The organism is Microbacterium sp. NPDC058389 (assembly GCF_042722305.1).
Lineage (GTDB): Bacteria > Actinomycetota > Actinomycetes > Actinomycetales > Microbacteriaceae > Microbacterium.
Genome location: NZ_JBHXJQ010000022.1, coordinates 1 through 53,004, shown reverse-complemented (window position 1 = coordinate 53,004; position 53,004 = coordinate 1). Strand labels below are relative to the sequence as shown.

Here is a 53,004-nt window from a genome sequence, read left to right as displayed (position 1 = left end):
CCCTGGATCGCGTACGAGTCCTCGACGGTCGCGTCGGGGTAGCGGGCGGTGATCCGCGGGATCACGCCGTGCGTGCGGTCGGCCTCGGCCAGCTCCGCCGCGATCGTCGCGATGTCTTCGGGGGACAGCATCCACTCATCTCCTCGGTGAGCCCGGTTCCTGAGCCTGTCGAAGGACGCTTCGACAGGCTCAGCGACCGGGGCGGTGTGACAATTACAGCTGGTGGCCGAGCTTGTACTCGCCCTGCTTCCAGCTGGGGAGCTCGTCTGCCTTGTCCTCGGGACGGGTGTACGAGAAGCCGTCGGCGCCGATGGTGACCGCCATCTCGGACGAGTCTGTCCGCGCGACGACGTGCTGCGGGTTGCCGTCGAGGTCGAGGACCAGGGATGCCTCGGTGTACCAGGACGGGACCACGGGGTTGCCCCACCAATCGCGGCGCTGGTTGTCGTGCACGTCCCACGTGACGACAGGGTTGTCGGGGTCGCCGGTGTAGTAGTCCTGCGTGTAGATCTCGACGCGGTGGCCGTCGGGGTCGCGCAGATACAGGTAGAAGGCGTTCGAGACGCCGTGGCGGCCAGGGCCGCGCTCGATCGCGTCGGAGCGGCGGAGCGCCCCGAGCTTGTCGCAGATCGCGAGGATGTTGTGCTTCTCGTGGGTGGCGAACGCGACGTGGTGCATGCGGGGGCCGTCGCCGCCGGTCATCGCGGTGTCGTGCACCGTGGGCTTGCGGCGCATCCACGCGGCGTAGACGGTGCCTTCCTCGTCCTGGATGTCCTCCGTGACGCGGAAGCCGAGCGACTGCATGAAGTTCACCGCGCGGGGGACGTCGGGGGTGACCTGGTTGAAGTGGTCCAGGCGCACCAGCTCACCCGGGGTGTGCAGGTCGTAGCGCCACGACAGCCGCTCGACGTGCTCGGTGGCGTAGAAGAACTCGTAGGGGAAGCCGAGCGGGTCGGTCACGCGCACCGAGTCGCCGATGCCCTTCGTGAACCCGTCCGGGCGGCGCTCGATGCGGCAGCCGAGCTCCTCATAGAAGGCGACCGCCTTGTCGAGGTCTTCGGGGGTGCGCACGCGGTACGAGAACGCGGCGACCGCGGCCACCGGCCCCTGGCGCAGCACGAGGTTGTGGTGGATGAACTCCTCCGTCGAGCGGAGGTAGATCGCCTGATCGTCCTCCTCGGTGACGTACAGGCCGAGCACGTCGACGTAGAAAACGCGGGATGCCGCCAGGTCGGTGACGACGAGCTCCATGTACGCGCAGCGCAGGATGTCGGGGGCCGGCGCGGTGGGCGTCGGGATCGGGTTGTCGGAGAGGATGGGCGCCTCCTGGCTCACGTAGAAGCCCGAGGAGGTGAGGGTCATGTCGTCACGGCTGGTCATGTCGCGTCCTTGCGTGTGTTGCGGTCCCCGGGCCCCTCCCGGTCCGTGAGCCTGTCGAAGGGTGCTTCGACGGGCTCAGAGACCGGTGCGGGCTCAGCGACCGATGCGGGTCAGTGGGATGCCGGGGCTCCGGCTTTGCCGAAGGTCGGGTTGTGCGCGGGGCCGAGCGTGATGTGCACGGCCTGCTGGTCGGTGTAGAAGTCGATCGACCGGTAGCCGCCCTCGTGGCCGAGGCCGGAGGCCTTGACGCCGCCGAACGGCGTGCGCAGGTCGCGCACGTTGTTCGAGTTGAGCCACACCATGCCGGCCTCGATGGCCTGCGAGAAGTTGTGGGCGCGCTTGAGGTCGTTGGTCCACACGTAGGCGGCGAGGCCGTACTTCACCCCGTTGGCGAGCTCGAGGGCCTCTTCGTCGGTGTCGAACGGCGTGATCGCCACGACCGGCCCGAAGATCTCCTCCTGGAAGATGCGGGCGTCGGGTGCGACGTCGGCGAACACCGTGGGGCGCACGAAGTTGCCGGTCTCGAAGCCGTCGGGCCGGCCGCCGCCCGCGACCAGGCGCGCCTCGGTCTTGCCGAGCTCGACGTAGCTCATGACCTTGTCGTAGTGCTCGGGGTGCACGAGGGCCCCGACCTCGGTCGCGGGGTCGTGCGGGTAGCCGACGACGACGCGATCGGCCTGTGCCGCATAGCGGGCGACGAACTCGTCGTAGATCGGGCGTTCGACGAGGATGCGCGAGCCGGCGGTGCAGCGCTCGCCGTTGAGCGAGAAGACGCCGAAGATGGTCGCGTCGATCGCGGCCTCCAGGTCGGCGTCGGCGAACACCACGGCGGGGCTCTTGCCGCCGAGCTCCATCGACAGGCCCTTCAGGAAGGGCGCGGCGTTGCCGAAGATGAGCTGGCCGGTGCGGCTCTCGCCGGTGAACGAGATGAGCGGCACGTCGGGGTGCTTGACCAGCGCGTCGCCGGCATCCTCGCCCAGTCCGTTGACGAGGTTGAAGACGCCCTTCGGCAGCCCCGCCTCTTCGAAGATGCCGGCCCACAGCGACGCCGAGAGCGGCGTGAATTCGGCAGGCTTCAGCACGACGGTGTTGCCCGTCGCGAGCGCGGGGCCGAGCTTCCACGACTCGAGCATGAAGGGCGTGTTCCACGGCGTGATGAGACCGGCGACGCCGATCGGCTTGCGGTTGACGTAGTTCATCTGGCGGCCCGGCACCTTGTAGGCATCGTCGGCCTGGGCGACGATCAGGTCGGCGAAGAACCGGAAGTTCTCGGCCGCACGGCGCGCCTGGCCGAGTGCCTGGGTGATCGGCAGGCCCGAGTCGAACGACTCGAGTTCGGCGAGGCGCGCGTCGCGGGATTCGACGATGTCGGCGATGCGGTGCAGCACGCGCGAGCGCTCACGGGGCAGCATGCGCGGCCACGGGCCGTCGGCGAAGGCGCGGCGCGCGGCGGCGACGGCACGGTCGATGTCGGCCTTCTTTCCGGCCGCGGCCTGCACGTACGTCTCGTTCGTCACCGGGTCGAGCACGTCGAACGTGTCGCCGTCCAGCGAGTCCACGAACTCGCCGTCGATGTAGTGGCGGATGCGCTCGGGCAGCCCCTCCGGCACATGCCGGGTCTCAAGAGCGGTGTCTGTCATGGGTGTCTCCTTCGTCGGAGGTGCGGATATGAGGAAAGCTCGGGGGAGGGATGCCGGCGGCCCGGCATCCCGTTCAGAACGCCGGCAGGCCGAGGGCCTCGTCGGGATGCTCGTGGATCATGTACGCGTCGAGCGTGGCGGCGCGGTGGCGACGGGCGACCTTCTCGATCTCACCGAGCGGTGCGCCGACCTCGATGAGCTGCACGATGTTCTCGTGCTCGCGCACGGATTCCTGGGCGCGGCCGGGGACGAAGCTGAACGTCGAGTCGCGCAGGTGGCCGAGACGGCCCCACTCGGCGTTGACGAGCTCGAGCATGCGGGGGTTGGCGCACTTGGCGTACAGCGTGGAGTGGAACTCCTGGTTGAGCGCGGTGAACGCGCGCGGATCGAAGTGCTCGAGCGTCTCGATCATGAGCGCGTTGATGCGACGCGCATCCCGCAGGTCGTCGGCGTTCAGCCGGCGGGCCGACAGCGCGGTCGCCGTGCCTTCGAGGACCGACAGCGCCTGCATGCTGTAGCGGTAGGCCGAGTCGTCGACCATCGACACGCGCGCGCCGACATTGCGCTCGAACGTCACGAGACCCTCGGCCTCGAGCTGGCGGATCGCCTCGCGCACCGGCACGACGCTCATGTCGAGGTCGGTGGCGATGGTGCCGAGCACGAGCCGGTAGCCCGGGGTGAACTCCTGGTGCGCGATGCGCTCCTTGATCCACTGGTACGCGCGCTGCGACTTGCTGAGCGCGTTCTGCGCGGTCGTCTCGGGGGTCATCGTCCGCTCGCTTCCTGAGCCTGTCGGAGGGTGGTGTCGTAGCGCGCGCGCCACTCGGCGTTCATCGGGAAGAGCCCGTCGACGGGATGCCCCTCCGCGACCCGCTCGGCGATCCACGCGTCCTCGGCCTCCTGCGCGAGGGCGGCGTCCGCGACCTCCTCGGCGATCGCGGGCGGGATGACGATGACGCCGTCGGCGTCGCCGACGACGACGTCGCCCGGCTCGACCGTCGTTCCGCCGCAGGCGACGGCGACGTCGCCCTCCCACGGCACGTGCTTGCGGCCGAGGACCGCGGGGTGCGCGCCGGAGGTGTAGACCGGGATGCCGACCGCGGCGACGGCCGCGGCATCCCTCACTCCGCCGTCGGTGACGATGCCTGCCGCACCGCGCGCGTGGGCGCGGATCGCGAGGATGTCGCCGAGCGTGCCCGAGCCGGTCTCGCCGCGGGCCTCGATGACGATGACCTCACCGTCGCCGACGGCGTCGAACACCCGCTTCTGCGCGTTGAAGCCGCCGCCGTGGCTCGCGAACAGGTCTTCGCGGTTCGGGACGAAGCGCAGCGTGCGCGCGGTGCCGACGAGCTTGGCGTCGGGATGCAGCGGCCGCACGCCGTCGACGTGCACGTTGTTCAGTCCGCGCTTGCGCAGCTGCGCCGACAGCCCGGCGACGGGCACGGCCTCCAGCTTCGCGCGCAGCTCGGCGCTCAGAACAGGCGACTCGGCGGGCAGCCCCGCCGCCTCGCGCGAGCCCCACGCCTCGGTGCGCTGCAGGTCGTCGACGGCGGGCAGCGAGCCGAGCGCGCCGTCGAAAGCGGCGTCGCCCTGCACGACCGTCGTGACGAGGCGCCCCGACGACGGGCCGTTGTCGACGGACACCTCGACCTCGATGACGTCTCCGGGAACCGCGACCGACGAGCCCGCGGGCGTGCCGGTGAGGATGACGTCGCCGGTCTCGAGCGTGAAGTGCTGCGACAGGTCGGCGACGAGCTGGGCCAGCGGGAAGATCATGCCGCCGGCGGTGTCGTCCTGCACCAGGGTGCCGTTGCGCCACGTGCGCACACGCAGGTGGCCGGGGTCGACCGTGCGGGCGTCGATGAGCGCCGGGCCGATGGGCGTGTAGCCGTCGCCGCCCTTGGAGCGCACGTTCGAGCCCTTGTCGTTCGCGCGCAGGTCGTACAGTCCGAAGTCGTTCGCGGCGGTGACCGCGGCGACGTGCGACCACGCGTCGGCGAGGGCGACGCGGCGGGCGGGTACGCCGATCACGAGCGCGATCTCGCCCTCGAAGGCGAGCAGCTCGGTGCCGGCGGGTCGCTCGATGGTGCTCCCGGATGCCGCGACCGAGCTCGACGGCTTGAAGAAGTACGAGGGGTCGGCGGGGCGGCGGCCGCGCTGATCGGCGCGGGAGGCGTAGCTGAGGTGGATCGCGATGATCTTGCCCGGACGCCCGGGCAGCGCGGCGAAGCGCGGATCCGCGGCATCGGTCGATGCGGTGTCTACCGTCATGAGCTCCCTCACTCTTGCGTCGTATCCGAAATCGTATATGATCGGTCCCACATCCGGCAACACTCTCCCCGAAACGAGTGTGCCGGTGACGACGACGTCAGCCCCGACACAGGAGTCACAATGAGCACATCGCAGTCCCCAGCAGGGTTCACCCCCACCGGCACCATCGCCTCGACCACCGATCGCCGCCGCGTCGTGTTCGCGACCGTGGTCGGAACCACCGTCGAGTGGTACGACTTCTTCATCTACGCGACCGCGGTCGGCCTGGTCTTCGGCCAGCTGTTCTTCGCGCCGCTCGGAGCCAACAGCGCCATCGTCGCCTTCGCGACGGTCGGCGTGAGCTTCCTCTTCCGCCCCCTCGGCGCGTTCCTGGCCGGTCACTTCGGCGACAAGTACGGCCGCAAGGTCGTCCTGATGTGGACGCTCATCCTGATGGGCGCGGCCACCGCCCTCATCGGCGTGCTGCCCACGTACGAGGCGATCGGCGTCGCGGCGCCCATCCTCCTGGTGCTGCTGCGCATCATCCAGGGCATCTCGGCCGGCGGCGAGTGGGGCGGCGCGGTGCTGATGGCCGTCGAGCACGCGCCCCGCACGCGCCGCGGCGCGTTCGGCGCCTCGCCGCAGATCGGGGTGCCGCTCGGCCTGCTGCTCGCCTCGGGTGTCATGGCGCTCATGGCGATGATCGCGCCCGGTGACGCGTTCCTCGTGTGGGGCTGGCGTGTGCCGTTCCTGCTCAGCGTCGTGCTGATCCTCGTGGGCTACTACGTCCGCCGCCGCGTCGAGGAGAGCCCGGTGTTCGCCGAGCTCGCCGAGCGCAAGGAGAAGGCGAAGATGCCGATCATCACGCTGTTCCGCAAGCACCTGCTGCTCGTGATCATCGCCGCGCTCGTGTTCGCCGGCAACAACGCCGTCGGCTACATGACCACCGGCGGCTACATCCAGGGCTACGCGACCAACCCTGAGGGCCCGCTGGGTCTCGATCGCACACCGGTGCTGTGGGCCGTCGCCGGCTCCGCCATCACGTGGCTGCTGTCGACGCTCGCCGCCGGCTTCATCTCCGACCGCATCGGCCGTCGCACGACCTACATCATCGGCTGGATCCTGCAGCTCGCGGGCGTGTTCCTGCTGTTCCCGCTCGTGAACACCGGCAACATCTGGCTGCTCTTCCTGGGGCTTGCGATCCTCACGATCGGTCTCGGCTTCACCTACGGCCCGCAGGCCGCGCTGTACTCCGAGCTGTTCCCGGCCTCGATCCGGTTCTCGGGGGTCTCGATCTCGTATGCCATCGGCGCGATCCTCGGCGGCGCGTTCGCTCCCACCATCGCGACGGCGCTGGTGCAGGCCACCGGAACGACCATGTCGGTCACGTGGTACCTGGCAGGCATGACGATCGTCGGCCTCCTCGCGACGCTGCTCCTGCGCGACCGCTCCGGCATCCCGCTCGGCCCCGAGCATGAGGCCGAGCAGGAGGTCAGCCCGATCTACGGCCTCGCCAAGGCCTGACCTCTCGGGAGTGGATGCCGTCGCCCCGGGCTCACGCTGAGCCCCGGGCGGCGGCATCCGTCGTTCGGATCAGCGGGTGCGCATGCCGTCCAGGGCGACCGTGACGACGTCGTGCGCGAGGCGGTCGCGGTCGATCGCGCCGCCCGGGCGGTACCACTCGACGAGCGAGTTGACCATGCCGAACACGAGGCGCGTGACGACGGCGCCGTCGACGTCGGACCGCACGCTGCCGGCCGCCTGCGCCTCGGCGACGAGCAGCGTCACGCGGTGGTCGAAGGTGCGTCGACGCTCCAGCGCGGCGCGCTCGACGTCGCTGTTGCCGCGCACGCGGAGGAGGAGCGTCACGTACGGGAGCCGGTCGACCAGCACGAGCACCGCGCCGCGCAGGACGGCGGCGAGACGCTCGGCGGGGTCGGGATCGGCGATCGCCGGGGCGTCGAGCACCCCTTCGAGTCCGCCCAGGGCCTCGTCGAGCGCGAGCGCGAGCAGCTCCTCCTTGGAGTCGAAGTGGTGGTACAGCGCCGACTTCGTGAGGCCGAGGCGCTGGGCCAGGTCGGCGACCGACGTCGCGTCGTACCCCTGCTCGTTGAACAGCCCGACGGCGACGGCGAGGACCTGCTCGCGGTCGTAGCCGGGGCGGCCTCGCCGCGCGGGGGCGGACTCGGCGCTCGCGGACATGCGCCCAGTCTCGCACCGGCCGGCGCCGCACGCCGTCGGCCGTCCGCACGTGTCGGCGTGTGCACGGCACCCAGCGATCAAAGATCGGATCTTTGTCATGGTCATCGCGAGTGGCAACCCTCATCTTCACCCGAAGTCGTCGACGGCAACATATACGTGAACGCCATGGTCCGATGTTTGAAGCGCTTCGACATTCCCGTGTGTTTTCGCCGCTCCATACCCGGTGTGGGTCCGATTCTTTCGCGCGAAACCTCGGAACTCTCGACCTGGTGCAACCCGATGAAAGTCGGCATAGCCAAAGCATTGACGACTCAAAAGATCGGATGTTCTACTGGTGCGAAGAAGGGCGGCAATGACCATCGCTACCTCGTATCGAACAACGGATGTCCGATTCGTCACCTCTTCGCGGCACGATGGCGCGCCGCAGCCTCCGCTCGACCCCGCAGGGCGCAGCACGGCGGCGTCGGCCGCATACCTGGCGATCGAGCCCGAGTCCGCGGATGGGCTCGAAGGGCACGGCTTCGTGTACTCGACCGGGACCGGCAACCACTTCCAGCTGGCGGCCATCGATGCGGTCATGGCGCTCATCGCGCACCGGGACGTCGAAGCGCTGCTCGCCGACATGGGCGGCACCTGGCGCATGCTGATGCACGACACGCGACTGCGCTGGCTGGCGCCCGACACCGGGGTGGTGCAGACGGCGATCGGCGCCGTCGTGAACGCGCTCTGGGACCTCAAGGCCAAACGCGCGGGCATGCCGCTGTGGCGGCTGCTGTCGCGGCTGAGTCCCGACGAGATCGTGGACCTCGTCGACTTCCGCTACCTCACCGACGCCCTCACGCCGATGGAGGCGCTCGACATCCTCGACGACGCCGTGCCCGGCCGTGCCGAGCGCGAGGCGTTCCTGCTCGCGAACGGCTATCCCGCCTACACGAGCACGCCCGGGTGGCTGGGCTACACCGACGACGAGCTCGAGCGCCTGTGCCGGCAGGCACTCGACGACGGGTTCACGCAGATCAAGATCGAGGTCGGGGTCGACCTCGAGCACGACATCCGCCGCCTCGCGATCGCACGAGACGTGTGCGGCCCGGACTTCCCCATCGCGATCGACGCGGGCCGGCGCTGGGACGTCGACGACGCGGTGCGGTGGGTCGGCGCCCTCGAGCGCTTCGACCTCCACTGGGTGTCCGAGCCCACGAGTCCCGTCGACGTGCTGGCGCACGCGGCGATCGCGAACGCGATCACGCCGATCCCGATCGCGACGGGGGAGCGCGCACACAGCCGTGTCGTAGTGAAGCAGCTGCTCCAGTCGAACGCGATCGGCTATCTGCAGATCGACGCCACGCGCGTCGCCGGCATCAACGAGAACATCGCGAACCTGCTGCTGGCCGCGCGCAGCGGCGTCCCGGTGTGCCCGCACGCCTGCGGCGCCGGGCTGTGCGAAGCCGTGCAGCACCTCGCGATGTTCGACTACGTCGCCGTCTCCGGCTCGATGGAGGATCGCGCGATCGAGTACACCGATCACTTCCACGAGCACTTCGTGACGCCCGCCGTCGTCGAGGGCGGACGCTATCGTGCGCCGTCCGCGCCGGGAGCGGGCACCGAGATGCTGGCCGAGAGCGTCGACGCCTACTCCTGGTTGTCGCTCGTGGCGCTCGACGGGGTCGCGTAGAGCCGATCAGGCCGTGCGGCCCAGCCGCAGGCGTGCGCGCCACACGGCGGTGCCCGCGATCATGAGCGCGACGGCGAGGGCGACCGGCAGCGCGGCGGCATCGAGTCCGGTCGGCGGCAGCTCGACGGGCGCGCACGAGGTCGTGGCATCCCCGCAGCCGAGCTCGGGGATCGTGACGGTGATGACGATGTCGCCCAGCTCATGTCCGGGGGCGTCCACGGTGGCCTCGCCGGGGGTGGCGGCGCTCACGGGCGGGACCGCACGGCGCCGTCGGTGCGCTGCTCGGCGAGCGCTTCGGCGCGCGCCCGCTCGGCGGCGGCCGCGACCAGGCCGTCCACGCGGGTGCGCTCGCGCCGGCGGGCTCCGAAGATCGAGAACACGATGAGCGCCACGGCACCCACGACGGCCAGCTGGGGCCACGGGATCGTCCACGCGAAGTACTCGACCCGCACCGGACGGGCGGCCTCGAGCGGGGCGTCGTCGCGTTCGGCGACCTCGGGCGTGAGCACGACGGCCCCGCGCGTGAACAGCAGCGGCCAGACGTCGTCGACCTCGACGGTCACGGTGCGGGCGTCGCCCGGCAGCATGTCGAGCGCCTCGGCGTCCGCCGGAACGACGCGGCCGGCAGCGTCTGCCTCGTGCGAGAGACGGAAGCCGACGTTGCCGGCGTTGACGGCGGCCACGTCGACCGTGAGGTTTCCGGGCTCGAAGGGGTTCCAGCTGGTGCGGTACCGCGCCTCGATCCCGGTCGCCGTCACCTCGGGGCGCAGCGTTCCGGTGACACGGGTCATCACACGGAATCCCACGCGGCTCTCGACCGAGACCGCGCTGCCGTCGCCCGTCGATCCGGCCGACAGCACCGAGGCCGCGACCCCTGCCGCGTGGTCGCCGGGCGTCGCGTCGGCGGGGACGGTGACCGTGAAGGCCACGATGGCGGTCTCGCCGGGGGCGACGGTCACGGTCTCGGGCAGTGCGATCCACGTTCCGGCGGCCACGGAGGGCGACGACGCAGGCAGCATGTTGAAGCGACCCTTGTCGGTGAAGTAGCCGTCGGCGGCGCTCAGCGCGAACATCGCCGGCGCGCTGCCGAGGTTGCGCACGGCCATGTGCTCCTCGACGGTCGTCCCGGGGTCGACGGTGAGCTCGACCCAGGACCTGCCGTCGGCGCCGGTCGAGTCGGCGGGGCGCACCGACCACGTCACCGTCTGGTCCGCCGTCGTCGCGACCGGGGGAGCCTCCGACGCGGATGCCGCCCACGCGGGCGCTCCGGCGGCGAGGGCGATCGCCGCGACCGCCGCCGCGATCGGCCGAAGCAGGCGGGCAGGCGCCAGGGTGCGCGAAAGCAGCGGATGAGCCAACGGTCTTCACATCCTCGGGTGGACGGCTTCAAATGTTGATGCTCACGACGATCTCACGCGTTGCCCTGTCGGTCAATCGTTCGAGTGTGAATCTGACGCAGAAACCTGCGGTTCACGAATTTGGCTTGACAGACAACAAACCCGGTCAGTACGGTCAGCGACAACGCTGTCAGTGTCGACCCGGCCCGGTCGGCACCGTGGCGCCAAGTGACCGACGAGATACAGGAGCACATGGTGCACAGAGCAGTCCACCCACCCCACACCAGACGTCGCGCGACAGCGCTCGCGACGACGTTCGCGGTCGTCGCAGGCCTCGCGCTGCCGACGATCTGGAGCCCCCCGGCTCCTGCCCAGGCTGCGGCCGAACCTGTCGTGGCCGCTACGGACTTCCGCGTCCTGGTGTTCTCCGAGACGGCCGGATTCCGCCACGGCTCCATCACCCCGGCGAACAACCTGATCGCCGACCTGGCAGAGGAGAACGGCTTCGAGGCCGTCTTCACCGAGGACTCGAGCGTGTTCGCGCCCGACAACGCCGACGAGCTCGCGCTCTTCGACGCGGTCGTGTTCAACTCGACCACCGGCGACGTGCTGACGGCCGACGAGCAGACGACGTTCGAGGAGTACATCCGGGGCGGCGGCGGCTACGCCGGCATCCACTCCGCCAGCGACACCGAGTACGACTGGCCCTTCTACGGCGGGCTCGTCGGCGGCTACTTCAACGGCCACCCGGCCCCGCAGCAGGCGACCATCAAGATCGAGGACAAGGCCAACCCGTCCACCGCGCACCTCACCGGCGACACCTGGACGCTCGAGGACGAGTGGTACAACTTCCGCGCCTTCACGCGTGACAACGTCCACGTCCTGCTGTCGCTCGACGAGAAGACGTACACCGGCGGCACCCAGGGCTTCGACCACCCGATCTCATGGTGCCAGGCCGACTACGAGGGCGGTCGTTCGTGGTACACCGGCCTCGGCCACATCGAGAGCAACTACACGCTGCCCGCGTTCCGCCAGCACATCCTCGGCGGCATCGAGATCGCCGCCGGCGTCGTGCCGTCGGGCTGTGCGGCCACGCAGAGCAAGAACTACGAGAAGGTCACGCTCGACGACAACACGCAGAACCCGATGGCGATGGACGTCGCACCGGATTCGACGGTGTTCTACGCCGAGCGCAACGGACGCCTGCAGCAGATCGACCCCGTGACCCGGTCCACGTCGACCGCGCTCACGCTCCCGGTCACGCAGGCGAACGAGGACGGCCTGCTCGGCGTCGTGCTCGACCCGGACTTCGCCGACAACGGCTGGGTGTACCTGTACTATGCGCCCAACACCGTCGGCGCGGACGGTCCGCACAACCGGCTGTCGCGGTTCACCTACGACTTCGGCACGAAGACGGCCTCCACGGCGTCCGAGAAGGTCCTGCTGAAGATCACGACGCAGCGGAACACGTGCTGTCACGCGGGTGGCGACATGCTGTTCGACAACGACGGCAACCTCGTGCTGGCGACGGGCGACAACACCAACCCGTTCGAGTCGGACGGCTATGCGCCGATCGACGAGCGTGCGGGCCGCTCGGACTTCGACGCGCAGAAGTCGTCGGCCAACACCAACGACCTGCGCGGCAAGGTCCTGCGCATCACCCCGCAGGCCGACGGCACCTACACGGTGCCTGACGGCAACCTGTTCCCCGAGGCGGACGACGCCCAGAGCAAGACGCGGCCCGAGATCTACGCCATGGGCTTCCGCAACCCGTTCCGCATCGGCCTGGACCCGCAGACGAACAAGCTGTTCGTCGCCGACTACGGCCCTGACGCCGGATCGGCCAACGCGAACCGCGGCCCCGGCGGCACCGTCGAGTGGAACATCGTCGATCAGCCGGGCAACTACGGCTGGCCGCTCTGCGTCGGCATCAAGTGCTACCGCGACTACAACTTCGCGACCGGTGTGTCGGGCGCGGCGTTCGACCCGGCGGCTCCGGTCAACAACAGCCCCAACAACACGGGCCTGACGACGCTGCCTCCGGTCATCCAGCCGGAGTGGTGGACCGAGAACGGCCTCACGGCGCTGTACCCGGAGATCGGCAACAGCGGGGCGCCCATGGGCGGGCCCGTGTACCGCTTCGACCCCGACCTCGACTCCGACACCAAGTGGCCCGCGTACTGGGACGGCAAGGCGATCTTCGGCGAGTGGAACCAGGGCAAGCAGTACTCGATCCAGCTCGACGAAGCGACCGGTTCACAGATCGTCGACATCAACCGGATCCTGCCCGGCATCTTCGACGGCGGCGGCGACTGGCACCGTTCGATGGACTTCGAGTTCGGCCCCGACGGCGCACTCTACGTCATCGACTGGGGCTCTGACTTCGGCGGGTCGACGGCCGACTCGGGCGTCTACCGCATCGACTACGTGCAGGGCAGCCCCTCGCCGATCGCCCGTGCGTCCGCGGACGTCACGAACGGCCCGGACGAGACGCTGACGGTCAACTTCAGCTCGGCCGGGACGCGGCATCCGCTCGCCCTCGACTACACGCTGGAGTGGAACTTCGGCGACGGCAGCCCGACCTCGACGTCGGCGAACCCGACCCACACCTACGAGGGCGCCGGCGCCTACACCGCGCAGCTGACCGTGACCGACGAGCTGGGACACTCGGCCGTCGCGAACGTGCAGATCGTGGTCGGCAACGCCGTCCCGACGGTGGAGATCACCTTCCCCGAGCAGGGCGGGTTCTTCGAGTGGGGCGACCAGGTCCGCTACGAGGTGACGGTGAACGACCCGGATGCCTCGGGTCCGATCGACTGCTCGAAGGTCACGGTCGTCGCGGCCCTGGGTCACGACTCGCACAACCACGACTTCGGTGAGCAGCACGGCTGCGAAGGCAGCATCCAGACGATCCGCGACGCGGGCCACGGCCTCGAGGCGAACCTCTTCTGGGTGATCAACGTGAACTACGCCGACGACGGCGGCGCCGCGGGCGTTCCCCTCACCGGGTTCGGCACGAACATCCTCAACCCGAAGTTCTTCCAGGCGGAGTACTTCGACGAGACGGGTCGTGTCGGCGGAACCGGCGGCGAGAGCGACGGCGTGCGCACCGAGACCACGGGCGACTCGGCGGGCGGCGGACGCAACGTCAGCCACATCGAGACGAACGACTGGTGGTCGTACGAGCCGATCAACCTCCGGGGGATCGACTCCGTGTCGATGCGCATCGCGAAGGGTTTCGCCGGCAACGGCACCTTCGAGGCGCGCTGGAACTCGCCCACCGGCCCCGTGCTCGGCTCGGTGACGTTCCAGCCGACCAACGGGTCGAACGGCCAGCCGGGTTGGCAGACGTACAGCGACTTCGACATGGCGCTGAACACGGCGCCCACCGGCGGCGAGACGGGGACGCTGTACTTCGTCCTCACCTCGGGCGGCGCGAACGTCAACTACCTGGTGTTCGAGGGCGACGGTGTCGAGACCAACGCCGCGCCCACGGGCGTGCTGACGGTCGACAACACGAGCGGGGAGGCGCCGGTCGCGGTGACCGCCTCGGTCGACGCCACCGATCCCGACGGCGACTCCAGCCTCCTCACCTACAAGTGGGATGCGGGAACCGGCGACGGCTTCGTGACCGGCACCTCGGAGTTCGAGCACACGTACACCGAGCCGGGCACGTACAGCCTGAAGGTCCGGGTCACCGACGCCGGCGGCGCCTACGCCGATCTGACCAAGACGGTCACCGTCAGCAGCCCGCCGCTCGGCGTGTGCTTCAACGGTCGGTCGGACGGGTTCGACGGCACCGCGCTGGACACCACGGCACGCTGGAACAAGTCGGTGCGCATCAACCAGTTCGCGCAGGTCGCGAACGGGGAGCTCACCATCCCGGCGTCGCTGACCGACATCCACGCGGCCGGCACGGGTTCGCCGAACATCGTCCTCCAGGACATCCCGCAGGGGGCGTTCTCGATGACGGCGAAGGTGAACTTCCCGGGTCGTGTGCAGTACCAGCAGGCCGGAATCACGATCTACGGTGACGACGACAACTATCTGAAGCTCGTGCAGATGTCACGGGGTCAGACGCCGGATCCCGCGAACCGTGTGTTCCAGTTCCTGAAGGAGGACAACGCCACAGCGGTCGAGCGCAACACCGCGGCCCTGGGCGCCGACTTCCCCGACACGTACTACGTGCGACTGACCAGCGACGGCACGACGATCAGCGCGTCGTACTCGGCGAACGGCACCGACTTCACGACGATGCCGGACACGTTCGATCTCACGGGCATCGACAACCCGAAGATCGGACTGCTCGCTCTCGGTACGAACAGCGCCGCATCGCAGGCCTACGGGGTCGTCAACGCGAAGTACGACTGGTTCCAGGTCACGCCCGACGACACGGCGGCGGCGGAGACGCCGGACGACGAGTTCGACGGCAGCTCGCTGGAGTCGTGCCGCTGGCAGGTGGTGAACGAGGACGCCGCGCGCTACCGCGTCGCGAACGGCCAGCTGCAGATCGACACGTCGCCGTTCGACATCTACAACGGCGACACGGGAGTCACGAACTTCGTGCTCCAGCCCCAGCCGGCGACGGACTGGGTCGTGGAGACGAAGGTCGACGCCTCGCGGTTCGACCGGCGCTACCAGCAGGCGGGCCTCATCCTGTTCGGGGACGAGCAGAACTACGTGAAGCTCGACATCCTCGCGACGAACGAGGCCGGGCAGACGATCGCCCGCAACCTCGAGATGCGCAGTGAGATCGCGAACTCGGTGCAGAACCCTCAGCCGAACGCCCCGGCGCCGGCCGACGGCATCGTGTGGCTGCGACTCCAGAAGGCCGGAACGACCTTCACGGGGTACTACAGCGCGGACGGCAGCACGTGGACGCAGATCGCCCAGACGGTCTCGAACACGGCGCTCGACTCCGCGAAGGTCGGCCTGTACGCCCTCGGCAACTCGGCTCAGGGGCAGGTGTCGAACACCGGCTACTTCGACTACTTCCACGTGGTCGAGGATGAGCTCCAGGCGTCGGCATCCGTCACTCCCGGCCAGCCGGACGGACAGGGCGGCTGGTACACGGGCGACGTCACCGTCGCGGTCGAGACGCAGGGTGGCGCGGGCACCGCGTACCGCGAGTACAACCTCGACGGCGCGGGCTGGGTCGAGTACACGGCGCCCGTCGTCGTGACCTCGGACGGCGAGCACGAACTGCAGTACCGTGCCTCGACGTCGGCGGGCGGCTCCGTGCCGGCCCAGTCGGTCGCGTTCAAGATCGATCGGACGGCGCCGGTCGCCACCGCATCGGTCGTCGTGGACGAGGCGGACCCGTCGCTGCGGTCCCTGGCCTTCGAGGCCACGGACGCCACCAGCGGCGTCGCGTCGATCGAGTATCGCGTCGACGAGGGCGAGTGGACGGCGTTCTCCGGCCTCGCGCCGGTGGACACCGGTGCCCACGTGGTCCAGTACCGCGCGACCGACGAGGCGGGCAACACGAGCGAGGTCGCGAGCATCGACGTCCCCGAGGGGGCGGCGCCGCTCGACGTCACGGTCGTGCCCGGCACGAAGTGCGTGGCAGGCAAGACGCTGCTCACCCTGCAGACGACGAACAACGAGGGGGTGCCCGTGACGGTCGCGTACACCACCACATACGGCACCAAGTCGTTCGCCGCCGTCGCGCCGGGCAAGAACGCGTTCCACACCTTCACGACGCGCCTCGCGACGATGCCCGCCGGCACCGCCACGGTCACCGTCACGGCGGTCGTCGGCGGCGAGACCGTCACGAGCACGCTCGAGGTCGGCTACGCCGCAGCCGCCTGCGGCTGATCCCACAGGTGGCCCGCCGTCCGGCGGCGGGCCACCTGTCCCCACACATCCGGCAGATACACACCACCCCGGTGCAGTGCACCGGACTACCCGAAGGAGAAGGAATGCGCAGGGGAGAGCTTTTCGCCAGATGCGCGATGGTCACTGCGGGAGCGATCGTGCTCGCCGGTGTCGCCGGCGCGGCCGCGGCCGCCGACGAGGGCGACCAGGACATCGACGTGACCGTCGAGATCGCCCAGATCGACGAGCCGGGAGTGCTGGCGATGTCGGTGGCGGCGGGCTCGGTGAACCTCGTCGAGGACGGGTCGACCGCCCTCGTGCGACAGTTCACGGGCACGCTGCCCCAGGTCACCGTCACCGACACCCGCACGCCCGACGAGATCCCCGCGGGGGTCTCGTGGACGGTCATGGGATCGGCGACGGCGTTCATCGGCGACGCCGGTCAGCCCGACATCGACGCCGGGCACCTCGGCTGGACGCCGCGGCTCGTCGACGGCGGCGATTCGGGCCTCGTGTCCGAGGGCGACCCGGTCGACACCGTGCTCGACGAGGGGGACGACGCCGTCGGCCTCGTCGACCAGGAGCTGCTCGCCATGGCGGCGGACTCCGGCGCCATCGCGGAGGAAGGGCAGTGGACAGCCACGGCCGACCTCGCCCTCCGCACCGCCGCGACCGTCGCGCCGGGCAGCTATCGCTCGGTGCTGACGCTGTCGCTGTTCGAGTAGAGCGCTGCGGGGCCGGGCGATGCGCGTCGCCCGGCCCCGCACGTCCTGCGGCCCTGCTCCGGCCGCAGCCCGTGCGCACACCCCGGAGCTCACGACCGACGGAGGATCATGACCCACTCAGCCCCCGCTTCCGCTTCGCGGTCGCACCTCGCCGCCACGGCGGCCGCGCTCGCCGCCTTGCTGCTGGCCGCCCTGCTCGTCCTCGTGGCCTCGCCCGCGCGGGCGCACGGCGGCGACATCGACGCTCAGCTCGGACAGGACGGCGAGGGCGGCGTCTACGTGTCGTTCGCGTACGTCGAGGACGGGCACCCGGTCGAGGCGCTCGTCGCCGCGACCGTCGAGGGTCGCTCGTCCACAGGGGAGACCGTCGGGCCGATCGCGCTGTCGTCCGCGAGCCAGGGGGTCGGCATCTGGCAGGCGGAGCCGGGCGCGTTCGGCGAGGGGCAGTGGGAGCTGATCGTCCGCGTCACCGATCCGGTCGTCTTCGAGAAGAGCTTCCCCACCGACGTCGTGCTCGCCGACGTCGTCGTGGACGAGCACGCCGACGAGGCGGCGGGGGATGCCGCACCTGTCGCCGCCGAGACCGCGTCGGGACCCGACGGGCTGCTGCTGGCCGGCGGCGTGGTCGTCGCGGTGGCGGTCGCCGCCGGTGTCGCCGCCGCGCTGCTGCGGGCGCGCCGGGTGCGTGCATCGACGCCGCGCTGACGGCATCCCCTCCCGCTTCGGCGGGATCGGGGCCCACACGGGCCGCGGGACTCCACGGAGTATTGTGTGAGTGCAGATTAATTTGCTTCCCGCGGAGGTGGCCTTGTACGACGGGCATGACCAGCCGGCACCGACCGCGCCCAAGCGGGGGAGCAACCTCGACGACCTGCGTCGCGGCAACCTGTCGACGGTCCTCGAGCTGATCCACTCCAGTCGGTCCCTGTCGCGCGCCGACATCACGCGGGCGACGGGGCTGAACCGCTCGACCGTGGCCACCATCGTCACCGAGCTCGAGACGCTGGGGCTCGTCACGGTCTCGGAACCCGCCGACACCAAGCGCATCGGCCGCCCGAGCTCGGTCATCACGCCCTCGGACCGCTTCCTCGCGATCGCCGTCAACCCCGAGCTCGACGCCCTGACGATCGGCCTCGTGGGCATGGGCGGCCGGGTGCTGCGCATCGTCCGCTACGAGAACGAGCGCGAGCCCACACCCACCGAGATGGTGAAGGTCGCCGCGGCCGTCCTCGGCGGCATGCTGCCCTCGCTCGAGCCCGAGCACCGCATCGTCGGCGTCGGCCTCGCCGTCCCGGGCCTGGTCAACGCCGCGGACGGCGTCGTCAAGCTGGCGCCGCACCTCGCGTGGACCGACGTGCCGCTGGCCGGCATGCTCGCCGAGGCCGTCGATCAGCCGGTGTCCGCCGGCAACGACGCCAGCTGCGGTGTGATCGCCGAGGCCGCGTTCGGCGCGGGCATCGGCGAGCGCGAGATCGTGTACCTCAACGGCGGCGCGAGCGGCATCGGCGGCGGCATCGTGGTGGGAGGCGAGCACCTCGGCGGCGCCGACGGCTACGGCGGCGAGCTCGGCCACACCCTGGTCGAGTCGAACGGCCGCGCGTGCCACTGCGGTGCGGTGGGATGCCTCGAGACCGAGGTCGACCGCAGCCGTCTGATGGCCGTGGCCGGGGCCGCCGATCCCGCCCGCCTCGACGAGCTGCTCGAGGCCGCCTACGAGACCTCGGCCGAGGCCCGCGACGAGGTCCACCGTCAGGTGGACTACCTGGCGGTGGCGCTGCGGAACATCGTCAACGCCCTCAACCCGCGTCTCGTGATCCTCGGCGGCTTCCTCGCGACTCTCCAGCGCGTCGGCGGGGAGCGCCTCGAACAGCGCGTCCGCGCGACGGCGCTTCCCGGGTCGGGGACCGACGTGCGGATCGTGGCGTCGAGCCTCGGCCGCGACAACCTGCTCATCGGCGCCGCGGAGCTCGCGTTCGCGTCGATCCTCGCCGACCCGGCGGCGTTCGCGCGCTCCCGGGCGGTCGTGGCCGCCGTCGGCTCCTGACGTCCTGCGACGCGCGGCGCACGCCCGCCTCGCACGCAGAACGCCGCCCCGGAGGACGGCGTTCGGCAGGGGGTGGCAGCGGGCGTCAGTCTCCTCGGCCCGTCGGCTTCGCGAACCGCTGCTGCAGCAGCACCGCCACGACGATGATGACGCCCTTCGCGACCGCCTGCACCGACGACGACAGGTTGTTCTGCACGAACACGTTGTTGAGGGTCTGGAAGATGAGGACGCCGAACACCGTTCCGGTGATCGTGCCGCGTCCGCCGGCGAGCAGCGTGCCGCCGACGACCACCGCCGCGATCGCGTCGAGCTCCCACAGGGTGCCGTGGGTCGACGTGCCAGCCGTCGTCCGGCCGAGGATCATGACCGCGGCGATGCCGGCCGTGAGCCCCGAGATCGCGTAGATCCACATGATGTGACGCTTGACGTCGATGCCCGCGAGCCGCGCCGCTTCGCGGTTGCCGCCGATCGCCACGGTGCGACGGCCGAAGGTCGTGCGGTTCAGCAGCAGCCAGCCGCCCACCGCGACGAGCGCGAAGATCCAGATCAGCATGTCGACGCCGATGATGTCGGCGTTCATGAAGTTGATGAAGCCGCGGTCTTCGAGCACGAGCGTGCGGCGGTTGGCGATGATCTCGGCGAGCCCCCGGGCGGCGACGAGCATCGCCAGGGTCGCCATGAAGGCGACGACCTTGCCGTAGGCGATCACGATGCCGTTGATCAGGCCGGCGCCCACGCCCACCGCGATCGCGACGATGACGAGGAAGATCCAGTGCGTCTGGTCGACGAAGTCCTGCACCGCGGCGAGCGTCGCGACCACCGACGCGAGGCCGACGACCGCACCGACCGAGAGGTCGATGCCGCCCGAGATGATGACGAGGGTCATGCCGATCGATACGACGCCGATGATCGACGCCTGCCGGAGGATCGTCAGCACGTTGTTGATGCTCGTGAACGTGTCGCCGGCGGTGATCGCCCCCACGAGGACGATGAGCAGCAGGGCGATGACGAGCCCGAGGTTGCGGCCGACCGGCCCCGACAGGACACGTCGGATGCCGGACTTCTTCGCTGCGGGCGGGCTCGGGGGTGCGGCATCCGCCGACGCGGTCTCGACTCGGGTGGTCTGCTCGCTCACGCGGCTGTTCCTTTCATGACGAGGTCGAGCACGCCGTGCTCGTCGATCTCGGAGGCGGGGAGGGTGTTCAGGACGCGTCCGTCGGCGACGACCACGACGGTGTCGGCGAGGCCGAGCACCTCCGGGATCTCGCTGGAGACGATGACGACCGCGTTGCCCGCCGCGGCCAGCCGGCGGATGAGGACGTAGATGTCTGCCCGGGCGCCGACGTCCACGCCACGGGTGGGTTCGTCCAGCAGCAGCACGCGGGTGCCGTGGACCAGCCAGCGCGCCAGCAGGATCTTCTGCTGGTTGCCGCCCGAGAGCGTCAGCGCGGCGCGGTCGGGGTCGGGCGGGCGGAGCCCGAGCGCCTCGATCTGCTCGCGGGCGACCGCGCGCTCGCGGCGCTCGTCGAGGAAGCCGGCCTTGGCGAAGCGGGCGAACGACGACAGTGTGACGTTCTTGAAGATCGGCTCGTCGAGCACGAGGCCCTGGCTCTTGCGCTCCTCGGGCGACAGGCCGACGCCGGCGGCGACCGCCCTGACGACCGACCCGCGCCGCAGCGTCGTGCCGGCCACCGCCACGCTGCCGTTCTGCGGCCGACGGGCGCCGTAGATCGCCTCGAGGATCTCGGAGCGTCCCGAGCCGACGAGGCCCGCCAGGCCGAGGATCTCGCCGGCGCGCACCGAGAACGAGACGTCGTCGAAGACGCCGGTGAGGCTGAGGTTCTCCACCTGCAGCACGACGGGGGAGTCGGCGGGGATCGGCGTCGCAGGCGGGAACACGTTCTCGACCGCACGGCCGGTCATGAGCGTGATGAGCTCGCTGGTCGGGGTGTCGGCGACGCTCAGTCCGGTGGCCATGCTGCGACCGTCCTTGAGCACCGAGATGCGGTCGCCGATCTGCCGGATCTCTTCGAGCCGATGGGTGATGTACACGACCGCGATCCCGGCGCCCGTGAGCTCGTGGACGACGTGGAACAGGTTCTTGACCTCTTCGGTGTCGAGCACCGCCGAGGGCTCGTCCATGATGATGAGCTTGATGTCGTGCGACAGCGCGCGCGCCATGGAGACGATCTGCTTGTTCGCCGCCGAGAGCTGTCCCACCTCGGCGTGCGGCGACAGGTTGGCGTGCCCGAGCCGCTTCAGCAGGGCCCGGGTCTGCGTCGCTGCCTCGCTGCGCCGTGAGAAGCCGGCGCGCGACAGTTCGTGCCCGAGGAAGATGTTCTCGGCGATCGTCAGACCGTCGACGACGTCGAGCTCCTGGTACATCGTGGCGATGCCGAGGTCGATGGCGGCCTCGGGATCGGCGATCTCGACGACCTCCCCGTTCCACACGATCTCGCCGTCGTCGGGACGGTGCACGCCCGCGAGCGTCTTGATGAGCGTCGACTTGCCCGCGCCGTTCTGGCCGAGGATGCAGTGCACCTCGCCGGCGCGGACTTCGAGGTCGACACCGCGGAGCGCCTGCACGCCGGCGAAGGCCTTCGTCACGCCCCGGACCGTGAGGAGGGGTGGATCATGGTCGACTTTGATCATGGCGGCAACATATCAGAACCGGATGCCGTCACGCACCGTCCATCCGCGCCATTTATGACGGCGGGCGGGAAACGCCGAGGAGAAACGATCACTGGACAGCGGTCGAGTTCGTGGATATGTTGCGACTAACGCCATTTGCGGCGAGCCCAACCGAACGGGACGCGGCGGCGCTTTGCACCTACCTCAAGGGAGAGACAGCATGGCAAGACAGCACACACTCGGCCGGCGCCTCGCGTTCGGCGCGAGCGCATCGCTCCTGGCGATCGGACTGCTCGCGGGATGCACCGGCACCGGCGCGGACGAGGGCGACGTCGTCGACCAGGGCACGAGCAGCGAGGAGAACGCGTCGTCGGGCGACACTGTCGTCATCGGCTTCTCGGGCCCCGCCGCCGACCACGGCTGGCTCGGCGCGATCAACTCGGGGGCGCAGGCCGCCGCCGACAGCTTCGACGACGTCGACTTCCGCGTCGCCGAGGGCACCAACGACGCCAGCGCACAGATCGCCGCCGTCGAGACGTTCATCAACGACGGCGTCGACGCGATCGTCCTGCTCCCGTCGGACGGCGCGGCGCTCACCGAGGTCGCGATCAAGGCCATGAACGCCGGCATCCCGGTCATCAACGTCGACCGCGAGTTCTCGAGCCCGTTCGCCGCCCGCACGACCGTGCTCGGCGACAACTACGGCATGGGCGTGAGCGCCGGCACCTACATCTGCGAGCAGCTGGACGGCAAGAGCGACGCCGTGGTGGCCGAGATCGCAGGCATCGACTCGCTGCCGCTCACGCAGGACCGCTCGCAGGGCTTCAAGGACGCGCTCGAGGACTGCGGCCTCGAGGTCGGCCCGCGCGTCGCCGCCGACTTCACCGTCCAGGGCGGCGAGTCGGCGACCTCGCAGCTGCTCGCGGCCAACCCGCACATCGACGCCATCTGGAACCACGACGACGACCAGGGCATCGGCGTGCTCGCCGCCATCGACGCGGCCGGCCGCGACGAGTTCTTCATGGTCGGCGGCGCCGGCTCGAAGAACGCGATGGAGCTCATCCAGGACGACAGCTCCGTGCTGAAGGCCACCATCATCTACCCGTCCACGCAGGCCGCCGACGGCATCGCGCTGGCGCGACTCATCGCGCAGGGCAAGACGATGAGCGACCTGATCACGCCCAGCGTCCCGAACCGCATCGTGCTCGACGCGCCCGTCGTGACGAAGGACAACGTCGACCAGTACATCGATCTCGCCTTCGCGTCCTGATCGACCCGTGGGGGCGCCCGGACTGTTCCGGGCGCCCCCGCCCCTCGACCCGGACCCGTCCGCGCCGACCCGTCACACGAGAGACTTCACATGACCGAGAACCTCCGCGTCGCCATGATCGGCTACGGCTTCATGGGCGCCGCCCACTCGCAGGGGTGGCGCGTCGCGCCCCGATTCTTCGACCTCCCGCTCGACCCCGCGATGCAGGTCGTCGTCGGGAGGGACGCGACGGCGGTCGCCGCGGCCGCCGGCAAGTGGGGCTGGGCCGAGTCGGCGACGGACTGGCGCGAGGTCGTCGCCCGCGACGACATCGACATCGTCGACATCGTGACCCCGGGCGACACGCACGCCGAGATCGCGATCGCCGCGCTCGAGGCCGGCAAGCACGTACTGTGCGAGAAGCCTCTCGCCAACACCGTCGCGGAAGCCGAGCGGATGGCGGATGCCGCCTCCCGGGCGGCCGCTCGAGGCGTCCGCTCGATGGTGGGCTTCACCTACCGGCGGGTGCCGGCCACCGCCTTCGCGCGCCAGCTCGTCGCGGCCGGCCGGCTGGGCGAGATCCGCCAGGTGCGCGCCGCGTACCGGCAGGACTGGCTGATCGACGCAGAGGCTCCCCTCACGTGGCGCCTGCAGAAGGAGCGCGCCGGGTCCGGCGCCCTCGGCGACATCGGCGCGCACGCCGTCGACCTCGCGGAGTACGTCACGGGGCTGCGCCTGGACAGCATCTCGGGCACCGTCGACACGGTCGTCGCCGAGCGCCCGCTCATGGGCGAAGGTGTCGGCCTGTCGGGCACCGCCACCGCCGAGCGCGGACCGGTCACCGTCGATGACGTCGCCGTGTTCTCCGGCCGCTTCGCCGCGCCCGGCGGCGGATTCGCGCCGTTCGGCTCGTTCGAGGCGACGCGATTCGCCACCGGCCGCAAGAACGCCCTCACGATCGAGGTGTCGGGCTCGCTCGGCGCCCTCGCCTTCGACCTCGAGCGCCTCAACGAGCTCGACTTCTACGACGCGACGCTGCCCGCCGACGAGCAGGGCTTCCGGACGATCCTCGTCACCGAGCACCAGCATCCCTATCTCGCCCCGTGGTGGCCGGCCGGCCACATGCTCGGCTACGAGCACGGGTTCTCGCACCAGGTGGTCGACCTCGTGACGGCCATCGCCGGCGGCACGGAGCCCGAGCCGTCGTTCGCCGACGGCCTGCATGTGCAGCGCGTGCTCGACGCGGTCGGGCGCAGCTCCGCCGACCGCGGACTGTGGACCGCCGTCGGCTGACGCCGGCGCCACCGATACCCCGAACGACACCAACGGAAGGACACCGCGATGACGCGACCGATCACCCTGTTCACCGGCCAGTGGGCCGACCTGCCGCTCGAAGAGGTCGCGCGCCTCGCCGCCGAGTGGGGCTACGACGGGCTGGAGCTCGCGTGCTGGGGGGACCATCTCGACCCCTGGCGGTGGGACGACGACGCGTACGTGCAGAGCCGGCTCGACATCCTCGAGCGCCACGGCCTGGGCGTGTGGGCGATCTCGAACCACCTGAAGGGCCAGGCGGTGTGCGACGACCCCATCGACGAGCGTCACCACGACATCGTGTCCGACCGCGTGTGGGGCGACGGCGACCCGGAGGGCGTGCGTCAGCGCGCGGCCGAGGAGATGAAGAACACCGCCCGGCTGGCGGCGAAGCTCGGTGTGAAGACCGTCATCGGCTTCACCGGATCGAGCATCTGGAAGTACGTGGCGATGTTCCCGCCGGTGTCGCAGCAGGCCGTCGACGCGGGGTACCAGGACTTCGCGGACCGCTGGAATCCGATCCTCGACGTGTTCGACGAAGTGGGGGTGCGGTTCGCGCACGAGGTGCACCCGAGCGAGATCGCCTACGACTACTGGACGACCGTCCGCACGCTGGAGGCGATCGGCCACCGTGAGGCGTTCGGGCTCAACTGGGATCCGTCGCACTTCATGTGGCAGCAGCTGGATCCCGTCGACTTCATCCTCGAGTTCAGCGACCGGATCTATCACGTCGACTGCAAGGACGTGAAGCTCAACCTGGGCAACGGCCGCAACGGGCGGCTCGGGTCGCACCTCGCGTGGGCGGACCTCCGGCGCGGGTGGGACTTCGTCTCGACCGGGCGCGGCGACGTGCCGTGGGAGGCGGCGTTCCGCGCGCTGAACAGCATCGGGTATGAAGGGCCCATCTCGGTCGAATGGGAGGACGCGGGCATGGACCGGCTCCTCGGCGCCCCGGAGGCGCTGGAGTTCGTCCGCCGGAACGCGTTCGCGGCCCCGCAGGCGGCCTTCGACGCGGCGTTCAGCAGCCGCTGAGCGTGAGGCCGGCAGTCGCGCCGACGAGGCGCGCTCCTGCAGCCCGCGGCGATCACGGAGGGGCGGCCCATGGTGTATTCGACCGATGACGTCCCGGTGGCTCCCGGAGCCACGCTCGATGACCTGCGCCGCCAGAACCTGACGCAGGTCCTGCGCCTGATCCACCACGAAGGGCCGCTGTCGCGCGCCGACATCACACGTGCGACCGGGCTCAACCGGTCGACCGTGGGCGGCCTCGTCGGGGAGCTCCGCGACAACGGCCTGCTCGACGAGTTCGACGCCGCGCGCACGCGCAAGGTCGGGCGCCCCAGCGCCCAGCTCGGCGCGTCGGACTCGAGCGTCGTGATCGCGGTCAACCCCGAGGTCGATGCGATCGACGTGGGCGTGGTGGCGATGGGCGGGCGGATCCTCCGGCGCATCCGCTATCGCAACCACCACGTGCCGACGGTGGAGGAGTTCGTCAACATCGTGGCGGTGATCGTCGAGGGTCTGACCGGGCCTGACGACGCGCGGCGGCTGCTCGGCGTGGCCGTCGCGGTGCCGGGGCTGGTGCGCGAGTCCGACGGCACGGTGCTGCTCGCGCCCCACCTCGGGTGGCGTGACGAGCCGGTGGGCGCGCTCGTCGAGCAGGCGACCGGGTTCCCGGTCGCGGCGGCGAACGACGCCAACTGCGGCGTCGTCGCCGAGAGCATCTTCGGGGCGGCGCGCCGGTCGGGCGTCGTCGTGTACCTCAACGGCGGCGCGAGCGGCATCGGCAGCGGGATCACGATCGACGGGCACCTGCTGGGCGGGCACAGCGGTCACGCCGGCGAGTTCGGGCACACGCTCGTGAACTCCCAGGGTGAGCGCTGCCACTGCGGAGCGATCGGATGCCTCGAGACCGAGGTGCGGCGCGGGCGCCTCGTCGACGTACTGGGCGCCGACGACGAGCGCGGTGCGCTGGGCGATGTCCTGGCGGCGGCGTGGCGATCGGGCTCGGGCCCGGTCCGCGACGAGATCGCCCGGCAGCTGGCGTACATCGGCACGGCGCTGCGCACGATCGTCAACTCGCTCAACCCGCAGACGATCGTGCTCGGCGGCTTCCTCGCCGCGCTGCTGGATGCCGTCGGCCCCGACGCGATGAAGGAGGCGGCGGGCGCCACCCTGCCGGGCGGGCTCAGCGATCTCGAGATCGTGTCGACGTCGCTCGGCGAGGACATCCTGCTGATCGGTGCGGCCGAGATGCTGATCCAGCCCCTCATCGAGGACCCGATGCGGCTGCGGAGTCTTAATACCGAACGATCGGTCAGGTAATATGACGGCATCGCACCCCGGCACGCCCGTGCCGTGTGGATCGAGAGGATGCCGATGCCGATCCGGAATGAGCTGCCGCTCGTCGTCGAGCGCCGCGCCGACCGGGTCGTGGCGACCCTGTCGCGACCCGAGGTGCGCAACGCGATCGACCAGCGCACGATCGACGCGCTGCACGACGTGTGCACCGAGCTGGAGCGCGACCCCCGCACGCTGATCCTCATCGGCGCGGGCGGGGTGTTCGCGTCCGGCGCCGACATCGCGCAGCTGCGCGAGCGGCGCGCCCCCGATGCGCGTCGCGGCATCAACACGCGGGCGTTCCAGCGCGTCCGCAACCTGCCGATGCCGGTGATCGCGGCGATCGACGGGCACGCGCTCGGCGGGGGAGCGGAGCTCGCGTACGCCGCCGACATCCGCATCGGCACCCCGCGCCTGCAGATCGGCAACCCCGAGACGGGCCTCGGCATCATCGCCGCCGCGGGCGCCACCTGGCGGCTGTGCGAGATCGTCGGCGAGGGGCGCGCCGCCGAGATGCTGCTGACGGGCCGGATCCTGGATGCCGCCACCGCCGTCGACTGGGGGCTCGTGTCGTCGCTGTTCGAGCCCGGCGACCTGCTCGCGGCCGCCCACGCGCTCGCCGACCGCATCGCCCGCAACGACCCGCTCGCGACCCGGCACACCAAGACCGCGCTGCTCGCGCCGCCCGCCGCGCACCCCGAGATCGACCTCGAGCTGCAGGCCGAGCTGTTCGAGAGCCCCGAGAAGCAGCGCCGCATGACGGCGTTCCTCGAGAGGCGGAGCCGATGAGTGTTCCCGAGCGCGTCGGAGTGATCGGCGGAGGGCGCATGGGAGCGGGGATCGCGCATGCCTTCGTGCTCGCGGGCGCCCACGTGGTGGTCGTGGAGCGCGACGCGGACGCGGCGGGGGCGGCATCCACTCGTCTTTCCGACAGCCTGCGGCGCAGCGTCGAACGCGGCGCGACCGACCGCACGGCCGACGAGCTCGCGCGCGCGGTCGCGACGGCGACCGACGTCGCTGCGCTCGCCGGCTGCGGGCTCGTCATCGAGGCGGTGCCGGAGGATCGTGCCCTCAAGGTCGACGCGCTCTCGCGGGCGGAGGCGGTGGTGGCGCCGGACGCGGCGCTCGCGACCAACACGTCGTCGCTCTCGATCGACGAGCTCGCGGCGCAGCTCGCGCGGCCGGAGCGGTTCGTCGGCCTGCACTTCTTCAACCCGGTGCCGGCGTCGCAGCTCGTCGAGGTCGTCACGGGCTCGGCGACCGGACCTCGCCTCGTCGAGGACGCCCGTGCGTGGGTCGAGGCGCTCGGCAAGACGGCGATCGTCGTGCGCGACAGCCCCGGCTTCGCGTCCAGCCGCCTCGGAGTCGCGCTCGGACTGGAGGCGATCCGCATGCTCGAAGAGGGCGTCGCGAGCGCGGCCGACATCGACGCGGCGATGGAGCTGGGGTACCGGCATCCCGTCGGCCCGCTCCGCACCACCGACATCGTGGGGCTCGACGTGCGACTGGGCATCGCGGAAGAGCTGCACCGGGAACTGGGCGACCGGTTCGCGCCTCCGGACCTGCTGCGGCGCCTCGTCGCCGACGGACATCTCGGCCGCAAGAGCGGCCGCGGCTTCTACGAATGGAGCGAACATGGCGATTGAGTCGACGGGGACCGACATCCTCCCCAGCTACCTGCGCGACCGGTGGTGGACTCCGGATGCCGGGGCCGCCGGCATCCCGGTGCTCGACGCCTCGACCGGCGAGGTCGTGACCCGCGTCAGCACCGACGGCATCGACCTCGCCGGTGCGCTGGAGTACGCGCGCACCGTCGGGCAGGCGAGCCTCGGCGCGCTCACGTTCCACCAGCGGGCACTGCTGCTCAAGGAGTTCGCGATCGCGCTGACCGCCCGCAAGGAGGAGCTGCACGAGCTGTCCAAGCGCGCCGGCGCGACGGTGCGCGATTCGCTCAACGACGTCGACGGCGGCATCGGCGTGCTCTTCACCTACGCGTCGAAGGGCCGTCGCGAGCTGCCCAACGCGCAGGTGTACCTCGACGGCCCGGTCGAGTCGCTGGCGAAGGACGGCTCGTTCCTCGGCCGCCACGTGTACACGCGGCTGCCCGGCGTCGCGGTGCAGATCAACGCCTTCAACTTCCCGATGTGGGGCGCCCTGGAGAAGTTCGCGCCGGCGTTCCTCGCGGGCGTGCCCAGCGTCGTCAAGCCCGCGACGCCGACGGCCTACATCGCCGAGGCGTGGGTGCGCATCCTCGTCGAGACCGGACGCCTGCCCGCCGGCTCGCTGCAGCTGGTGAGCGGAGCCGTGCCCGGCCTGTTCGACCACCTCGGCCTGGGTGACCTCGTCGGTTTCACCGGCAGCGCGTCGACCGCGTCCCGGCTCCGGCAGCAGGCGGCGCCCGGCGTGCGGTTCACGAGCGAGACCGACTCCATCAACGCGTCCGTGCTCGGCCCCGACGCCGTGCCGGGCACGCCCGAGTTCGACGCCTACCTCACGCAGCTCCTGATCGAGCTGACGACGAAGGCCGGTCAGAAGTGCACGGCCATCCGGCGCGCGATCGTGCCCGAAGCCGTCGTCCAGCCGCTCGTCGAGGCGCTGCGCGACAAGATCGCCCAGCGTGTCGTGGTCGGCGACCCGCACGCCGAAGGGGTCACGATGGGCCCGCTCGTCTCACTCGCTCAGCGCGACGAGGTGCTGCGCGCCGTCGCCGCGCTGGAGGCCGCCGGCGGCCGTGTCGTGCTCGGCACGACTGCGGCGCCCGACGTGGTGCGCGCCGACGGCTCGACCGGTCCCGCCCCCGAGGGCGCGTTCGTGGCGCCCCTCGTGATCGGCTTCGAAGGCGACGCGGCCGCGCTGCCCGACGCCGTCCACGACATCGAGGCGTTCGGTCCCGTCGCGAGCGTCCTCGCCTACCGCACCGTCGACGAGGCCGCCGACCTCGTGGGCCGCGGCGGTGGGTCGCTCGTCACGAGCGTCGCCACCGCCGACCCGGCTGTCGCCGCCACGCTGCTCGCGCGCACCGCGGCGTTCAACGGGCGCCTCCTGTTCCTCGACCGCGACGACGCCCGCACGTCGACGGGGCACGGCGCGCCGGTGCCGCACCTCGTCCACGGTGGACCCGGTCGCGCCGGCGGCGGCGAGGAGCTCGGCGGCATCCGCGCCGTGCTGCACCACATGCAGCGCACGGCCGTGCAGGGCTCGCCCGCGATGCTCACGGCGCTGACCGGCGTATGGCATCAGGGGGCGGCATCCCGCTCCGACCGGCACCCGTTCCGCAAGTCGCTCGCCGAACTGCGGATCGGCGACCAGTTCGCGTCGCCGCTGCGCGCGGTCACGCTCGACGACATCGAGACGTTCGCGCACTTCACCGGGGACCTGTTCTACGCGCACATGGACGAGCAGGCGGCGGCCGCCAACCCGTTCTTCCCGGGCCGCGTCGCGCACGGCTACCTGCTCGTGTCGTGGGCGGCCGGGCTGTTCGTCGACCCGGCGCCCGGTCCCGTGCTCGCCAACTACGGCCTCGAGGACCTCCGCTTCGTCACCCCGGTGTCACCGGGCGACGAGGTGCGCGTCGTGCTCACCGCGAAGCAGATCACGCCGCGCGAGACCGACGAGTACGGCGAGGTGCGCTGGGACGCGGTGCTCCTCAACCAGCGCGACGAGATCGTCGCGACGTACGACGTGCTCACCCTCGTCGCGAAGACCTGGGACGAGGGCCCAGCCGGCGGCGCGGCATCCCGCACCGCAGAAGCGGCGGTGACGCCGTGACCGATCCGGCCGAGCACTTCGCGGGGCAGCGCGACATGCTCCGGCGCGACCGGGCGTCGGCCGCGATGGGCATGTCCGTCGAGCGCGACGAACCGGGAGAGGCGGTCGTGTCCATGCGGGTGCGGGACGACATGACGAACGGGTTCGCGATCACCCACGGTGGGATCGTGTTCGCGCTCGCCGACACCGCGTTCGCCATGGCGTGCAATGAAGACGCCTCCGTGACGGTCGCCGCGGGGGCCGACATCTCCTTTCTCAAGGCCACCTACGCCGGCCAGACGCTGACCGCGCACGCGCGCCGCCGTGCCGTGACGGGCCGCACCGGCCTCTACGACGTGACGGTGACGGACGAGACGGGCGACGTCGTGGCGGAGTTCCGCGGCCGCTCGCTCACCACGCGGCGGACGGCGTAGACTTTACTGAACGAACGGTCTGTAATCCTTCGGCAGGCGCTGGAGCCGAAGGCGCGGACACAGGAATCGAACGGAGTCGACGATGACGACCGAGATGCTGATCGACGAGGCGGACGCCCAGGCGGCGTTCGACGCGATCATCGAGGCCGACTCGCGCATCGAGCCGCGGGACTGGATGCCGGCGGCCTATCGCAAGACGCTGATCCGGCAGATCTCGCAGCACGCGCACTCCGAGATCATCGGGATGCAGCCCGAGGGCAACTGGATCACGCGCGCGCCGAGCCTCAAGCGCAAGGCGATCCTGATGGCGAAGGTGCAGGACGAGGCGGGGCACGGACTGTACCTCTACTCGGCCGCGCAGACCCTCGGCATCACGCGCGACGAGATGACCGAGCAGCTCATCGAGGGCCGCGCCCGGTACTCGTCGATCTTCAACTACCCGACGCCGACGTGGGCCGACATGGGCGCGATCGGCTGGCTCGTCGACGGGGCCGCGATCTGCAACCAGGTGCCGCTGTGCCGCGCATCGTACGGGCCCTACGGCCGGGCGATGGTGCGCATCTGCAAGGAGGAGTCGTTCCACCAGCGGCAGGGGTTCGAGATCCTGCTGACCCTCATGCAGGGCTCGCCCGCGCAGCGCGAGATGGCGCAGGACGCCGTGGACCGCTGGTACTGGCCGAGCCTCATGATGTTCGGGCCGCCCGACGACGAGTCGCCCAACTCGGCGCAGTCGATGGCATGGAAGATCAAGCGCTTCTCGAACGACGACCTGCGCCAGCGGTTCATCGGGATGCTGGTGCCTCAGGCCGAGGTGCTGGGCGTGACGCTCCCCGACCCCGAGCTGCGATGGGATGCCGACGCCCGGCGCTGGCACACCAGCGAGATCGACTGGACCGAGTTCCACGAGGTGCTCTCCGGCCGCGGGCCGATGAACGCCGAGCGCATCCGCAACCGTCGCAACGCCCACGAGGACGGCGCGTGGGTGCGGGAGGCCGCCGCCGAGTACGCGCGCAAGCAGCAGGTCGCACGACACGAGGAGGCGGCGTGATGACGACCCCGGGCGGTTCGACAGGCTCACCCGCCGAGCACCGCGAGACCTGGCCGCTGTGGGAGGTGTTCGTGCGGGCGGGGCGCGGGCTCAGCCATGTGCACGCCGGGTCGCTGCATGCGCCCGACGCCGAGTTCGCGCTGCGCAACGCGCGCGACCTGTACACGCGCCGCGGCGAGGGCACGTCGATCTGGGTCGTGCCCGCCGATGCCATCACCACGAGCGATCCCGATTCCAAGGGCGCCTTCTTCGAGAGCCCCGCGGGCAAGAACTATCGGCACGCGTCGTACTACACGGCGTCGGAGGGGGTGCCGCACCTGTGACGACCGCATCCGAACTCCCCGGTTCGGGGCGCGAGACGTCCGTCGGGGCGCGAGTCGTGCGCCCCGACGGAGCGCACGCGCCCCAAACCGCTCGAGACGATCAGCGAGACCCCGGCGGACCGCAGGACCCGCACGGCGAGGTCACGGTCGACGAGGTCGCGCTCTCGGCCGAGCTCGCCGGCGGCGAGGGGCGTGCCGAATCGGCGGACGTCGCCGAATACGCGCTGTGGCTCGGCGACGACGCGCTGATCCTGTCTCAGCAGCTCGGCGCGTGGATCGCGCGCGCCCCCGAGCTCGAAGAGGACGTCGCCCTCGGCAACATCGCCCTCGACCTGCTCGGGCACGCCCGGTCGTTCCTGCGATACGCGGGGACGTACGACGGCCGCAGCGAGGACGACCTCGCGTACTGGCGGGACGAGCCCGAGTTCCGCTGCGCGTGGCTGTTCCAGCAGCCGAACGGGGACTTCGCGCAGACGATCGCGCGTCAGCTGGCGGCATCCACGTATCTGTTCGAGCTGTACACCGCGCTGCAGGGGTCGTCCGACGAGACGCTGGCCGCGATCGCCGCCAAGGCCGTCAAGGAGGTCGAGTACCACCGCGATCACGCTGTGCAGTGGACGCTGCGGCTCGCCGGGGGCACCGACGAGTCCCGCCGGCGCATCGTGCGCGCCGTGGGGGACGTGTGGCCCTACGTGGGGGAGCTGTTCCTCGATGATCCGCTCACCGACCGCCTCGACGGCGTCGCCGCGCGGCCGTCGTCGCTGCAGCCGGGGTTCGACGCCGTGATCGCGGCGGTGTTCGCCCAGGCCGCGCTGGAGCTCCCCGGCGGGCCGATGTCGTCCGCCGGAGGGCGTCACGGCTCCCATTTCCCGACGCTCGGGTACCTGCTCGCCGAGATGCAGGTGCTCGCGCGGCAGCATCCGGGGGTGACGTGGTGATGCTTCGACAGGCTCAGCAACCGCTGGGTGGAGTTCAGCAGCCGATGGACGGCGGTCGGCACGCGGTGGGCGGCGGTCGGCACGCGGTGGACGGCGGTCGGCACGTGGTGGGCGAGCGCGCGTGGGAGGTCGCGGCATCCGTCCTCGATCCTGAGGTCCCCGTCCTCACGATCGAGGACCTCGGGGTGCTGCGCGCCGTCGACGTCGACGGCGACCGCGTGTCCGTGACGATCACGCCGACCTACTCGGGGTGCCCCGCCATGGACACCATCCGCGACGACCTCGTGCTGGCGCTCACGGCCGACGGGTTCGCGCACGTCGACGTGCGGCTCGTGCTCGCTCCCGCGTGGACCACGGACTGGATGACGGATGCCGGCAAGCACAAGCTGCGCGAGTACGGCATCGCGCCGCCGACCGGGCGCCGCGCAGTGGCAGGGCCGATCCCGGTGCGACTGGCCGTGCGGTGCCCGCACTGCGGCTCGCTCGACACGAGGGAGATCGCCCGGTTCGGGTCGACGTCGTGCAAGGCGCTGTACGAGTGCCGCGCGTGCCTCGAGCCCTTCGACCACTTCAAGGTGCACTGATGGTGGCCGACGAGCTCGCGCAGGCCGAGCGCGAGCGCATCGCCGAAGCCCTGCTGACCGCGGCCGTGGGCGGTCCGCACGGCAGCCGGCGTCGCGGCAGGTTCCACACCCTCCGGGTCGCGGCCGTGCGGCCGCTGACCGACGACGCCATCGAGGTCACGTTCACCGTCCCCGAGGAGGTGCGCGACCAGTTCGACTACCTCGCCGGACAGCACGTCGCGCTGCGCGCGATGCTCGACGGCCGCGAGGTGCGGCGCTCGTACTCGCTGTGCCGTGCCGTGGATGCGGGCGGCGGCGACGGCCCCCGCACGATCAGCATCGCGATCAAGCGCGACACCGGCGGGCGCTTCTCCACGTGGGCGCAGACCGGGCTGAAGGTCGGCGACGAGCTCGACGTCATGAATCCGCAGGGCTCGTTCACGTCGACGCTCGCCGACCTCGACGGTGCCCACGTCGCCGGCATCGCCGCGGGGTCGGGCATCACGCCGCTCATGGCGCTCGCCGCGACCGTGCTCGCCCGCTCGGCCACGTCGCGCTTCACGCTCGTGTACACGAACCGCTCGAGTCTCGACGTGATGTTCCTCGACGACCTCTCCGACCTCAAGGACCGCTACCCGACGCGACTGGCCCTGCACCATGTGCTCTCACGCGAGCAGCGCACGGCGCCGCTGCTGTCGGGGCGCCTCGACGAGCCGCGACTGCGCCGCATCCTCGACGACCTCGTGCTGCCCGACACCGTGGACGAATGGTTCCTGTGCGGTCCGTTCCCGCTGGTGCAGCTGTGCCGTGACACCCTCGACGATCTCGGCGTGGACGCCGCGCATGTGCGGTACGAGCTGTTCACGCCGGCCGACGGTCCTCGCGACGAACCCGGCGCCGGGGTGCCGGTCGTGATCGGCGAGGACGAGCCCGTCACCCGCATCGAGTTCACCCTCGATGGGCAGTCGCAGTCGGTCGACAGCCCTGTCGCCGCGCACGAATCGATTCTGACCGCGGCGTTGCACGTGCGTCCCGACGTGCCGTTCGCGTGCGCGGGCGGTGTGTGCGGCACGTGCCGCGCGCGCCTGCTGCAAGGGTCGGTCACGATGACCGAGAACTATGCGCTCGAGCCCGACGAGCTCGAGCGCGGCTACGTGCTCACGTGCCAGTCGCACCCCACGACCGATGCCGTCGTGGTCGACTACGACGTCTAGGAGGTCACCATGATCGAGCTCGCGACCGACGGCGCCGTCGGCGAGGTCACGCTGAATGCGCCTGACAGGCTCAACGCGCTGTCGCTGGAGGCACTGCGGCAGCTGGACGACGCGTACGCGCGGGCCGCGGCATCCGGGGTTCGCGCACTGGTGCTGCGCGGTGAGGGGCGTGCCTTCTGCGCCGGGCGCGACATCGCCGGAGTCGACCCCGGGACCGACGACGTGCCGGAGTACCTGGATGCCGTCGAGCAGGTCATGCGACGGATCGCCGGGTTCCCGGTACCGACGTTCGCGGCCGTGCAGGGCGCGTGCCTCGGCGTTGGCCTCGGTCTCGCGATCGCGTCGGACGTCGTGTACGTCGCTGAGAACGCCAAGGTCGGCTCGCCGTTCGCGAACCTCGGTGCGATGCCTGACTCGGGCGCGCACGCGCTGTTCGTGGAGAGGCTCGGCGCGCACCGGGCGCTCGACCTCATCTTCACCGGTGAGCTCCTGTCGGGCGCCGACGCAGTCGCCGCAGGTCTGTTCAGCCGGGCGGTGCCCGCCGACGGGCTGCTGGCGTTCGCCCGCGAGCGCGCCGCCGTCACCGCCGAGGGGCCGACGGCCGCATTCGCCGCGTCGAAGCGGCTCGTCGCCCGCCTGCGCGACGAGCGGCTGTGGGATGCCGTCGCGGAGGAGTCCCGCGGCCAGGAGGCGCTGCGCGCCACCGCCGACTACCGCGAAGGGTTCGCCGCCTTCCAGGACAGGCGCAAGCCCGTCTTCCGAGGCGACTGACCCGCGCCGCGCGGCGGCCCGGGTGGCGCTTCGTCTCGCTCGTTCCTCGCTCGCTCAGCGTCCGGGGCCGGTCGCTGAGCGAGCGCCAGCGAGACGAAGCGTGGTGCGGCGGCACCTGTGCTGCGCGGCGGCCCGGGTGGCGTTCGTCTGGCTCGTTCCTCGCTCGCTCAGCGTCCGGGGCGGTCGCTCGACGGGGGCTGTGGGGGAACCCGTGCCGCGCGGCGGCCCGGGTTGCGCTTCGTCTGGCTCGTTCCTCGCTCGCTCAGCGTCCGGGGCCGGTCGCTCGAGGGGGGCTGTGGGAGAACCCGTGCCGTGGCGGCCCGGGTGGCGCTTCGTCTGGCTCGTTCCTCGCTCGCTCAGCGTCCGGGGCCGGTCGCTCGACGGGGGCTGTGCCGGGGCGGCCCGGGTGGCGCTTCGTCTCGCTCGTTCCTCGCTCGCTCAGCGTCCGGGGGCGGTCGCTCGACGGGGCTGTGGCAGGGACCGTGCCGCGCGAGGGCCGAGTTGTGGTTCGCCGCGCCTGCTTCAGCATCCGGGGGTCGGTCGCTGAGCGAGCGCCAGCGAGACGAAGCGAGGCGCGGTGACCCGGACCTGCCGATCAGCGGCCGGTGAGCTCGGCCACCAGCGGCGCGAGGGGCGCCGAGAGCTCGTCAGGCACCGTGAAGAACGACACGCCCGTCTCGTCGCGGAGCGTGCGCAGCGCGTCGGCGTCGCGCGCGACGTCGCCCGACAGCGCGGCGACGGCGCGCGCCTCGCGCAAGGACTCGGGCGTGAGGCCCGCGCTGCGGCGCAGCCACTCGGGCACCGCGTCGCCGACGCCGGCGATCTGCAGCGACAGTTCGACCGGCGGCCGGTCGGGGCCGGTGGCCGCGCGCACCCGGTCGGCGACCTCGGCGACCGCCGCGATGTCGGCGTGCGGCGGGACGGGCAGAGCGACCGTCTGAGCGTGGCGTCCGGCCAGGCGCATCATGCGGTCGCCACCCGCGGCGAGCGTCAGCGGCAGGCTGTCGCCGAGAGCGGCGCGCACGGCCCCGATCGTCGCCTCGACCTGATCGACGCGCTCCCGGCCCGAGCCCCACGGCACACCGAGGGCGACGGCATCCGCCTCACCCTGCGGTCGTCCCGCACCCAGGCCGAGTTCGAACCGCCCGCCCGAGAGCTCGACCAGTGTGCGGGTGTCGCGGACGGTGCTCGCGGGGCTGCGCAGCGGTGCCGCGAGCACCCACGTTCCCAGGCGCAGGGTCGCGGTCGCGGTCGCGGCGACCGACAGGGCGAGGAAGGGGGAGGGGGTGTAGAGCGTGTCGGGCACGAGCAGTGCCGAGAATCCGTCGTTCTCGATGCGCCGTGCCGTCTCGCCCCACGCCCGGGCATCGCCATGGGCGCCGGTCACGACGCCGAATCGGAAGGAGGTCATGCCCCCATGCTCGTCGGCGTCCGGCTCCGGCACATCCGCCGGCGGGAGGCATCCGCTCTCCTCCCTCGGGAGCAGCGCGGCTCCGCGGTCAGGCCTGCTGCCGTGTCGCGGCGAGGGCGTCGACGCCCGCGATGATGCGCTCGACGCCGAAGCGCAGCGCATCGCCTCGCGCACCCTCCGCGTCCGCGAAGGCCGCCACGGTGAACGGATAGTCCGCGGCGCGGTCGGCGAGGATCCGCGCCATCGCCGCCGCGAGCTCCTGCTCGGGCGCTTCGCTCGCCGACTCCTGCCGGACGATCGACATCGCATGGCCTGCCAGCAGCGCCAGCACGTCGAGCTTCTCGCTGCCGTGGAGCTTCAGATGCGCCATCGCGGCCAGCCCCGCCTCGTACCAGGCCAGTTCACAGGGGCCAGGGCGGTGCGGCCGCTGCGCCAGCTCGACCGACCACGGGTGGGCGAGGGCGCGGCGGTGCACGCCCTCTGCCCACGCTGCCAGCGCCCGATGCCAGTCGTCGTCGGCCTGCGGCACGGGTGGGCCGAACGCCCGGTCGAGCATCACGGCGTCGAGCTCGGCGCGACCCGGCACGTACCGGTAGAGCGCCATCTTGGTGCTGCCGAGGTCGTCTGCGATGCGCTGCATGGTCACGGTGCCCAGGCCTTCGGTGTCGGCGATGCGCATCCCGGCATCGGCGAGCTGGGCGACGGTGAACTTCGGCTTGGGTCCTCGACGGATCGCGGCCGGCCGCGGCCACAGCGGGTCGTCGAGCTCGGCAGACGTCGTCGTCGCCTCCGTCCGGTCGGGAGTCATGCGAACCTCCAGAAGTAATTGCGTCCAGTGTAATCAGTTATGTATTGTGTCCACGAGAAGCAATTACGGAAGAGTGGAGCTCATCATGACGACGCGCAAGGTGCTGATCTCGGGAGCGAGCATCGCCGGTCCTGCACTGGCGGGCTTGCTCGCTCGCACGGGCTACGACGTCACGGTCGTCGAGAAGGCGTCCCAGCTGCGCGCCGGCGGTCAGGCGGTCGACTTCAAAGGCCGCACGCATCGCGACATCCTCACCCGGATGGGGGTGTGGGACGACGTGTGCGCCCAGCAGACCCCCAAGACCGACTGGCGCATGGTCGACGATGCCGACCGCGTCATGGCTGTCATCCCCGGGGAGTTCATCGGCGGCGACGTCGAGATCCTGCGGGGCGATCTCGCCGGCATCCTCCACCGCCGCAGCGCCGATGACGTCGACTACGTGTTCGGTGACGAGATCGCCGCACTGACCGACGGGCCCGACGGCGTCGACGTGTCGTTCGCGCACCGCGCCGACGAGCGCTTCGACCTGGTCGTGGGCGCCGACGGCGTGCACTCCGCCGTGCGGCGGCTCGCGTTCGGACCCGAGCTCGACCACGTCGAGCGGCTCGGCTACTTCTACGCCGTCGCGAGCGGTTCCGTGCCGCTCGACGGTCTCGAGACGCGCCTGCCGAGCGGGCGCGCCGTCGCCTACGGCTACAACGTGCCCGGCAGGCTGGCGCTCGCCGGCGGCCAGAAGGCGCCGAACCTGTTCGTCTTCCGCGGCGGCGGCGGCGACGCGTACGACCGTCGCGACATCGACTCTCAGCGAGGATTCCTGCAGGACGCGTTCGCCGGTGTGGGCTGGCGTGTCCCCGAGATGCTCGCGGCGGCGGGCGCGGCATCCGACTTCTATCTCGACGAGATCACCCGCACGCGCATGACGACGTACACGAGAGGGCGGGTCGCCCTCGTCGGGGATGCCGGCTATGCCAACACCCTCGGCGGCTTCGGCACCGGGCTCGCGATGATGGGCGCGTACGTGCTCGCCGGCGAGCTGGCGCGGGCGCACGGCGACCACGGCGCGGCGTTCGCGGCGTACGACGCGCGCATGCGCAAGCCGACGAAGGTCGCGCGCACCGGAAGCGCCGGACCCTTCCTCGCTCCGCCGACGCAGCGCCGCATCCGGCTGCGTGACCGGACCTTCGCGAACCCGGTGATGCGGCGCGCGATGATGTGGATCACCGACGTGTTCGCCACCGACACGTCGCTGCCCGATTACGGCCCGGGCGTCGCGGCGCGCGTGCGCTAGGAGTTCACGCGGATGATCTCGCGCTGGTACGGCGCGATGACCGCGCCCGAGATGCGGCAGTCGAGCACGAGGAAGGGACGGGATGCCTCGTCCTCGGCCGCCCAGGTCGCCAGGCGCTCCAGGTCGTCGAGGGTGCGCACGACGACGCCCTCGGCGCCGACGCCCGTTGCGAGGGCCGCGAAGTCGACCTGCGGGATCAGCATGGGCTGCTCGGCAAGGCCCTTGAGCCCGTACAGGTGCACCTCGGCGCCGTAGGCGGCGTCGTTCCAGACGACGGCGACGCCCCGGCCGGCGGCGACCCGCACCGCCGTCTCGAGGTCGGCGAGGGCCATGAGGCCGCCGCCGTCGCCCGTGGTCAGCACCACCGTGGACGCGGGCTTGGCGAGCGCGGCGCCCGGCACGGAGGGCCAGCCGAGGCCGATCGACTGGAACGCCGTGCCGACCATCATCATCCGGTCGGGCGAGGCGACGGGCCAGTACATGTTGGCCCAGCCGATGAAGTGGCCGCCGTCCGAGACCACGACGCGGTCGGCCGGCAGCAGCTGGCCGATGCGGCGGGCGACCGCACGCGGGTCGAGCCGTCCGTCGTCCGCGACGGCGTCGCCCGGCTCGTACGCGCGCAACGCGTTCACGTCGATCGATTCGCGCCACCCGCTGGGCTCCGCACCCCGGGCGCGCAGGGCCGCGGCGACGGCGCGGGCGGCGACGCCGGCATCCGCGCGCACGAATCCGCCGACGTACGGGTGGGTCGCCGCCGGTGCGACATCGATCTGGAACACCCGCGTTCCCGGCGCGAACAGATCGCCGAAGCGCATCGTGAACTGATTCAGGGATGCCCCGAACACGACGGCCACGTCGGCCTCGCGCACGAGCTCCATGGCTCCCTCGGCACCGAAGCCGCCGGTGACGCCGAGGTCGAACTCGGCGCGGGGGAACACGCCCCGCCCGAGCGCCGTGGACGCGGTCACCGCGCCCACGATGTCGGCGACCTCGCCGAGCGCGTCTGCTGCCCCCGAGATCCAGGCGCCGCGGCCGGCGAGGAGGAACGGACGCTCGGCGGTCGCCAGAGCGTCGACGAGCCCATCGAGCGCACCGGCGGCGAACGGGCCGGTGGGAGCGAGAGGTTCGGGCAGCCGCGGCTCGGGTGCCTCGGGCACAGGGCCCGCGTCACGCGCCGCGACGTCGTAGGGGATCGCGAGCACGGTGGGGACCCGGTACGTGAGGGCGTGCTCGATCGCGATGACGGTCGTGGCGGCGGCATCCGCCCGCCCCACGGTGTAGGTGCGGGCGCCGACCGCCGAGGCGAGCGCGATCTGGTCCACGTCCCACGGGCGCGGGCCCGACGTGGGCTCGTCGCCGACGACGAGCACGAGCGGCACGTGCGCCTGCACGGCCTCGGCGAGGGCGGTCAGCGTGTTGGTGAAGCCTGCGCCGTACGTGGCGGTCGCGGCCGCCAGCCGGCCCGAGGCGCGGAAGAAGGCGTCGGCGGCGACGACGCCGCCGGCTTCGTGACGCACGGCGGTGAACTGCACGTCGGTCGAGCGCTCGAGCGCGTCGAGGACGTAGGCGTTGCCGTTGCCCATCACCCCGAACACGTGGTCGATGTGGCGGGCGAGGGTGAGTGCGACGTGCGCGGACACGGTGGGCATGACGGATCCCTTGAGACTTCAGACGGATGAGAGGCCGTATGTGTCTCGCGCTCCTGCGCTGCGTGCCCATTTTTCGAGCACCGGCGGGCATCGATGCCACCGGACGAAACCGAGTATAGGTCGTGCGCCAAGATGGGAGACATGAAGACGATCCAGCTGCGCCGCTACACGCTCGTCGACGGGGAGTACGACGCGTTCGTCGACTGGTGGAAGGGCAGCATGCCGCGCGTGCGCCCGGCCGCCGGGTTCACGATCGAGTTCGCCTACGGCATCCCCGAGACGAACGAGTTCGTGTGGGCGGTCAGCGCCCAGGGCGACGAAGAGGCGTTCGTCGCGCTCGAACAGGAGTACCTCGCGTCGGACGCCCGTGCCGCGGTGTTCGCCGGCGTCCCGCAGCGCGTGGCGGAGTACAACATCCGCTTCGTGTCGGAGTTCGCGACCGTCTGAAGCGGCTCAGCCGCCGAGCGCCTCGCTGATCGCGGCAGCGGAGCGGGCCAGCCGGCGCGCGATCGCGTCGGGGTCTGCGGGGCTCGACACGTGGACCACTGCGATCGCTGCGGGGCGCTGGCCGCCGCGCAGCCGCAGCGGCACCGAGATCGCCTGCACGGTCGGGATGACCTCGTCGTGGCTGGTCGCGTAGCCGCGCTGTGCGCACTCGGCGATCTCGGCACGGAGCCGTTCGCCGACCTCGACGGGCCAGTCCGCGGGGGAGAGGGTCGACAGGATCGCCTTGCTCGGCGCGCCGACGGTGATCGGGTGCCGCGCCCCCGGCCGCTGGGCGACCGTGGCGACGGCGTGGCGCGGCTCGACGCTCGCCAGGGTGATGCACTCGTCGCGGTCGAGCACGGCGAGGAAGCATGTCATGCCCAGCTCGTTGGCGATGGCGGTGAGCTCGGGCAGGGCTTCGGCCTGCAGGTCGTGCGCGACGCCCGCGGCGAGGGCGGCGATCCGAGCGCCGAGCTGCACGCGCCCGGCCGAGTCGCGTGCGACGAGCCCGTGGTCCTCGAGCGTGCGCAGCAGTCGGTACGCGACGGATCGGTGCACCTCCAGACGTCCGGCGAGCTCGTCGATCGTGAGCGGCTCACGCGCGTCGGCGAGGACCTCGAGGATCCGGATGCCGCGGCTGAGCGTCTGCGAAGCGGGCGCGGTCGTGCCCTCCGGCCTTGTCATGCGGCATCCCCTTCGTATACGATCTGTTCAATAGTAGAACGGCGTGTTCGAATATAGAACACGACCGCTCCCTCCCGCAAGACATCGCCGTCAGGCCGACACCGCCGTCAGAGGAGTCACGATGCAGTTCCATCACCACGGGTACGTCTCCGGGGATCCGCGCGTCCAGGACGCCGCCGGCACCGGCGTCGACCGGCCTGCCGAGCTCCCCGACGAGATGGACGTGCTCATCGTCGGCTCCGGGCCCGCGGGCATGCTCCTCGCAGCGCAGATGTCGCAGTTCCCCGGCGTGACCACGCGCATGATCGAGCGTCGCGACGGTCGTCTCGTGCTCGGCCAGGCGGACGGCATCCAGCCCCGCAGCGTCGAGACGTTCCAGGCCTTCGGCTTCGCCGAGCGCATCATCGCCGAGGCGTACAACATCGGGTGGATGAACTTCTGGGGCCCCGACCCGGCGCAGCCCGAGAACATCGTGCGCACCGCGCGCACCGAGGACTATGCGTTCAAGATCAGCGAGTTCCCGCACCTCATCGTCAACCAGGCGCGCGTGCTCGACTACTTCGCCGAGGCCGCCGCGCACGGACCGGGCCGCATCGTGCCCGACTACGGCATCGAGTTCGTGGGTCTGACGATCCACGACGCGGGGGAGTACCCCGTCGAGGTCCGTGTCCGCCACACCGCGGGCGAGCGCGCCGGACAGGAGCGCACCGTCCGCGCCAAGTACGTCGCCGGCTGCGACGGCGCCCGCAGCGGCGTGCGCGAGGCCATCGGCCGCAAGCACCTCGGCGGCATCTCGGCCCACGCATGGGGTGTCATGGACGTGCTCGTCAACACCGACTTCCCCGACTGGCGCACCAAGTGCGCCATCAACGCCGAGGCCGGCAACATCCTCCACATCCCGCGTGAGGGCGGGTACCTCAGCCGCATGTACATCGACCTCGGCGAGGTCGCCGACGACGACGACCACCGCGTGCGGCAGACGCCGATCGAAGAGGTCATCCGCAAGGCGAACGCGATCCTGCACCCGTACTCCATCGACGTGAAGCAGGTCGCGTGGCACAGCGTCTACGAGGTCGGGCATCGCGTCACCGACAAGTTCGACGACGTCGACGTGGACCAGGGACATGCGCCCCGCGTGTTCCTCACCGGCGACGCGTGCCACACCCACTCGGCGAAGGCCGGGCAGGGCATGAACGTGTCGATGCAGGACGGCTTCAACCTCGGCTGGAAGCTCGGGCACGTGCTCACCGGCCTCAGCCCCGCCTCGCTGCTGGAGACCTACTCGGCCGAGCGCCAGCCGGTGGCTCAGCAGCTCATCGACTTCGACCGCGAGTGGTCGTCGCTCATGGCCCGCAAGCCCGAAGAGATCTCGGACCCGCAGGAGCTCGCCACGTTCTACCTCGGCACCGCCGAGTTCCCGTCCGGCTTCATGACGCAGTACGGCCCGTCGATGGCGGTGGGGGATGCCGCCCACCAGGGCCTCGCGTCCGGCTTCCCGCTGGGCAAGCGGTTCAAGAGCTCCGAGGTGGTGCGCGTGTGCGACGGCAACCCGGTGCACCTCGGCCACCACGCCACGGCCGACGGCCGGTGGCGGATCTACGCCTTCGCCGACGCAGCCGCGGCGGGTGCGGCATCCACCCTCTCGCAGTGGGCGGAGTTCGTGGCATCCGACGCGTCGCCGCTGGCCCGCTTCACGCCGGAGGGAGCCGACGTCGACGCCGTCTTCGACGTCAAGGTCGTGTACCAGCAGCCCCACGAGGACGTCGACATCATGGCGGTGCCGAAGCTGTTCCTGCCCCAGACCGGACCGCTCGGACTCATCGACTGGGAGAAGGTCTACGCGGCCGCGCCCAGCGCGTGGACCTCGACCGACATCTTCGACGAGCGGGGCCTGTCGCGCGACGGCGTCGTGGTCGTCGTGCGCCCCGACCAGTACGTCGCCGCCGTGCTGCCGCTCACCGCGCACGACGAGCTCACGGACTTCTTCGCGGGGACGCTCCTGCCCCAGCGCTGACCGTTCGCGGGGGGTCATGCGCACAGCGCTCCCAGACAACCGCGGGCCACGGCCGGCTGCCCACAATGGAGGGCAGCCGGCCGTCCGCGTCGGCGCACGCGCCGCGATCCGAAGGAGACGCCGATGTCCGATTCCACCCTGGTCCTCGACGAGGCCGCACTGCTCGCGCGCATCGCCGCGCCCGAGGGGGAGGGGCGCGAGATCCTCGACGCCGCGACCCGCGAGGTCATCGGGCGCGTGCCGGTGCAGACCGCGGAGCAGCTCGACGACGCCGTCGCCCGCGCGAAGGCCGCACAGGCGGCGTGGGAGGCGCTCGGCCACGAGAGGCGCGCGGAGCTGCTGCTCGCCGCGGCCGATGCCATCGACGCCAACGCCGAGGAGCTGGCGCGGCTGCTCTCACGCGAGCAGGGCAAGCCGCTCAACGGCCCGAACGCGCGCTTCGAGGTGGGGGCGTGTTCGGCGTGGCTGCGCTCCAACGCCACGACCGTGCTGGAGCCGCAGGTCCTCGTCGACGACGAGAACCTCCACGCCGAGCTCGTGTACAAGGCGGCCGGCGTCGTCGGGGCGATCAGCCCGTGGAACTGGCCGATGATGATCTCGATCTGGCAGATCGGCCCGTCCCTGCGCATGGGCAACACCGTCGTGATCAAGCCCAGCAGCAACACGCCGCTCAGCGTGCTCGCGCTCGTGTCGATCATGAACGACGTGCTGCCGGCCGACGTGCTCATCGCCGTCTCGGGCCCGGGTGCCATCGGCGGACGCCTGGCCGCGCACGCCGACGTCGCCAAGGTCATGTTCACCGGATCGACCGAGGTCGGGCGCCAGATCATCGAGAGCTCGGCCGGCAACCTCGCCCGCCTGACCCTGGAGCTCGGCGGCAACGACGCCGGCATCGTGCTGCCCGGGACCGATGCGAAGGCGATCGTGCAGGACCTGTTCTGGGGCGCCTTCATCAACACCGGTCAGACGTGCGCCGCCCTCAAGCGCCTGTACGTGCACGACTCGGTGTACGACGAGGTCGTGGACGCGCTCGCCGAGGTCGCCGCGCAGACGCCCATGGGCCCGGGGCTGGACGAGGCCAACGTACTCGGCCCGGTGCAGAACCAGGCCCAGTTCGACATCGTGAAGGAGCTCGTCGAGGACGCGAAGGCGCACGGCGGCCGCGTCGTCACCGGCGGCGAGCCCGCCCCCGAGCTCGGCGAGCTCTTCTATCGGGCGACCATCGTGGCCGACGTCACCGACGGCGTCGCCCTCGTCGACGAGGAGCAGTTCGGTCCGGTCCTGCCCGTCATCCGCTACAGCGACGTCGACGACGCCTTCGCGCGCGCCAACGCCGCCGACGTCGGGCTGGGCGCCTCGGTGTGGTCGAGCGACCCCGACCAGGCTCGCGCGTACGCGACGCGCATGCAGTCGGGCACGGTGTGGATCAACTCGCACGGCGGACTGCACCCGATGGTGCCGTTCGGCGGCGTGAAGGGCTCGGGCTACGGCCTGGAGTTCGGCGTCGAGGGGCTGAAGTCCGTCGCGGTGCCGCAGGTCGTGTCGGGCCCTGGCCGCAAGGGCTGAGCCGTGACGACAGCGATCGTCGTCGGGGGCGGGTCGGCGGGCTCGGTCGTCGCGCGCCGGCTGGTGGATGCCGGCGTCGAGGTGACGCTGCTCGAAGCCGGTGGCGAGGACTCCAATCTCGCGATCCATGACCCCATGCGGATGGGGGAGCTGTGGCACAGCCCCGACGACTGGGACTACTACACGGTGCCGCAGGAGCACGCCGCGGGCCGGCGTCTGCACCTGCCGCGCGGCAAGGTGCTGGGCGGCTCGCACGCGCTCAACGCCATGATCTGGGTGCGCTGCGCGCCGCAGGACTTCGACCACTGGGCGTCTCTCGGCAACGAGGGGTGGGCATGGGACGACGTGCTGCCGGTGTACCGGAGCATCGAGACGTTCTCGGGCGGAGCATCCGGGCTGCGCGGGGGTGACGGCGTCCTGCCGGTCACCGACGGCTATCCGCTGGTGCCGATCCAGGCGTCGATCGTGGAGGCCGCCGTGCAGGCGGGGCTGGAGCACAACCCCGACTACAACGGCGACCATCTCGACGGGGTCTCGCAGGAGCAGGTCACGATGCACGTGGACGGCTCGGGCGGCACACGCGCCAACACGTGGACCGAGTACCTGAAGCCGGTCCGCGAACGCGTGGACATCCGCACCGGGAGCCACGTGCACTCCGTGATCGTCGAGGGCGGCCGCGCCGTCGGCGTGCGCTTCCGGCAGGACGGCGAGGACCGCGAGTTGCGGGCCGATGTCGTCGTGCTGTCGGCGGGCGCGCTCGACTCGCCCGCCGTGCTGCTTCGTTCGGGCATCGGTCCGGCCGACGAGCTCGCCGTCCTCGGCATCGAGGTCGTGCACGACGCCCCCGGCGTGGGACGCAACCTGCACGACCACCTCCTGGCGCCGGTGATCTTCCGCACCGACGCCAAGCCGGTCGGCCCGCCGACGCCAGGGGTGTCGGTCACGCAGACGCACCTGTTCTGGCGGTCGCTGCCCGACCTCGAGGTGCCCGACACGCAGCCGATCCACTTCTCGGTGCCGATGTACGGCGAGACGCTGGAGCCCGCCGGCGACGACGGGTTCTCTCTCATGGCGGGGATCGTCACCCCGAAGAGCAGAGGCATCGTGCGCCTGTCCGGCGCCGGGCTCGACGACCCGCTGCTGATCGATCCGCAGGTGCTCGCGGACGCCGACGACGTGCGCTCGCTCACCGCCTCGGTGCGGCAGTGCCGCTCGATCGGCCGCCGTCCCGCGCTCGCCGAGGAATGGGGCGCCGTCGAGGTGTACCCCGGCCCGGAGGTGGACGACGACGAGCTCGACGAGTACGTGCGCCGCAACGTCGCGACCTACCACCACCAGGTCGGCACGTGCCGCATGGGCGTGGATGCCGAGGCCGTCGTCGATCCGCGACTGCGCGTCGCGGGGATCGAGGGGCTGCGAGTGGTGGATGCGTCGATCATGCCCCGCATCACGACCGGCAACACCAACGCGCCCGCAGTTCTGATCGGCGAACGGGGTGCCCGGTTCCTGCTGGAGGACCTCGGACTGGCCTGAGCACGAACACGAAGCGGGGCGTCCGATCCGGACGCCCCGCTTCGGTGCACGTGCGGCTCTAGTCGGCGACGAACACCCGGCGCCCGGCGAACCAGGTCTCGAGTACGCGCGTGCTGACGATGGCCTCGGCGGGACCGGCGACGAAGTCCCGGTCGACCAGCACGAAGTCGGCCGACTTGCCCGGTGTGAGCGAGCCGGTGACCTCGCCCAGCCCCATCGCGCGGGCGGCGTTGACGGTGAAGACCTCGAGGGCCTCGTCGGCCGTGATCGCCTGCTCGGGCCAGAGCACGCCGGGCGCACGCCCGAGCGGGTCGGCCCGCGTGACGAGACCCTGCATGCCCTCGAACGGGTTGGGAGACTCGCTCACGGGCCAGTCCGACCCTCCGGCCACCAGGGCGCCCGCGTCGATCAGCGACCGGTTCGGCTGCGAGTGCTCCGCGCGATCATGCCCGAGCACTTCGGCCAGCGCCGTCGGGATCACCCCCGGGAACCAGATGAACGGCGAGATGTCGGCGGCCACGCCGAGCCGCGGCATCCGGTCGATGTCGTCGTCGGCGAGGAACTGGCCGTGCGCGATCTGCACCGGCGTCTCGATGCCGTCGGCGCGCAGACGCTCGACGACGTCCAGCAGCAGGCGCGCCGACCCGTCGCCGGTGCAGTGGACCTTGGCGCCGAGGCCGCGCGCGGCGATCGATCGCAGCCAGGACTCGAGCTCGGCGGCATCCATCGTCGTCGTGCCGTGAAAGTGCGCACCGTGGGCGTCGTCGGAGACGTAGGGGTCGAGGAAGGACGCCGTACGCGCCGGCGGCACGCCGTCGAGGAAGATCTTGACGAAGTCCGGCCGGTGGTGGGTGGAGCGGTACTGCTCGCCGAGCGCGACGAGCGGCTCGCCGACCGGGTCGAAGCCGAAGATCTCGTCGTTGACGGTCAGGCTCGACACGACCCACGCGTCCAGTTCCGCTGCCTCGTCGAGCGCCTGCAGCGCCGCGAGGATCTCGCGCGACACCGCGGCGTCCTGGAACGCCGTCACGCCGTACGCGCTGAGCATCTCGACGCCGCGGCGCGACGACCGCCGGTGCTGTTCGGGGGTGAGTCCGCCGCCGCGCGCGAGCGCTTCCTCGACCGGGATGCCCGCCGCCTCCAGCAGCACGCCGGTGGGTGCGCCGTCGTCCGGGTCGAGCACCGTGACGCCGCCCTCGGGGATGCGGCCGGCGCCGATGCCGGCGAGGTCGAGCGCGCGGGAGTTGGCCCACCGGTTGTGGCGACTGTCCTCCATGATCACGGCGGGACGACCACCCGCGGCCTCGTCGAGCCGGGCACGGACGGCCGAGCTCGACAGCTCCGCCAGCAGCGTGCTCGGGTACGGGCCGCCCGAGATCCACGCGTCCTCGGGCAGCGTGGCGGCGTACTCCCGCACGCGGTCGAGGATCCCGTCGAGCGACAGGCCGGCCGGCAGCGACAGCTCGTAGAGGTCGGTGCGCCCGGCCAGCGCGTGGTGGTTGTGGACATCCACGAAGCCCGGGTACACCGCGGCCCCGGCGAGGTCGCGCACCTCGGTGCGCTCGCCGCGGTGCGCGAGCACCTCTTCGGCGCTGCCCACGGCGAGCACCTGCCCGCCGCCGAAGGCGATGGCCTCGGCGACAGGCAGGCTCCTGTCGGCGGTGCGCACGACACCGGCGGTGAGGATGAGGTCGGCGACCATCGTCAGCGCTCCAGGGGGCGAGACGGGTCGTACTCGGCCGGGTGAACGGTGTTCGACAGCAGCCGGCCGTGTGCGCCGAAGGTGAAGTGCGTCGGGATGCCGCCGTCCTCGCCCTCGCCGAACAGCACGCCGTGCGACCGCAGCGCGCGCTGGTCGCGGTGGTCGGCGATCGTCACCGATCCGCACGGGATGACCTTCTCGCGCCACGTGAAGACGTAGATGCCGGGGCGCACACGCCACACCGTGTTCTCGTCGGTGTCGGCGAGGCCCTGTTCGGGGCCGGCCAGGCACTGCCACGAGTACCAGTGCGGCGAGAGGTAGACGTGCTCGTACGCGTGCACACTCGAGTACACCCACAGCACGCGCCGGCCGATGAGCTCGGTGGTCGGCGCGGGCGCGTCGCCCGTCTGCTCGAGCTCCTCGATGCGGCCGAGGCCGAACAGGTGCTGCACGGCGACGTGCTCGCGTGTCTTCTCGCCGAGGACGCTGAGCACCGCGAGCGCGTACCCGCTGCGCAGGTCGAGGATGAGCGACACCGCCTCGTTCGGCAGGTAGTCGTGGTGGAACTGGGCGTAGTAGAGGTCGTCGTCGACCCGCACGACCTCGCACGCGTCCGTCTGCGCAGCGGGCGCCGTCGGGTCGCCGTCGCCCGGGGCGTAGTCCCACGACACCGTGCCGGGGCTGAAGGTGTGCGCGATGCGGGTGCCGCGCTCGTCGACGACGGTGAAGGTGCGACCGTCGAGGTCGCTCGACTGCTCGGCCTTGCTCGCGTCGAAGCCGGGGGCGAGGCCGTCCAGGGGGAGCCAGGTGGACGTGTCGGACAGATTGACGGTCATGGGTCTCTCTTCTCGGTGGGGAAATGGATGCCGGGGCCGGTGCCGGACGACGCGTCACACGTTGGGCTCGGGGATGTGGCGGGCCTCGTCGCCGTGCGACACGTGCACGTTGAACTTCTCCAGGTCGGTGGCCAGCGCGTCGTAGACGGCCGGCTTCGCGCGCCGCAGGTACGCGGCGTAGACCAGCCCGCCGACGACGGCGAGGGCGAGCAGCCACGGCAGCAGGAGGATGACGGGGTTCTCGGTGCCGGCGACGACGTTGAAGTTGACGATGGCGAGCACCGCGATCGACAGGAGCCCGATGAACCCGAGCCCGGGGGCGATGAAGGTGCTCCACCAGCGCGGGTCGCGCTGTCGCCGGAACCACACCGCGATCGACAGCGCCGCCAGCGTCTGCAGCACGATGACCGACAGGGTGCCGATGCCGAGCATCGCGGGCACGACGACGAGGATCGGGTCGAGCCCCGCCAGCGCGAAGCATCCGGCGACGATCGCCGCGAACAGCGCCTGCACGAGCCCCGCGACCTGCGGGGCGCCGTTGGGGCGGGTCCGCGCCAGCGCGCTGGGCAGCACGCGCGCGCGGCCCAGGGCGAACAGGTAGCGCGTGGCCGAGTTGTGGAACGCGAGCATCGCGGCGAACAGGCTCACCAGCAGCAGGATCGTGGCGATGATCGACATGGGCTCGCCGAGGTACTGGGCGATGAGCGAGAACAGCAGGTCGCCGGCCTCGAGGTGCTCGAGCGAGGCCTGCTGCGCGTTCGCGACACCGGTGGCGCTGACGACCGCCCACGTCGAGATGCCGAGGATGAGGGCGATCGCGATGATGGCGGTGTACGTCGCCCGGGGGATCGTCTTGAGCGGGTTCTTCGCCTCCTCGCTGAACAGCGCGGTCGCCTCGAAGCCGAGGTAGCCCGTCGCCGCGAGCAGCAGACCGATCGGCAGCGAGCCGGAGAACACGGCCTCGGGGCTGAACGCCGCGACGTCGAAACCGGTCTGCACGAGCACCGAGATGTCGAACACGACGAGGATCGCGACCTCGAGCACGAGCGAGACGCCGAGCACCTTGGAGCTGAAGTCGATGCCGGTGCGGGCCATCACGAAGCACACCGCGATGGAGAGCAGTCCCCACAGGTACCAGTGCATGTCGAAGCCGGTCAGCTGGGCGATGATGATCTGCATGAAGAAGCCGCTCGTGCCGATCGTGCCGACGACGAACAGGTTGTAGCCGAGCGTCGCGATGAGACCCGCGATGAGCCCGCCGGTGCGGCCGAGGCCCTTCACGACGAATGCGTAGAACCCGCCCGCATTGGCCAGCTGCTTCGACATCTGTGCGTAGCCGACGGCGAACAGCAGCAGGATGACGGCGACGATGAAGAACGACGCCGGTGCGCCGCCGCCGTTGCCGAAGGCGATCACGAGGGAGGCGACCACCACGATTCCGGTGAGCGGTGCGACGGCCGCCAGGACGAGGAAGACGATCCCGGCGACGCCGAGCGCGTTGCGGCGCAGTCCTGTCGGGGAAGCGGGTGCGGTCACGGCGGCTCCTTTGCCTGTGTGCGTGTGCTGATGCGCGGCTGCTGCGTGCCGCTGCGGGGAGCAGCGGCGGGACGAGGCCGGGCGACCTCGTCCTTCGATTGTCGGAGCGCGGCCCGATCGGTGCTTGTCGCTGAGTGTGCGGGACTGTTGCGCCAGCGCAGGGAACGCTCCGCACGGCTGCGCTCCGATGCATGATCGGTGCGACGCCCGCCCTGGGCGTCTCAGAGGCGGAGGTCGTCGATGGACATGCGCATGCAGGGCCGCAGGGTGCTCGTCACGGGCGCAGCGGGCGGGATCGGCCGCGCCGCCGCGCGTGCGTTCGCCGCAGAGGGCGCGCACGTCGCCGTGACGGATCGGGATGCCGCCGCCCTGACCTCCCTCGCGACCGAGCTCCGCGCGACCGGGGTCCCGGCATCCGCCCATCCCGCCGATGTGACGATCGAGGCCGACGTCGCCGCCGCCGTGCGGGCCGCGGCCGCCGACCTCGGCGGCCTGGACGCCGTCGTCATGTGCGCCGGGATCTCGGGCCCCGTCGGCACGATGCTGGCAGACACCGCGACCGCCGCGTGGGACGCCGTGTTCGACGTCAACGTGCGCGGCGCGTTCCTCGTGCTGCGCGCCGCGATCCCCGCCCTGCGTACGGCGGGCGGCGGAGACGTCGTGGTCGTCGCGAGCGACTCCGCACTGCTGGCGGCGCCCGGCATGGTGCCGTACTGCGCCTCGAAGGCCGCGGTGCTGCAGCTCGCGCGCGCGGCCGCGGTCGAGCTGCAGGGTGTCGGCATCCGCGTCAACGCGATCTGCCCGTCGATCGTCGACACGCCCATGAGCCGCGGCGACCTGGGAATCGACGGGGACGACCCCGCCGGCTTCGCGGACTCCGGCTATCCGGTGCAGACGGCCGCCGAGGTCGCCGCGCAGCTCGTCTTCCTCGCCTCGCCGGTCTCGCGGCCGGTCAACGGCGCGGCCCTCGTCTCGGACTTCGGGTACTCCGCCCGGTCGAGCTTCCCCGCCTGAAAGGACACCCCATGGGATACGCAGGAGCAGACGTCGCCGGAAAGGTCGTGCTGGTCACCGGCGGCGGCACCGGCATCGGCGCCGCGATCGCCGAGCGGTACGCGGCCGAGGGCGCCCACGTCGTCGTGGTCGGCCGTCGCAAGGCCGTGCTCGACGAGGTGGCCGAGCGCATCGGCGCGCTCGCCCTCGTCGCCGACGCCGCTGACGCAGCGAGCGCCCGCGGAGCCGTCGAAGCCGCCGTCGCGCGCTTCGGACGACTCGACGTGCTGGTCAACAACGCCGGCGGCCACGGGTTCGCGTCCGTCGGCGACACCGACGACGCGTCGTGGGCGTCGTCGCTGCAGGCGAACCTCAACACGGCGTTCGTGATGTCGCGCGAGGCGCTGCCCGCGCTCGTCGAGTCGAATGGCCAGATCGTGATCATCTCGTCGCTGGCAGGTCTGTTCGCCGGGCCGTCGGTGGCGGGGTACACGGTCGGAAAGCACGCGCTGATCGGACTCACCAAGACGCTCGCCCGCGACTACGGCCGTCACGGCGTCCGGGTGAACGCGGTGTGCCCGGGGTGGGTGCAGACGCCGATGGCCGACGCCGAGATGGACGAGTTCGCGGCGCACGCGGACCTCGCTTCGCGGGAGGCGGCGTACGCGACGGTCACCGCCGACGTGCCGCTGCGGCGCCCGGGCGCACCCCGCGAGATCGCCGCGGTCGTGCGCTTCCTCGGCTCGGGCGAGTCGTCGTACATGAACGGCGCCGTCCTCGTCGTCGACGGCGGCGCCCACGTGGTCGACCTGCCGACGATCGCGTTCGACCACGCCGGCATGTGACACGGAGGAGGGGGTGG

At 71.3% G+C, this 53,004-nt stretch carries 43 protein-coding genes and 1 pseudogene; 27 read left to right on the top strand and 17 right to left on the bottom strand.

From position 1 onward, the window contains the following. The 5 genes and pseudogenes from ACFWJ8_RS19885 to ACFWJ8_RS19865 form a co-directional block, all read right to left on the bottom strand. Positions 1-131 (bottom strand): annotated as a pseudogene (locus tag ACFWJ8_RS19885) (2-oxo-hepta-3-ene-1,7-dioate hydratase); the annotation flags it as partial. Between the two features lie 82 nt (positions 132-213). Next, complete coding sequence (gene hpaD / locus ACFWJ8_RS19880) at positions 214-1,380, bottom strand: 3,4-dihydroxyphenylacetate 2,3-dioxygenase (protein ID WP_378814810.1); 1,167 nt, start codon at positions 1,378-1,380, stop codon at positions 214-216. Positions 1,381-1,490: 110 nt separating this feature from the next. Further along, complete coding sequence (gene hpaE, locus ACFWJ8_RS19875; protein ID WP_378814808.1) at positions 1,491-3,020, bottom strand: 5-carboxymethyl-2-hydroxymuconate semialdehyde dehydrogenase; 1,530 nt, start codon at positions 3,018-3,020, stop codon at positions 1,491-1,493. A 73-nt stretch (positions 3,021-3,093) separates the two neighbouring features. Then, positions 3,094-3,789, bottom strand: coding sequence for a GntR family transcriptional regulator (locus tag ACFWJ8_RS19870; RefSeq protein ID WP_378814807.1), 696 nt, complete (start codon positions 3,787-3,789; stop codon positions 3,094-3,096). Then, on the bottom strand, positions 3,786-5,291 hold the full coding sequence (locus ACFWJ8_RS19865) for a fumarylacetoacetate hydrolase family protein (RefSeq protein ID WP_378814805.1): 1,506 nt from the start codon (positions 5,289-5,291) through the stop codon (positions 3,786-3,788). Before ACFWJ8_RS19865 ends, ACFWJ8_RS19870 begins: the two co-directional genes overlap by 4 nt. A gap of 120 nt (positions 5,292-5,411) precedes the next feature. On the opposite strand from ACFWJ8_RS19865, the gene ACFWJ8_RS19860 reads away from it, so the two are divergent. Next, entirely contained in the window at positions 5,412-6,794 is a 1,383-nt protein-coding gene (locus ACFWJ8_RS19860; protein ID WP_378814803.1) for an MFS transporter, read from the top strand. 69 nt (positions 6,795-6,863) lie between these two features. Here ACFWJ8_RS19860 and ACFWJ8_RS19855 read toward each other — a convergent pair whose 3' ends face one another. Continuing rightward, positions 6,864-7,472, bottom strand: coding sequence for a TetR/AcrR family transcriptional regulator (locus ACFWJ8_RS19855; RefSeq protein ID WP_378814801.1), 609 nt, complete (start codon positions 7,470-7,472; stop codon positions 6,864-6,866). A gap of 352 nt (positions 7,473-7,824) precedes the next feature. On the opposite strand from ACFWJ8_RS19855, the gene ACFWJ8_RS19850 reads away from it, so the two are divergent. After that, positions 7,825-9,144, top strand: a complete 1,320-nt coding sequence (locus ACFWJ8_RS19850) for an enolase C-terminal domain-like protein (protein ID WP_378814799.1) — start codon at positions 7,825-7,827, stop codon at positions 9,142-9,144. Between the two features lie 6 nt (positions 9,145-9,150). Here the strand turns inward: ACFWJ8_RS19850 and ACFWJ8_RS19845 are convergent, their stop codons facing one another. Next, positions 9,151-9,393, bottom strand: coding sequence for a hypothetical protein (locus ACFWJ8_RS19845; RefSeq protein WP_378814797.1), 243 nt, complete (start codon positions 9,391-9,393; stop codon positions 9,151-9,153). Next, the gene (locus ACFWJ8_RS19840; protein ID WP_378814795.1) at positions 9,390-10,502 is read right to left on the bottom strand and encodes a hypothetical protein; all 1,113 of its coding nucleotides are present in this window, start codon (positions 10,500-10,502) and stop codon (positions 9,390-9,392) included. The genes ACFWJ8_RS19845 and ACFWJ8_RS19840 overlap by 4 nt, the downstream gene beginning before the upstream one ends. A gap of 231 nt (positions 10,503-10,733) precedes the next feature. Between ACFWJ8_RS19840 and ACFWJ8_RS19835 the strand changes: the two genes are divergently transcribed. The 4 genes from ACFWJ8_RS19835 to ACFWJ8_RS19820 all read left to right on the top strand — a co-directional run bounded on the left by ACFWJ8_RS19835 (position 10,734) and on the right by ACFWJ8_RS19820 (position 19,067). Further along, complete coding sequence (locus ACFWJ8_RS19835) at positions 10,734-16,298, top strand: ThuA domain-containing protein (protein WP_378814793.1); 5,565 nt, start codon at positions 10,734-10,736, stop codon at positions 16,296-16,298. Between the two features lie 137 nt (positions 16,299-16,435). Further along, positions 16,436-17,023, top strand: coding sequence for a hypothetical protein (locus ACFWJ8_RS19830; RefSeq protein WP_378814791.1), 588 nt, complete (start codon positions 16,436-16,438; stop codon positions 17,021-17,023). Between the two features lie 108 nt (positions 17,024-17,131). Beyond that, positions 17,132-17,728 (top strand): hypothetical protein, encoded by a 597-nt coding sequence (locus ACFWJ8_RS19825; RefSeq protein WP_378814789.1) that lies wholly within the window; start codon positions 17,132-17,134, stop codon positions 17,726-17,728. A gap of 103 nt (positions 17,729-17,831) precedes the next feature. Then, entirely contained in the window at positions 17,832-19,067 is a 1,236-nt protein-coding gene (locus ACFWJ8_RS19820) for an ROK family protein (RefSeq protein WP_378814787.1), read from the top strand. Positions 19,068-19,152: 85 nt separating this feature from the next. Here the strand turns inward: ACFWJ8_RS19820 and ACFWJ8_RS19815 are convergent, their stop codons facing one another. Both ACFWJ8_RS19815 and ACFWJ8_RS19810 read right to left on the bottom strand, forming a co-directional pair. Then, the gene (locus ACFWJ8_RS19815) at positions 19,153-20,202 is read right to left on the bottom strand and encodes an ABC transporter permease (protein ID WP_378814785.1); all 1,050 of its coding nucleotides are present in this window, start codon (positions 20,200-20,202) and stop codon (positions 19,153-19,155) included. Continuing rightward, positions 20,199-21,719: a sugar ABC transporter ATP-binding protein gene (locus ACFWJ8_RS19810; protein ID WP_378814783.1), complete on the bottom strand. Its 1,521-nt coding sequence runs from the start codon at positions 21,717-21,719 to the stop codon at positions 20,199-20,201. Before ACFWJ8_RS19810 ends, ACFWJ8_RS19815 begins: the two co-directional genes overlap by 4 nt. A gap of 199 nt (positions 21,720-21,918) precedes the next feature. Here ACFWJ8_RS19810 and ACFWJ8_RS19805 point away from each other — a divergent pair, with 199 nt between their 5' ends. From ACFWJ8_RS19805 to ACFWJ8_RS19740, 14 genes are all read left to right on the top strand, one after another. Next, on the top strand, positions 21,919-22,968 hold the full coding sequence (locus tag ACFWJ8_RS19805; protein ID WP_378814781.1) for a substrate-binding domain-containing protein: 1,050 nt from the start codon (positions 21,919-21,921) through the stop codon (positions 22,966-22,968). A gap of 114 nt (positions 22,969-23,082) precedes the next feature. After that, on the top strand, positions 23,083-24,240 hold the full coding sequence (locus ACFWJ8_RS19800) for a Gfo/Idh/MocA family protein (protein WP_378814814.1): 1,158 nt from the start codon (positions 23,083-23,085) through the stop codon (positions 24,238-24,240). 48 nt (positions 24,241-24,288) lie between these two features. Further along, the gene (locus ACFWJ8_RS19795) at positions 24,289-25,290 is read left to right on the top strand and encodes a sugar phosphate isomerase/epimerase family protein (protein ID WP_378814779.1); all 1,002 of its coding nucleotides are present in this window, start codon (positions 24,289-24,291) and stop codon (positions 25,288-25,290) included. A gap of 69 nt (positions 25,291-25,359) precedes the next feature. Beyond that, positions 25,360-26,583 carry an ROK family protein gene (locus tag ACFWJ8_RS19790; protein ID WP_378814777.1) on the top strand — a complete coding sequence of 408 codons (1,224 nt, stop codon included), beginning with the start codon at positions 25,360-25,362 and terminating at the stop codon, positions 26,581-26,583. Between the two features lie 48 nt (positions 26,584-26,631). After that, positions 26,632-27,387: an enoyl-CoA hydratase/isomerase family protein gene (locus tag ACFWJ8_RS19785; protein WP_378814775.1), complete on the top strand. Its 756-nt coding sequence runs from the start codon at positions 26,632-26,634 to the stop codon at positions 27,385-27,387. Next, positions 27,384-28,244, top strand: coding sequence for a 3-hydroxyacyl-CoA dehydrogenase family protein (locus ACFWJ8_RS19780; RefSeq protein ID WP_378814773.1), 861 nt, complete (start codon positions 27,384-27,386; stop codon positions 28,242-28,244). The genes ACFWJ8_RS19785 and ACFWJ8_RS19780 overlap by 4 nt, the downstream gene beginning before the upstream one ends. Beyond that, complete coding sequence (gene paaZ / locus ACFWJ8_RS19775; protein WP_378814771.1) at positions 28,234-30,366, top strand: phenylacetic acid degradation bifunctional protein PaaZ; 2,133 nt, start codon at positions 28,234-28,236, stop codon at positions 30,364-30,366. The genes ACFWJ8_RS19780 and paaZ overlap by 11 nt, the downstream gene beginning before the upstream one ends. Further along, positions 30,363-30,779, top strand: a complete 417-nt coding sequence (gene paaI / locus ACFWJ8_RS19770; protein WP_378814769.1) for a hydroxyphenylacetyl-CoA thioesterase PaaI — start codon at positions 30,363-30,365, stop codon at positions 30,777-30,779. The genes paaZ and paaI overlap by 4 nt, the downstream gene beginning before the upstream one ends. Positions 30,780-30,861: 82 nt before the next feature. Then, positions 30,862-31,827, top strand: a complete 966-nt coding sequence (gene paaA, locus ACFWJ8_RS19765; RefSeq protein ID WP_378814767.1) for a 1,2-phenylacetyl-CoA epoxidase subunit PaaA — start codon at positions 30,862-30,864, stop codon at positions 31,825-31,827. Continuing rightward, complete coding sequence (gene paaB / locus ACFWJ8_RS19760) at positions 31,827-32,150, top strand: 1,2-phenylacetyl-CoA epoxidase subunit PaaB (RefSeq protein ID WP_378814812.1); 324 nt, start codon at positions 31,827-31,829, stop codon at positions 32,148-32,150. The genes paaA and paaB overlap by 1 nt, the downstream gene beginning before the upstream one ends. Before the next feature lie 56 nt (positions 32,151-32,206). Then, positions 32,207-33,088 carry a 1,2-phenylacetyl-CoA epoxidase subunit PaaC gene (paaC, locus tag ACFWJ8_RS19755; RefSeq protein WP_378814765.1) on the top strand — a complete coding sequence of 294 codons (882 nt, stop codon included), beginning with the start codon at positions 32,207-32,209 and terminating at the stop codon, positions 33,086-33,088. A gap of 44 nt (positions 33,089-33,132) precedes the next feature. Then, positions 33,133-33,672: a 1,2-phenylacetyl-CoA epoxidase subunit PaaD gene (gene paaD, locus ACFWJ8_RS19750; protein WP_378814763.1), complete on the top strand. Its 540-nt coding sequence runs from the start codon at positions 33,133-33,135 to the stop codon at positions 33,670-33,672. Then, positions 33,672-34,865, top strand: a complete 1,194-nt coding sequence (gene paaE, locus ACFWJ8_RS19745) for a 1,2-phenylacetyl-CoA epoxidase subunit PaaE (RefSeq protein ID WP_378814761.1) — start codon at positions 33,672-33,674, stop codon at positions 34,863-34,865. Before paaD ends, paaE begins: the two co-directional genes overlap by 1 nt. A gap of 9 nt (positions 34,866-34,874) precedes the next feature. Further along, positions 34,875-35,636, top strand: coding sequence for an enoyl-CoA hydratase/isomerase family protein (locus ACFWJ8_RS19740; RefSeq protein WP_378814759.1), 762 nt, complete (start codon positions 34,875-34,877; stop codon positions 35,634-35,636). 595 nt (positions 35,637-36,231) lie between these two features. On the opposite strand, the gene ACFWJ8_RS19735 is transcribed toward ACFWJ8_RS19740, so the two are convergent. Together ACFWJ8_RS19735 and ACFWJ8_RS19730 are read right to left on the bottom strand one after the other, a co-directional pair. Then, a complete protein-coding gene (locus tag ACFWJ8_RS19735; protein WP_378814757.1) occupies positions 36,232-37,047 on the bottom strand; it encodes an LLM class flavin-dependent oxidoreductase in 816 nt (271 codons plus the stop codon). A gap of 88 nt (positions 37,048-37,135) precedes the next feature. Continuing rightward, the gene (locus ACFWJ8_RS19730) at positions 37,136-37,855 is read right to left on the bottom strand and encodes a TetR/AcrR family transcriptional regulator (RefSeq protein WP_378814756.1); all 720 of its coding nucleotides are present in this window, start codon (positions 37,853-37,855) and stop codon (positions 37,136-37,138) included. An 85-nt stretch (positions 37,856-37,940) separates the two neighbouring features. Here ACFWJ8_RS19730 and ACFWJ8_RS19725 point away from each other — a divergent pair, with 85 nt between their 5' ends. After that, entirely contained in the window at positions 37,941-39,143 is a 1,203-nt protein-coding gene (locus ACFWJ8_RS19725) for an FAD-dependent monooxygenase (RefSeq protein WP_378814754.1), read from the top strand. Here ACFWJ8_RS19725 and ACFWJ8_RS19720 read toward each other — a convergent pair. Then, complete coding sequence (locus tag ACFWJ8_RS19720) at positions 39,140-40,792, bottom strand: thiamine pyrophosphate-binding protein (protein WP_378814752.1); 1,653 nt, start codon at positions 40,790-40,792, stop codon at positions 39,140-39,142. The genes ACFWJ8_RS19725 and ACFWJ8_RS19720 overlap by 4 nt on opposite strands. A 141-nt stretch (positions 40,793-40,933) precedes the next feature. Here ACFWJ8_RS19720 and ACFWJ8_RS19715 point away from each other — a divergent pair, with 141 nt between their 5' ends. Continuing rightward, a complete protein-coding gene (locus ACFWJ8_RS19715) occupies positions 40,934-41,239 on the top strand; it encodes a hypothetical protein (RefSeq protein WP_378814750.1) in 306 nt (101 codons plus the stop codon). A gap of 6 nt (positions 41,240-41,245) precedes the next feature. Here the strand turns inward: ACFWJ8_RS19715 and ACFWJ8_RS19710 are convergent, their stop codons facing one another. After that, entirely contained in the window at positions 41,246-41,962 is a 717-nt protein-coding gene (locus ACFWJ8_RS19710; RefSeq protein ID WP_378814748.1) for an IclR family transcriptional regulator, read from the bottom strand. Between the two features lie 121 nt (positions 41,963-42,083). Here ACFWJ8_RS19710 and ACFWJ8_RS19705 point away from each other — a divergent pair, with 121 nt between their 5' ends. From ACFWJ8_RS19705 to ACFWJ8_RS19695, 3 genes are all read left to right on the top strand, one after another. After that, positions 42,084-43,976 carry an FAD-binding monooxygenase gene (locus ACFWJ8_RS19705; protein ID WP_378814746.1) on the top strand — a complete coding sequence of 631 codons (1,893 nt, stop codon included), beginning with the start codon at positions 42,084-42,086 and terminating at the stop codon, positions 43,974-43,976. Positions 43,977-44,099: 123 nt separating this feature from the next. Further along, a complete protein-coding gene (locus ACFWJ8_RS19700; RefSeq protein ID WP_378814744.1) occupies positions 44,100-45,542 on the top strand; it encodes an aldehyde dehydrogenase family protein in 1,443 nt (480 codons plus the stop codon). Between the two features lie 3 nt (positions 45,543-45,545). Then, positions 45,546-47,075 (top strand): GMC family oxidoreductase, encoded by a 1,530-nt coding sequence (locus tag ACFWJ8_RS19695; protein ID WP_378814742.1) that lies wholly within the window; start codon positions 45,546-45,548, stop codon positions 47,073-47,075. Between the two features lie 58 nt (positions 47,076-47,133). Here ACFWJ8_RS19695 and ACFWJ8_RS19690 read toward each other — a convergent pair whose 3' ends face one another. The 3 genes from ACFWJ8_RS19690 to ACFWJ8_RS19680 are packed head-to-tail and all read right to left on the bottom strand — an operon-like array spanning position 47,134 to position 51,149. After that, positions 47,134-48,777, bottom strand: coding sequence for an amidohydrolase (locus ACFWJ8_RS19690; RefSeq protein ID WP_378814740.1), 1,644 nt, complete (start codon positions 48,775-48,777; stop codon positions 47,134-47,136). Positions 48,778-48,779: 2 nt separating this feature from the next. Then, on the bottom strand, positions 48,780-49,613 hold the full coding sequence (locus ACFWJ8_RS19685) for a molybdenum cofactor biosynthesis F family protein (RefSeq protein ID WP_378814738.1): 834 nt from the start codon (positions 49,611-49,613) through the stop codon (positions 48,780-48,782). Positions 49,614-49,667: 54 nt separating this feature from the next. Continuing rightward, the gene (locus ACFWJ8_RS19680; RefSeq protein WP_378814736.1) at positions 49,668-51,149 is read right to left on the bottom strand and encodes an APC family permease; all 1,482 of its coding nucleotides are present in this window, start codon (positions 51,147-51,149) and stop codon (positions 49,668-49,670) included. A gap of 240 nt (positions 51,150-51,389) precedes the next feature. Here ACFWJ8_RS19680 and ACFWJ8_RS19675 point away from each other — a divergent pair, with 240 nt between their 5' ends. Beyond that, entirely contained in the window at positions 51,390-52,163 is a 774-nt protein-coding gene (locus ACFWJ8_RS19675; protein WP_378814734.1) for an SDR family NAD(P)-dependent oxidoreductase, read from the top strand. An 11-nt stretch (positions 52,164-52,174) separates the two neighbouring features. After that, positions 52,175-52,987 carry an SDR family NAD(P)-dependent oxidoreductase gene (locus ACFWJ8_RS19670; protein WP_378814732.1) on the top strand — a complete coding sequence of 271 codons (813 nt, stop codon included), beginning with the start codon at positions 52,175-52,177 and terminating at the stop codon, positions 52,985-52,987. Positions 52,988-53,004 lie beyond the last annotated feature (17 nt).

What these genes read in the sequence shown, in the direction of transcription:
- ACFWJ8_RS19825 (WP_378814789.1), top strand. Translation starts at nt 17,132, where the DNA reads ATGACCCACTCAGCCCCCGCTTCCGCTTCGCGGTCGCACCTCGCCGCC.
- ACFWJ8_RS19715 (WP_378814750.1), top strand. Translation starts at nt 40,934, where the DNA reads ATGAAGACGATCCAGCTGCGCCGCTACACGCTCGTCGACGGGGAGTAC.
- ACFWJ8_RS19800 (WP_378814814.1), top strand. Translation starts at nt 23,083, where the DNA reads ATGATCGGCTACGGCTTCATGGGCGCCGCCCACTCGCAGGGGTGGCGC.
- ACFWJ8_RS19860 (WP_378814803.1), top strand. Translation starts at nt 5,412, where the DNA reads ATGAGCACATCGCAGTCCCCAGCAGGGTTCACCCCCACCGGCACCATC.
- ACFWJ8_RS19740 (WP_378814759.1), top strand. Translation starts at nt 34,875, where the DNA reads ATGATCGAGCTCGCGACCGACGGCGCCGTCGGCGAGGTCACGCTGAAT.
- ACFWJ8_RS19855 (WP_378814801.1), bottom strand. Translation starts at nt 7,472, where the DNA reads ATGTCCGCGAGCGCCGAGTCCGCCCCCGCGCGGCGAGGCCGCCCCGGC.
- ACFWJ8_RS19725 (WP_378814754.1), top strand. Translation starts at nt 37,941, where the DNA reads ATGACGACGCGCAAGGTGCTGATCTCGGGAGCGAGCATCGCCGGTCCT.
- ACFWJ8_RS19730 (WP_378814756.1), bottom strand. Translation starts at nt 37,855, where the DNA reads ATGACTCCCGACCGGACGGAGGCGACGACGACGTCTGCCGAGCTCGAC.
- paaZ (WP_378814771.1), top strand. Translation starts at nt 28,234, where the DNA reads ATGGCGATTGAGTCGACGGGGACCGACATCCTCCCCAGCTACCTGCGC.
- ACFWJ8_RS19685 (WP_378814738.1), bottom strand. Translation starts at nt 49,613, where the DNA reads ATGACCGTCAATCTGTCCGACACGTCCACCTGGCTCCCCCTGGACGGC.
- ACFWJ8_RS19805 (WP_378814781.1), top strand. Translation starts at nt 21,919, where the DNA reads ATGGCAAGACAGCACACACTCGGCCGGCGCCTCGCGTTCGGCGCGAGC.
- ACFWJ8_RS19865 (WP_378814805.1), bottom strand. Translation starts at nt 5,291, where the DNA reads ATGACGGTAGACACCGCATCGACCGATGCCGCGGATCCGCGCTTCGCC.
- hpaE (WP_378814808.1), bottom strand. Translation starts at nt 3,020, where the DNA reads ATGACAGACACCGCTCTTGAGACCCGGCATGTGCCGGAGGGGCTGCCC.
- ACFWJ8_RS19830 (WP_378814791.1), top strand. Translation starts at nt 16,436, where the DNA reads ATGGTCACTGCGGGAGCGATCGTGCTCGCCGGTGTCGCCGGCGCGGCC.
- ACFWJ8_RS19710 (WP_378814748.1), bottom strand. Translation starts at nt 41,962, where the DNA reads ATGACAAGGCCGGAGGGCACGACCGCGCCCGCTTCGCAGACGCTCAGC.
- ACFWJ8_RS19675 (WP_378814734.1), top strand. Translation starts at nt 51,390, where the DNA reads ATGGACATGCGCATGCAGGGCCGCAGGGTGCTCGTCACGGGCGCAGCG.
- paaA (WP_378814767.1), top strand. Translation starts at nt 30,862, where the DNA reads ATGACGACCGAGATGCTGATCGACGAGGCGGACGCCCAGGCGGCGTTC.
- paaD (WP_378814763.1), top strand. Translation starts at nt 33,133, where the DNA reads ATGGACGGCGGTCGGCACGCGGTGGGCGGCGGTCGGCACGCGGTGGAC.
- ACFWJ8_RS19835 (WP_378814793.1), top strand. Translation starts at nt 10,734, where the DNA reads ATGGTGCACAGAGCAGTCCACCCACCCCACACCAGACGTCGCGCGACA.
- ACFWJ8_RS19735 (WP_378814757.1), bottom strand. Translation starts at nt 37,047, where the DNA reads ATGACCTCCTTCCGATTCGGCGTCGTGACCGGCGCCCATGGCGATGCC.
- ACFWJ8_RS19790 (WP_378814777.1), top strand. Translation starts at nt 25,360, where the DNA reads ATGGTGTATTCGACCGATGACGTCCCGGTGGCTCCCGGAGCCACGCTC.
- ACFWJ8_RS19670 (WP_378814732.1), top strand. Translation starts at nt 52,175, where the DNA reads ATGGGATACGCAGGAGCAGACGTCGCCGGAAAGGTCGTGCTGGTCACC.
- ACFWJ8_RS19700 (WP_378814744.1), top strand. Translation starts at nt 44,100, where the DNA reads ATGTCCGATTCCACCCTGGTCCTCGACGAGGCCGCACTGCTCGCGCGC.
- ACFWJ8_RS19780 (WP_378814773.1), top strand. Translation starts at nt 27,384, where the DNA reads ATGAGTGTTCCCGAGCGCGTCGGAGTGATCGGCGGAGGGCGCATGGGA.
- hpaD (WP_378814810.1), bottom strand. Translation starts at nt 1,380, where the DNA reads ATGACCAGCCGTGACGACATGACCCTCACCTCCTCGGGCTTCTACGTG.
- ACFWJ8_RS19795 (WP_378814779.1), top strand. Translation starts at nt 24,289, where the DNA reads ATGACGCGACCGATCACCCTGTTCACCGGCCAGTGGGCCGACCTGCCG.
- ACFWJ8_RS19870 (WP_378814807.1), bottom strand. Translation starts at nt 3,789, where the DNA reads ATGACCCCCGAGACGACCGCGCAGAACGCGCTCAGCAAGTCGCAGCGC.
- ACFWJ8_RS19850 (WP_378814799.1), top strand. Translation starts at nt 7,825, where the DNA reads ATGACCATCGCTACCTCGTATCGAACAACGGATGTCCGATTCGTCACC.
- ACFWJ8_RS19810 (WP_378814783.1), bottom strand. Translation starts at nt 21,719, where the DNA reads ATGATCAAAGTCGACCATGATCCACCCCTCCTCACGGTCCGGGGCGTG.
- paaE (WP_378814761.1), top strand. Translation starts at nt 33,672, where the DNA reads ATGGTGGCCGACGAGCTCGCGCAGGCCGAGCGCGAGCGCATCGCCGAA.
- paaB (WP_378814812.1), top strand. Translation starts at nt 31,827, where the DNA reads ATGACGACCCCGGGCGGTTCGACAGGCTCACCCGCCGAGCACCGCGAG.
- ACFWJ8_RS19705 (WP_378814746.1), top strand. Translation starts at nt 42,084, where the DNA reads ATGCAGTTCCATCACCACGGGTACGTCTCCGGGGATCCGCGCGTCCAG.
- ACFWJ8_RS19785 (WP_378814775.1), top strand. Translation starts at nt 26,632, where the DNA reads ATGCCGATGCCGATCCGGAATGAGCTGCCGCTCGTCGTCGAGCGCCGC.
- ACFWJ8_RS19690 (WP_378814740.1), bottom strand. Translation starts at nt 48,777, where the DNA reads ATGGTCGCCGACCTCATCCTCACCGCCGGTGTCGTGCGCACCGCCGAC.
- ACFWJ8_RS19720 (WP_378814752.1), bottom strand. Translation starts at nt 40,792, where the DNA reads ATGCCCACCGTGTCCGCGCACGTCGCACTCACCCTCGCCCGCCACATC.